Genomic DNA, 53,995 nt, shown 5'->3' with positions numbered 1-53,995 from the left:
CAACGCCTCGCGGCGCCGTCCCTCGGCAAAGGCGAGCAGCCCCATGGCGATGGCGTAGAAGGCGGCGGTCTCGCGGATCAGCATCGCCGCGGTGGCGACGGCGACCGCCTCTACCCAGCGGTCCTGCTGTCGGATCGCCAGCGACAAAGCCACCAGCATGCCTGCCCAGGTCTCGGGAAAGAGCACGACGTCGGGCGCCAGCAGGCCCACCATCCCACCGGCCAGGAGCAGCATCCCCCCGAACACCGGCAACGGCCGGGCCAAGGCCTCGCGCAACCGCTTCTGCCAGGCAAAGGCGGTTCCGACCGCCAGCAGCAGGAGCAGCAGGGCCGACACCAGCCCCGGGAGTACGGCGAGCACCACCGGCAGCGTGGGCAGGGGAAAGGAGAGGAACGGCTTGAGCGGATAGCCGCCGCTGCGCAGCATCCGTGCGGTTGCCGGGTAATAGGCCTCGCCACCGCGCAGCGCGCCGACGATGCCATCGTGCACGCTGATGTCGCTCTGCTCGATCGCGGCGCGCGGCGCTGGCACGCTCCCGCCGCGTACCCCCATCAGCGCACCGGCCACGACCAGCAGCAGGAACAGGACCAGCGCCACTGCCTGGTTGGCCGAGAGGCCGCTGGCCCGACTTGGGCGAACCAGCCACAGCGGGCGGGCGGGCCGCGCCATCAGCTGGCCAGCAGCGTCGCCGCTACCGCCAGCGCAGCGCTCACCACGGCCACGCCGATGTATCGCCACCCGCCGCCGACGCGGATGACCTCGATTTCACGCAACGGCGGGGCAGGGGGCGCACCCCCCGGCGTCGGATACCGTGCTTCCAGATTGCGGATCAGCTGCGGCAGCCGCGCAAAAGTGCGCAGGTCGGTGACGATGCGGTCGGCGACCGCCGCCTCCGGACCCAGTTCGTCCCGGATCCAGCCGCGCACGAACGGCGCCGCCGTTTCCCACAGGTTGATGTCTGGATCGAGCGAGGTGGCCACGCCCTCCACCATCACCATGGTCTTCTGGAGCAGCAGCAGGTGGGGCTGGGTCTGCATGTCGAAGTCGCGCGTGATGTTGAAGAGGCTCTCCAGCATCATGCCGACCGACATGTCCTTGACGGCCAACCCGCGCATCGGCTCGCCGACCGCACGCAGCGCCGTCGCGAACTCCGCGACATTATGGTGCGCGGGCACATAGCCGGCTTCGAAGTGGATTTCGGCGACGCGGCGATAGTTGCCGGTGATCAGGCCGTAGAGGATTTCGGCAAGCCACACCCGTGCCCGTCGGTCGATGCGGCCCATGATGCCGAAGTCGATCGCGCAGATACGCCCGTCCGGCAGCGCAAACAGGTTCCCCTGGTGCATGTCGGCGTGGAAGAAACCCTCCGCAATCGCCTGGCGCAGGAACGCCTGCACCAGCTTGCGCGCCATCGCCGGCAGGTCGTGGCCAGCCTCGATCAGGGCGGCACGGTTCGACAGCTTGATGCCGTCGATCCACTCGATCGTCAGCACCCGGCTGGTGGTGCGCTGCCAGTCGACCGCGGGGACGGTGAAGTCCGGCTCCGCCTGCATCGCTTCGGCAAGTTCGGAGGCCGAGGCCGCTTCGCGCCGCAGGTCGAGCTCGCGCGCGGTCCAGCGCTTCATGGTCTCGATGACGAGCCGCGGACGCAGCCGCTTCAGCTCGCCGCCATAGGCCTCGAGCTGGGCGGCGGCCCATTCATAGGTGTCGATCGCCTGGTTGAACTCGTGCTCCACGCCAGGGCGCAGCACCTTGACCGCCACCGTGCGGCCGTCGGTCGTGACGGCGCGGTGGACCTGCGCGATCGAGGCAGCGCCGACCGGCACTTCCTCGATCTCGGCGAACACGCTCTCGATCGGTCGGCCGAGACCCGCCTCGATCGCCGGGCGGATCACCGACCAGGGGAGCGGCGGCAGCGCGTCCTGCAGCGCGAGCAGATCGTGTGCCGGGCCCTCGCCGACCAGGTCGGGACGGGTGGCGAGTGTCTGGCCGAGCTTGATGGCAGCGGGGCCAAGCGCCTGAAGCGCCTGCGCGTAGCGCGGCTCCTTGGGCACGAACATGCCCATCTGAAGGAGGCGAGCAACGCGGCGGAGTCCCGGCGGGGTGTTCGGGTCTCGCTCAAGCCCGCGTAGCGCGCCGTGGCGTGCCAGCGTGCGGCCCCATTTCCAAAGGCGCCAGCCATGGGTGATCTTGGAGGTCATGCCCGATCCTCGATGCGGCGGGGACGGGGGCTCAGATCTTCCACCCGCTGTGGATCGCGACCAGGCCGCCGAGCAGCGGCTCGACCTTGGTCCGCACGAACCCGGCGTCACCGATCATGCGCTCGAACGTCGGCATGTCCGGGAAGCGCCGGATCGATTCGATCAGGTAGCGATAGCTGACCTCGTCGTCGGCAAGGAGCTTGCCGAGCTTGGGCACGAGCTTGTGCGAATAGGCGTCGTAGACCTCCGCGAAGCCCGGCCACTGGGTGGTCGAGAACTCCAGGCAGAAGAAGCGCCCGCCGCGGCGCAGGACGCGATGCGCCTCACGCAACGCCTTGGGAATGTCGGTCACGTTCCGGATGCCGAAGGCGATGGTGTAGGCGTCGAAGAAGCGATCGGGGAACTGGAGCACTTCCGCGTTCGCTTCGGTCCACACCAGCCCGTCGATCCCGCGCTGCTGCGCGCGGCCCATGCCGACCTCGAGCATCGCCGGATTGATGTCGGCGACCGTGATCGACGCCCCGCGGGCGGCCATGCGGAAGGCAATGTCGCCGGTGCCGCCGGCCATGTCGAGGATCTGCTCGCCCGGCTGCGGCTTCACCCGCCGCACGAAGCGGTCCTTCCAGAGCCGATGCATGCCCCCGGACATGGCATCGTTCATGAGGTCGTAGCGGGAGGCTACGCTGGCGAAGACGTCCCCGACACGGCGGGTCTTTTCCTCGGGGGCGACTTCTTCATAGCCGAACGAGACGGTGTTGGTCATGCAAGCGCCTTAGCCAAGCCTTGTGGCCCGGGCAAACCCTGCCTAGCTCCCACCCATCATGCCCGAGCTTCCCGAAGTCGAAACCACCGTGCGTGGACTGCGCCCGGTGCTGGAGGGGCAGCGCATCGCGCGTGTCGTGCCCCGCCGCGCCGACCTGCGCCGCGCGATCCCCGAGGACCTGGGCCAGCGGCTCACCGGGGCGCGGGTGATCGCGCTTGGCCGCCGCGCCAAATACGGCCTGATCGACACCGACCGGGGGGACACGCTCGTCTTCCACCTCGGCATGTCCGGGCGCTGGCGCGTCGATCCTTCGGAGCTGCTGCCGCACGACCACCTGCTGATCGAGACGGAGGCGGGAAGGTCGCTCGCGTTGAACGATCCGAGGCGATTCGGCTCGCTCGATCTGCTGCGCACCGAATCGGTCGAGGCATGGGCGCCGTTCCGCGCGCTGGGCCCGGAGCCGCTGGGCCCCGAGTTCACCGGCGGCTATCTGGCGCAGGCATTCGCCGGCCGGGTCGCGCCGGTGAAGGCGTTGTTGCTGGACCAGCGGATCGTCGCCGGGCTCGGCAACATCTATGTGTGCGAGGCGCTGAACCTGGCGCGAATCGCTCCGTCGCGCGCGGGCGGGCAGATCGCCCGCGCCCGGCTCGATCGGCTGGGGGAGGCGATCCGCACCGTCCTGCTCGCCGCGATCGAGGCGGGCGGCTCCACCCTGCGCGATTATGCGCGGCCCGATGGCGAATTGGGCTATTTCTCCAAGCATTGGCGGGTCTATGGGCGTGAGGGTGCAGCCTGTCCCTGTGGAGGGATGGTGCAGCGCCGCACCGAAGGCGGGCGTTCCACCTTCTGGTGCCCCAAGTGCCAGCGCTGAAAAGCTTGACCTTTTCGACGGTGCGCGGTAGGGGCGCCGCTTTCCCGGGCCGTGGAGTTTCTGCGCCCGTTCATGCAGCACAGGATCAGGACGGCACATGGCGAACACGCCACAGGCGAAGAAGCGTATCCGGCGCAACGAGCGTCGCGCGGAAATCAACGGCGCGCGGGTCAGCCGCATCCGTACCTTCATCAAGAAGGTCGAATCGGCGCTGGCATCGGGCGATCGTGAGGCGGCTTCGGCTGCTCTGACCGCAGCGCAGCCGGAACTGGCGCGGGGCGTCGCCAAGGGCGTGCTCCACAAGAACACCGCGTCGCGCAAGTTCGCACGCCTGACCAAGGCGGTGTCGTCGCTCGCCTGAGCGCACGCACGACCAGGTTGAAAAAGGGGCTTCGCCGGGTGCCGGCGGAGCCCCTTTTTCGTGCCCGGAATCCGCCGCCGCGGGACGAATCAAGTACGGCGGTCCAAGTCACGGACAAGTCACGGATTTGTCACGATTCGAATGGGGCCGTAACAAACCGGATCGGCTAAGTCCCTGTTATTGCTTGCAAAAAACGGAAACCCGCGGAATTCCGAGGGGTTCGGGGTGTCAATGCTCTATATTATTTTTTTGGGCGTGACCGGCTCTTGATCTTCCTTCCGCCGCCTTCCTAAACAAGCCCCACGCCCCGGCTCCGGGGCACGGTATCGCGGAGTTTCGCGTGCGGTTCCGGTCTTCACGGCCAGGTTACCGTTGGAGCTTATCGCTAGTTGGAATCACAGGCTGAAAGCGCCGCTTTCGGTCGGGGGAGAGGTGTGTTCGCGTGACGGGAACGGGGGAAGGAACAGCAGCAGCCGTGGAAGCCGCGTGGGGGCGCGTGCGCCACAACCTGCGCCTGTCCGCAGGGCTGCGGCTGTTTGACCGCTGGCTGAAGCCGATGGTGCTGCTCCCGGACAGCGACGCCGACATGGTGCGCCTGGGGCTCCCGTCGGCGTTCATGACGAACTGGGTGAAGAGCCACTACGCGGATCGGCTGTTGTTCGAGTTCCGCGCCTGCCTGCCCGAGATCCGCACCGTCTCGGTCGAGACCGTCAGCACGCTGGAGCCCGCGCGCGTCCTGACCGGCGAGTCGATCGCGCCGGCGACGCCGGTGGCCGGCGCGACGCTGCTCGCCGATTCGCCCGCGCCCGTCCCGGCTGCCGAGCCCGTTCCCGCGCAGCCGATCGGCGCGCCGGAGCGCTCGCAGTTCGATCCGCGCTTCACTTTCGACCGATTCGTGTCGCATGATTCGAACCGCGTCGCCCGTAACGCAGCCCAACTGCTGGCGGAGCCCGGCGTGCCGCGGTTCAGCCCGCTCTACCTCCACAGCGGCACCGGCCAGGGCAAGACGCACCTGATGCACGCGATCGGCCACGCGTTCCTCGCGGCCAATCCGCAGGCGACGGCGATCTACATGCCGGCCGAGCGCTTCATGTTCGAGTTCGTGAGCGCGGTGCGCGCCCGCGACACGCACAGCTTCAAGGCGCGGCTGCGCGCCGTCGACCTGCTGATGATCGACGACCTCCAGTTCGTGGCCGGCAAGGACGCGACCCAGGAGGAGTGCTTCCACACCGTCAACGCGTTCATGGACGCGGGCAAGCGGCTGGTGATCGCGTGCGACCGCAGCCCGCACCTGCTCGACGGCGTCGAGAGCCGGCTGGTGTCGCGCCTGGGCGCGGGCTTGGTCGCCGACATCAAGCCGCCGGCACTCGAACTGCGCCACGCGATCCTCTCGCGCCGCCTGGCCGAGAACGCCGCGGTGCCGGTGCCGGCCGACGTCCTAGACCTGCTCGCCAGCCGGATCCACGGCAGCGTGCGCGAGCTGGAAGGCGCCTTCAACCGCGTCGTCGCCTATGCGCAGCTGATCGGCCAGCCGGTCACCATGGACTTCGCGGTCCAGACCCTCGGCGAGATGCTCCAGGGTCCGAAGAAGCGGATCACCATCGACGACATCCAGCGCGCGGTCTCCAGCCACTTCGAACTGAAGCAGCTCGATCTGGTCTCCGCCCGCCGTGCCGTCGCGATCGCGCGTCCGCGCCAGATCGCCATGTACCTCGCCAAGCGGCTCACCACCCGTTCGCTGCCCGAGATCGGCCGCAAGTTCGGCAACCGCGATCATTCGACCGTCATTCATGCCGTGAAGCGCATCGAGTCGCTGCGTGGCCTCGACGGCGAGATCGACGGCGCGGTCCGCCAGCTGATGCGGCAGCTCGAGGGCGCCTGAAGCGCCGGGGCAGCCGCACGGGCTGCCCCTTGCAATCAACGCCGCGACGTCGGACGCGGTCGCAGCTGGTCCAGCGCATCCGCGTTGTCGCGGCCCCAGGCGTAGAGCAGCTCGACCGGCTCGACGAAGCGACGTCCGAGCGGCGTCAGCGCATATTCGACCGCCGGCGGAATCGTCCCGTGGACGTGGCGGGTGATCAGCCCGCTCTCCGCCATCTCGCGCAGGGTCTGGGTCAGCATCTTCTTCGAAATGCCGGGCAGGCTGCGGAGCAGCACGCCCGTGCGCGCGACCCCAGCGTGACGGACATGCAGGGTGTGCAGCACCATGCTCGTCCACTTGGTTGCAAACAGCTCCAGCGTGCGACGCGGTGCGCAATCCTCGCGCCATTGCTCCTCGGCCGAACCGATCCGCATGTGGGTACCTCCTGGTGCCTATGTCCCTGAATGGTGCCGTCTAGAAGCTTGTGTCCTGGCTGCCTAGCTGAGGTGCCAATCGGACAAGGAAGCAGGATCATGACGAAGACGGCATTGGTGGTGGGCGCGAGCGGCATCGTCGGCAGCGCGACGGCGGATCTGCTGCTGGCGGAGGGCTGGAGCGTGCACGGCCTCGCGCGGCGGCCGCAGGCGCAGGCCGGCGTGGCGGCAGTCGCTGCCGACTTGAACGACCGGGATGCGACCGCCGCCGCGCTCGAGGGCGTGCATCCCGATGCCGTGTTCATCACCACCTGGGCGCGTCAGGACAGCGAGGCGGAGAACATCCGGGTGAACGGGGCCATGGTGCGCAACCTGCTGGACGCCCTGCCGCCGGCGCAGGGGCCGCGGCATGTCGCACTCGTCACGGGGCTCAAGCACTATCTCGGGCCGTTCGAGGCCTATGGGAAGGGCGCGCTCCCGCAAACGCCGTTCCGGGAGGAGCAGGGGCGGCTCGACGTGCCCAACTTCTATTATGCGCAGGAGGACGCGGTGTTCGCCGCCGCCGAGCGCGACGGCTTCTCGTGGAGCGTCCACCGTCCGCATACGGTGATCGGGAAAGCAGTCGGCAACGCCATGAACATGGGAACGACGCTGGCGGTCTATGCGACGCTGTGCCGCGAAACCGGCCGGCCGTTCCGCTTTCCCGGATCGGCAGCGCAGTGGGAGGGCCTGACCGACATGACCGACGCCCGACTGCTCGCCAGCCACCTGCTGTGGGCGGCGACGACGCCTGCGGCGCGCAACGAGGCGTTCAACGTCGTGAACGGCGACGTCTTCCGCTGGAAGTGGATGTGGAGCCGTATCGCGCAATGGTTCGGGATCGAGCCCGCACCGTTCGACGGAACGGTTCTGCCGTTGGAGGCGCAGATGGCCGACGACGCAGACCTCTGGCGCACGATTGCCGCGCGAGAAGGGCTCGTTGAACCGGACCTTGCCCGCCTCGCGTCGCCCTGGCACACGGATGCGGACCTTGGTCGGCCGATCGAGGTGGTCACGGACATGAGCAAGAGCCGCAGGCTCGGCTTCACCGGCTACCAGCCGAGCGACGATGCCTTCTTCGATCTGTTCGAGCGGCTGCGCGCCGACCGGCTGATCCCCTGAGGGACGCCGGCCGGCGTGGGGCAGGGTCGGCTCAGACCTGCAGGCCCAGAGCCTCCTGAGCCGACCGCAGCGTCGGAGCGGCAAGCGCCGTCGCCTTGCCGGCGCCCTTGGCGAGGGCGGCCGAGACCGTGTCGCGGTCGTCCAGCAGCCGGGTCAGCCGATCCCGGATCGGGCCGAGCACGGCGACGGCCAGATCCGCCAGGGCAGGCTTGAACGTCCCGAAGCCCTGGCCGGCGTATTGCTCCACCACCGACTGCGGCGTCGCGTCCGCGAGTGCCGCATAGATGGTGACGAGGTTCTTCGCCTCTGCCCGGCCTTCGAGGCCGTCGAAGCTGTCGGGCAGGGGATCCGGATCGGTGCGCGCCTTGCGGAACTTGGCGGCGATCGTGTCGTCGTCGTCGATCAGGTTGATGCGGCTCATGTCCGACGGATCGGACTTGGACATCTTCGCCGTGCCGTCGCGCAAGCTCATGATGCGCGGCGCCGCGGCCGAGATCAGCGGGTCGGGCAGGGGGAAAAGCTCGACGCCCGTGTCGGTGTTGAACTTGGTCGCGATGTCGCGCGCCAGCTCCAGATGCTGCTTCTGGTCCTCGCCCACCGGCACGTGCGTCGCCTTGTAGGCGAGGATGTCCGCGGCCTGGAGCACCGGGTAGGTGAAGAGGCCCGCGCTCGCGCCCTCGCGGTTCTTGCCGGCCTTGTCCTTCCACTGGGTCATGCGGTTGAGCCAGCCCATGCGGGCGGTGCCCATCAGCAGCCAGCACAGCTCGCTGTGCGCAGGCACACGCGCCTGGTTGAACAGGATCGATCGGTCGGGATCGATGCCGGCTGCGAGCAGCGTGGCGGCCATGCCGATGGTATTGTCGGCGAGTTCCTTGGGATCCTGCGTGACGGTCAGCGCATGGAGGTCGGCCAGAAAGAACAGGCAGTCGTCGCCCGGCTGCATCGCATCCTGCATCGCGACCCACTGCTTGATGGCGCCCAGATAGTTGCCGAGGTGCAGATTGCCGGTGGTCTGGATGCCGGAGACGACACGCATTTTGTGGTCCTTGCGCTTGGGCGGTGCAGCGGCCGCCGATCAGTTGGTGCTGCGGCGCCGAATCAGCGCCTTCACGTCCGCCACCAGGAACGCGCCGGTGACGAAGCAGGCCAGTCCATAGATCGCGCAGCCGGTTCCGACCAGCACCACGAGGGCTGCGTAGCGCATGGCCATCGGTCCGATCAGATACGGGTCGAGCAGGCTCTCCAGGCCGAACACGGCTGCCCCCATCAACAGCGCCGCGAGGGTGAGCCTCGGAAGGCGGCGGCGCAGTTGCGCGTCGACGGCGAAATGCCCCCGCTTGCGAAGCGTGCGGTACAGCATGGCTACGTTGACGGTGGAGGCGAGGGCGGTGGCGAGCGGCGGCCCGACATGGCCCAGCAGCGGGATCAGGATGATGTTGGCGACGATGTTCACGCCCACCGACCACATCGCATAGCGCACCGGCGTACGCGTATCCTGGCGCGCGTAGAAGCCGGGAGTCAGCACCTTGACGAGTACATAGGAGGGCAGGCCGACCGAAAAGCCGGCGAGCGCCCAGGCGCAGGCGCGCGTGTCGGCCGCGTCGAACGCCCCGTACTGGAAGAGCCCGCGCACGATCGGCTCGGCGGCGACGATCAGCGCCACCATTGCCGGCAGCGTCAGGAACAGCGCGAGCTCCGTGCCGCGGTTCTGCGTCTCCATCGCCTCCGCCTCCCGCCCCGCGCCCAGCAGGCGCGAGATGGTGGGGAGGAGAATGGTGCCCAGCCCGATACCGATCAGCCCCAGCGGCAGCTGGTTCAGCCGGTCGGCATAATAGATGTAGGAGATCGAACCGGCCGCGAGCAGCCGGGCTGCAAGCGCGCTGGAGATCAGCAGGTTCACCTGCGACGCACCGGCCCCCATCGCAGCCGGGAGGATCAGCTTCATCAGCCGCTTCACTTCCGGGTCAACGCGGGGCAGGCGTGGGCGCAGCGACACGCCGGCGCGGCGGCAGGCGAGCGCCAGCCAGCCTAGCTGCAAAAGGCCGCCGATCGGAACCGCGACCGCCTGCGCGCGCGCGGTCTCGTACGGATCGCCGTTGAAGAAGACGAGCGCGGTGACCATCGCGATGTTGAGCAGGATCGGCGCGGCGGCGTTCACCCAGAACTTGTCGAGCGAGTTGAGAATGCCGCCGAGCAGCGAGGCCAGCGAGATCAGCATCAGATAGGGGATGGTGATCCGCGACAGCTGGACCGCAAAGGCGAACTGGTCGGGCGTGGCGTTGTTGAAGCCGAGCGACATCGCCCAGGTGATCGGCCAGGCGGCAGCCAGCATGATCGCGGTGAAGCCCAGCAGCGCCGCGAACAGCACCGACAGCGCGCGCTCTGCGAAGTCGAGCCCGGCCGAAAGCTCGCCGGTCTCGCCGACCTTGCGGTTGAACATGGGGATGAAGGCGGCGTTGAACGCGCCTTCCGCGAACAGCGCGCGGAACATGTTGGGCAGGCGGAACGCGATGGTGAAGGCGTCGGAGGCGAAGCTCGCCCCTACATACCGGGCCTGCAGCGAATCGCGCACCAGCGCCAGAACTCGGCTGGCGAGCGTGAGCCCTCCAACCGAGCCGAGTGTGCGAACGAGCTTCATTCCGGTCAGCCGCCTTGGTCAGCCCGTTCGCAGGTCAAGGATCAGGCGTGGCCGATGGTGCCGGCAGCGTTGCCCGACAGTTCGCCGGCAGCGGCCGCCGCCTGCTGCATGTAGAGCGCGCCGAAGTCGATCGGCTCCAGCATCAGCGGCGGGAAGCCGCCGTCGCGGACCGCATCGGCGAGCACACGGCGCGCGAACGGGAAGATGATGCGCGGCGCTTCGGCCAGCAGGAACGGCTGGAGGTGCTCGTCCGGGATGTTGCGCAGGCCGAACAGGCCGGCATAGCTCAGCTCGATGAGGTAGAGTGCCTGGCCCTCGACGTCGGCGCGTGCCTCGATCTTGAGCACCACTTCATGCACGCCCTCGCCGACGGTGGTCGCGCCGATGTTGAACTGCACGTCCAGCTTGGGCTGGCCCTGCACCTGGTAGATGCCCGGCGCGTTCGGGTTCTCGAACGACAGATCCTTCACATATTGCGAGAGGACGCCGACCTGCGGCTGGGTGTCGGCACCGTTGGCGAAGCTTTCGTCGAGGCCGGCGTCGTTCTGGTCGTCCATGGGAATTTCCTTGCTGAAGGATAGCTTTGCGGCCTGCCGCGTTTTTCGGCTCGGCGCCTAGCAGGCGATCGGCGCCAGTTCAACGGCGGCGCCCGTGCGATGGACCGCCCGCAGCCATTTGAAACTGGCACTGCTTGCCCCTATGTTGATCGCGTCAGATTTGGGAGGCGAAGTGCTGGTCGTTGTTCTTCTGGGAATGGTCGCGGGGTTCCTCGCACTGCGTCTCTACGCGGTGCTGGGCAAGCGCACCGGCCATGAACAGCCGCTCGCCCGCCCCGCCGAGGAGCGCGTCGGCGTGCCGCCGGTGCCCCGCACGATCGATGTGCAGCCGGAGCCGCGCGACGTCACCCAGCGCCATGTCGAGCCGGCGGCCGAGAACGGCCTGCGCGCCATCGTCGCCAGCGACCCGACCTTCGACGTCGCTGAGTTCCTGGAAGGTGCCAAGTCCGCCTACCGCATGATCCTGGAAGCCTTTTGGAAGGGCGACCGCGATACCCTCGCCTGGCTTACCGAGGCCGAGGTACAGACGGCGTTCGCGGCGGCGATCGAAGCGCGGGACGAAGCCGGCCACACGCTGGACAACCGGCTGGTGTCGATCGAGCGCGCGGTGATCAGCGACGCGAGTGTCGCCGGCGGCCTCGCCCGCATCACGGTGCGCTTCGACGCCGACATCGCGGCCGTCACGCGCGACGCGGAGGGCCAGGTGGTCGCCGGCTCGCTGACGGACGCGGTCGAGACGCACGACGTCTGGACCTTCGCACGGATGCTCAAGAGCGGCGATCCGAACTGGAAGCTTTCCGACACCGACGAGGCGTGACCTCGATGCGGATGTGGGGGGCGGCGGCGCTGGCGGTGCTGCTGGCAGGTTGTTCGAACACCATCGTGCCGCGCGGCATGGAGACCGCGCCAGCGCCGGTGCGGCCTTCCGCCACGCGGCCGCCGTCAACCGCGCTTCCCGTGCGGCAGCCGGTGGCGGCGACGCCGATGGCACCGGCTGCGGTCGCCCCGGTCGCGGGCGCGGTGACTGCAGCTGCGAGCGGCGTCCTTGCCGGACCGGCCAGCTTGCCGATCACGCCGGAGAGTGCCGAGCGCGCGCTGGCGGCCTTTCGTATCAGCTGCCCTTCGCTCGTCCGCCGCACCGATGCGAGCGGCCTGACGCAGCCCGGTGACTGGGTCGCTGCCTGCAACGCCGCCGCGACGGTGCCGGCAGGCGGGGCGATGCAGTTCTTCGCCACCCAGTTCGAGCCCGCACAGGTGGGCGAGGGCCGCGCCTTCGCAACCGGCTATTTCGAGCCCGAGATCGCCGGATCCCGCCGGCGCGAGCGCGGCTATGACGTGCCCGTCTATGCGAAGCCGAGCGATCTGGTCGAAGTCGACCTCGGCCTCTTCTCGGACACGTACAAGGGCAAGCGCATCCGCGGCCGGGTGGAGGGCAGGAGCTTCGTTCCCTATTACGACCGCACCCAGATCGAGGAAGGCGCGCTCGAAGGCCGCGGCCTGGAGATCGGCTGGGCGGCGGACCCGATCGAGTTCTTCTTCCTTCAGGTCCAGGGCTCGGGTCGCCTGCGGCTGCCGGACGGGTCGGTCATGCGGATCGGTTATGCCGGCCAGAACGGGCGCGACTACACCGGCATCGGCAAGCTGATGAAGGACCGTGGCCTGCTCGGGCCCGGCCAATCCTCGATGCAGGGCATCGTCGCATGGCTGCGCGCGCATCCTGCCGAGGGCCGCGCGATCATGCGCGAGAACAAGAGCTTCGTGTTCTTCCGCGAGCTAACGGGCGCGGGGCCGCTCGGCGCCTTGGGCGTGCCGGTGACGGGGCAGGCGAGCGTTGCGGCGGATCCGAAGTTCGTGCCGCTGGGCGCTCCGGTGTTCCTGTCGATGGATCGCACCGATGCGACCGGCCTCTGGGTTGCGCAGGACACCGGTGGCGCGATCAAGGGCGCCAACCGGTTCGACACCTTCTGGGGCGCCGGGGACGAGGCGCGAGCGATCGCGGGCGGCATGTCCGCGCGCGGCACCGCCTTCGTGCTGCTCCCCCGGGGTGCGGTGGCGCGATTGAACGCAGGCCGCGGTGGCCGGCCGACGCCTTAGCGATGGCGAGGCGGCGCTCTGGGCGCGGGTCACCGCGGGCCTGAGACCGCTGCACGCCACGCCGGCCAAGCCCAAGCCCAAGCCGCTTCCGCCACCACCGGTCCCCGAGCCGAAGCCGAAGCCGCCACGTGGCCGGGTCCCGCCGCTGCGCCAGCCGGCGGCGGTGCAGGCTCCGGCGCCCGCGGTATCCAATCTCCTCGACGGCAGCTGGGATCGCCGGCTCTCTCGCGGGCTCGTCTCGCCCGACAGCAGTTTCGACCTGCACGGCCACAGCCTGGCCTCGGCACATGCGATGCTAGACCGGGCGCTGGAACGGTCGATCGCCCGCGGCGATCGCGTGCTGCTGCTGGTGACGGGACGTGCGCCACGCCTCGATGCGGAGCGCCCCTTCGCCAGGGGCGCGATCCGTGCGGCCGTGCCCGACTGGCTCGCCGCGTCCCGGCATGCGGATCGCATCGCAGCCGTGCGGGGTGCGCATCCGCGCCATGGCGGTGCAGGCGCCCTCTACGTAATTTTACGTCGTCCGGTTACGCATGGGCGCTGAAATTTAACTCTTTCGCCCACACTGTGTCGTTTCATGAACGCGCAGAAGGGAGACGTTTGAGTTGCTGCACGCAAAGTCGCTCAAGCGCCGTGCGATCGTGTTCGCCGCCTGCGCAGGCGCCGTCAGCTTCTTTCTCGCTCTCCTGGCGACCACCCACGGCCGGCTGGACGCGCTGACCGCGTCGAGCGCGCTGATCCCGGCGGTGGTGTGTGCAACCATGTGCTGGGCCTCGGCCGAACGCCACGTCTCCACCACGGCGGGCGCTGTGGACGAGGCGATCCTGCGGCTGAGCAAGGCGACGCGCGGCGATCTCCAGAGCCCGATCCCGCGGGAGGTCTGGAGCTTCGTGCCGAGCCTCGCCCGCGCCATGCAGGCGCTGTTCGAGCAGTTGCGCACGACGCTGGCCGCGGTGGAGCGCGCTGCGCAGATCGACACGGTGACCGAGCTGCCCAACCGTTCCCATTTCCAGCAGCTCGTCGAGGAACGGCTGGAACGGCTGGCGCGGATGGAGCCGACCCCGCCGGCCGCGCTGCTGTTCCTGGATCTCGATCGGTTCAAGGCGGTCAACGACACCTATGGCCATGCGACCGGCGACTTGCTGCTGGCGCAGGTCGGGCAGCGGCTTCGCCAGGCAGCGGAGCATCTTTCAGGCGGGCTGGTAGAGGAGCAGCCGATCGTGGGGCGGCTGGGAGGCGACGAGTTCAACATCCTGCTCTGCGGCCAGGCTGCTAGGGAACCGAAACGTGCCGCGCTGGGCATCCTCAACGTGCTCGCCGGAGCGCATCGGTTTCACGGCGGGGAGATCCAGGCAGGCGCCTCGATCGGCATTGCGCAATGGCCGGTGCACGGCACCAGCTTTTTGGACCTGACCCGCGCCGCCGACGTCGCGATGTATGCCGCAAAGGCTGGCGGGCGGGGGCAGGTCCACGCCTTTGATGCAACGCTTGCCGCCGGGCTGGCCGCCCGCAAGGCGCTCGAACAGGAGTTGCGGGCTGGTATCGACCGAGGCGAGTTCGGCCTGGTGTTCCAGCCCCAGGTGCTGGCCGCGACCGGCTCGGTCTGCGGTGCCGAGGCGCTGGTGCGGTGGCATCATCCGGACGGCATGCGTCTGCCGGGCAGCTTTCTGCCATGCGCGGAGGAGACGGGGCTGATCATCGAATTGGGCGACCGGATCGTTCAGGACGTGGCGGCCACCATCGGGCGCTGGCATGCGAAGGGCATACGCCACCGGCTGAGCGTCAACATCAGCGCGCGCGAGCTCGACCATGCCAGCTTCGTGCGCAAGCTGCGCGATGCGGTCGCAAGTGCCGGCGCGCCCGCCTCGATGCTCGAGCTGGAACTCAAGGAGTCGCTGCTGATGGGGTGCAGCGAGGACGCGCTGGACGCCGTGACGCTGCTGCGCGGCGATGGGGCCAGCATCGCCCTCGATGATTTCGGCACGGGCTTTTCGAGCATCGCGCGGCTGCGCGAGCTTCCGATCGACCGGGTCAAGCTCGACCGGGCGCTCACCATCCATGTGGCGCAGAGCGAGGAGGCGAGGGCGATCGCCCAGGCGCTGGTGGGGCTGGTCCACGGGCTCGGCTGCACGGCGGTTGCCGAAGGGATCGAGAGCGCGGACCAGGCGAAGATCCTGCGCATGATCGGCTGCGACGTGCTGCAGGGCTATGCGATCGCCGCGCCCATGGAGGAGGCGGCGTTCCTCGACTGGCTCGGTTCGCCCGCGGCGGGGCGGCGACTCGCCAGCTAGGCGGCGGCGTCGAGCGCGCGCCGCGCCAAGGTCGCGTAGATCGCCTGCAGACTGCGCAGGTCCTCCACCGCCACAGCCTCGTCGAGCTTGTGCATGGTCGCGTTCAGCAGCCCGAACTCGACCGTCGGGCAAAGCCTGGAGAGAAAGCGCGCGTCCGAGGTTCCGCCCGTGGTCGAAAGCTCCGGCGTGAGGCCGGTGTGCTCGCGGATGGCATCGGCGACGAGGGTCGAGAAGGCACCCGGCGGGGTCAGGAACGCCTCGCCCGAGACCTTGCCGATCACCTGCGAATCGGGCGCGTGCCGCGCCACGATCGCGCGAACCCGCTCGATCAGCGCGTCGCCACGATGCAGGTCGTTGAAGCGGATGGACAGCCGTGCAGCTGCCCGGCCCGGGATAACGTTGGTGGCCGGGTTGCCGACGTCGAGGTCGGTCACCTCGATATTCGACGACTGGAACCAGTCGGTTCCCTCGTCGAGCACCAGCGCCTCGATCTCCGCGAGCGCGCCGACGAGGCGGGAAATCGGATTGTCGGCAAGGTGCGGGTAGGCAACATGCCCCTGCCGGCCGTGCACGTCGATCCAGATGTTGACCGACCCGCGCCGGCCGATCTTGATCATGTCGCCCAGCCGGGCGGTGGAGGTAGGCTCGCCGACCAGGCAGAAATCCGGTGCCAGGCCGCGCGCGGCCATGCGATCGATGATCGCGCGGGTGCCGAAGATCGCAGGGCCTTCCTCGTCGCCGGTGATCAGCAGCGACAGCGTACCCGCGTCGGCCGGCACTTGTGCGCAGGCGGCGGCAAAGGCGGCGACCGCGCCCTTCATGTCGACGGCACCGCGGCCATAGACCAGCCCGCCGCGCTCTTCCCCGGAGAAGGGGCCCGCAGTCCAGCCGTCGCCGGCAGGAACCACGTCGACGTGGCCTGCGAAGGCAAGGTGTCGGCGCCCCTGGCCCCGCACCGCGATGAGGTTCTCGACCGGTCCGTCCGGAGCCTCGCCACAGACGAAGCGATCGACGTCGAAGCCAAGCGGGAGCAGCGCGGCTTCCAGCACATCGAACGCCGGACCGCGGGCGGGGGTCACGCTCTCGGCGGCGATCAAGGCCTTGGTAAGTTCGACGACGTCTGTCACGCTGGTTCCCTCAAATGACGGAGGGGGCATTGCCCAAGCTCGACTTGGATACAATCCCGCAGACCAACATGACCGGCTATCCGGCGCCGTTCCGGGAGGCGGTCCAGGGGCGGTGGTATCGGCGCCTTGCGCCTGCCAGCGGGCTTGCGGATTTCGGCGTCAGCCACGTCGTCCTGCGCCCCGGCGCCTGGTCCTCGCAACGACACTGGCATGAAGGGGAGGACGAATTCCTCGCCATTCTGTCGGGGGAAGCCATCCTGGTCGACGACACCGGCGAGACGGTGATGCGGGCCGGCGATTGCGCCGCATTCCCCAAGAACGACGGCAATGGGCATGTGCTTCAGAATCGCAGCGATGCGGACTGCGTCTTCGTGGCCGTCGGCCGGCCGGCGCAGAGCCGGTGCCATTATCCCGACATCGACATGATGCTGACGCCGGGAGAGGGATATCGCGTGGGCGGAAAACCGGCCTAGCCGGCGTCGGCCGTCTGTTCGAACCGCTCGATCACCCATTCCTCTTCCTGGGCGCTTGCGATCCAGTCCTGCATCCAGCGGTGGGAGAGCACCGCCTGCATATAGGCCGCGGCGAACGGCGGCATCGGGATCGAATAGGTGACGAAGCGGGTCACCACCGGCGCGAACATCGCGTCCACCGCGCCGAACTCGCCGAACAGGAACTCACCGGTGCCGCCGAACCGTGCACGCGCCTGGGCCCACAGCTCGAGGATTCGAGTGACGTCGTGCACCACGTCGTTGTCGAGGCGGGCCGGGGGATAGACCTGACGGATGTTCATGCTGTGCTTGCGGCGAAGCGCCTGGAAGCCGGAGTGCATCTCCGCGGCCATCGAGCGCGCCATCGCGCGGGCGGCCGCGTCCGCCGGCCAGAACCGGTCACCGCCCGACTTCTCGTTCAGATATTCGACAATGGCCAGGCTGTCCCAGACCACCACGTCGCCATCCCACAGGATCGGCACCTTGCCCGAGGAGGGAGCGAACTCGTCGCCCTCACGTCGGCGATCCCAGCCCTCGTCATATAGGGGGACGACCACCTCCTCGAACGGGAGTCCCGAAAGCTTGGCCGCGAGCCAGCCGCGCAGGGACCAGGAGGAATAGGCCTTGTTGCCGAGGATGAGCTTGAGCATGCCGCGGTCTAGCCTGCCGCTCCGCGCAACGGAACCGCCTTGCGACAATTCCGTTGGCGCAACGATGACGGAGAAGAACCAGGACCCGCAGAGCGTCGGCGACGTGCTCGACCGGCTCAAGGAGCTCGGCGAAGAGGCTGGGCAGGACAAGGCGAAGCTGGGCGACGCCGTCGAGGCGATGGGCCACCGCGCCTACGGCCCCTTCTTCATCATCTTTCCGTTGATCGACATTTCGCCGGTGGGCGGCATCCCGGGCCTGCCCACCGCGATGGCCGTGGTGATGGTGCTGCTCGCGCTTCAGCTGCTGTTCGGGCGCAAGGACCTGTGGCTTCCCGGCTTTCTCGCGAACCGCGGCCTGAAGGGCGAGAAGCTGGTCAAGGTCGCCGACAAGATGCGGCCCGTCGCCAAGTGGCTCGACCGCTGGTTCCACGGTCGCCTGCCGGCGCTCACCAAGGGACCGATGATCAAGATCGCCGCGATCGCGATCATCGCGCTGTGTACCACGGTGCCGCCGCTCGAGCTGCTGCCGTTCGCCAGCACGCTGCCGATGGTGGCGATCCTGTCGTTCGGGCTGGCCCTGCTGGTACGCGACGGGCTGCTGATGGTGATCGCCTGCATCCTGTCGGTTGCGGCGATCGGCGGTGGGCTCGGCTGGTTCTTCGGCCGCGGTGGCCAAGGCGGGAGCGGCTGAACCAGCCCGCGCGTCAGTCGATCGATTCGATGACGGCCGCGCGGAGTTCGGGGATGCCCATGCCCTTTTCGCTGGAGGTGGCGAGCACCTCCGGATGCGCGGCGGGGCGCTTGCGTGCTTCGGCAACCGTGGCGGCATGCACGGCGGCGAGCTCGCTCGCCTTGATCTTGTCCGCCTTGGTGAGGACCACGCGGTAGCTGACGGCTGCCTTGTCCAGCATCTCCAGCACCTCGCGATCGACATCCTTGATGCCGTGGCGCGAGTCGATCAGCACCAGCGTCCGCTTGAGCACCACGCGCCCGCGCAGATAATCGTTCACCAGGTAGCGCCATTTGCGGACGACATCCTTGGGCGCCTTGGCAAAGCCATAGCCGGGCATGTCGACCAGTCGGAACCGCAGCGGATCGCCCACGTCGAAGAAGTTCAGCTCCTGCGTGCGGCCCGGCGTCACCGAGGTGCGCGCCAGGCTGTTGCGACCGGTGAGCGCGTTCAGCAGCGACGACTTGCCGACGTTCGAACGTCCGGCGAAGGCGATCTCCGGCACCACCGGATCGGGCAGGTGCTGGAGTGCCGGGGCCGAGCGCAGGAAGGTGATCGGCCCGGCGAACAGCTTGCGCGCCGCTTCGATCGCCTCCGCGTCGAATGCCTCGATGGGGGCGGGGACGTCCGTCACTTGGCGGGCGCCGTCTTCAGGCCGGGGTGGCGCGAATACAGCAGCTGCTGCTGCGCGATGGTCAGCAGGTTGGACGTGATCCAGTAGACCTGCAGGCCGACCGCGAACGGCGCCATGATGAACATCATCACCCACGGCATCAGGCCGAACACCTGCTTCTGTGCGTCATCCATCGGCTGCGGGTTCAGCTTGAACTGGAAGTACATCGACACGCCCAAGAGGATCGGGATCACGCCGATCGCGATGAAGCTCGGGGGCGTGAACGGCAGCAGGCCGAACAGGTTGACCGGCGTCAGCGGATCGGGTGCCGAGAGGTCCTTGATCCAGCCGACGAATGGCTGGTGACGCATCTCGATGGTGAGCATCAGCACCTTGTAAAGCGCGTAGAACACCGGGATCTGCAACAGCGTCGGCAAGCAGCCCGCGACCGGGTTCACCTTCTCCTGCTTGTACAGCGCCATCATCTCCTGCTGGAGGCGCGGCTTGTCGTCCTTGTAGCGCTCCTGCAGCGTCTTCAGCTTGGGCTGGAGCGCCCGCATCGCCGCCATGGAGGCGAACTGGCGCTGGGCGATCGGGAACATCAGCAGGCGGATGGTGAGGGTCAGCAGGATGATCGCCACGCCGAAGTTGCCGATCATGCGGAACAGCCAGTCGAGGTAAGCGAAGATCGGCTTCTCGACGATGCCGAACCAGCCCCAGTCGATCGCATTGCCGAACTGGACCACGCCCGCATCCTCATAGCGGTCGAGCAGGTCGACTTCCTTGGCGCCCGCGAAGAAGCGCGAGGTCGCGGTGACCTGCTGGCCCGGCTGCACGGTGGAGAGGGTGGCCGGACGGTAGTCCGCCTGGTGGACGTTGTCGCCGGTGTTGCGGAACTGGATGACGTTGCTCTTGCCCTGATCCGGCACCAGCGCAGTCAGCCAGTAATGGTCGGTAAAGCCGGCCCAGCCGCCCTGGGTGTCGAACTTCTGCGGCGCCTCGTCCACGTCGGTGTAGTTGACGTCGAAGTTCACGCCGCCCTTGATCTCATAGATCGGGCCCGAGTGGATGCTCCACGTGTCCTTGTCGCGCGGCGGGGCACGGCGGCTGAGCAGGCCGTAGGTTGCTGCCTGCACCGGCTGCGTGCCTGCGTTGCCGATCGTCTGGCGGACGGTGAACATATAGCCATCATCGACCGCGATCTGGATCGCATAGCGCTGGCCGCCGACCTGGGTCGTGAGCGTGACCGGCGTCGACGGGGTCAGGCGCGTGCCGCTGGCCTGCCAGACAGTGTCTGCGCCGGGCGCCTGCACACCGTTTCCGGACCAGCCGAAGCTGGCGAAATAGGCGTCACCGGTGCCAGAGGGCGACAGGATGCGGATCGGGTCGCTGTTCTTGGCGATCGTTTCCTTGTGGCGGGTGAGCACCAGGTCGTCGATGCGCGCGCCCTTGAGGTTGATCGAGCCCTTCAGCCGCGGCGTTTCGATGGCGATGCGCGGCGTTTCGCGCAGCACGAGCGCGCGATCGCGCACGGCCGTGGGCGAATCGGCGGCCGGATCGGCGCCCGGGTTCGGCACCACCTCGCTCTTGCCCTCGACGATCTTGGTCGCCGGCGGGTTCGCGGCCGGGAAGAAATAGCTGGCGATCGGCTGCCAACCGAACAGGATCACCGCGGCCAGCACCGCGAAGAGGACGAAGTTCTTCTGGTCGTTCTTCACCGACTAATCCCTGTGTGCTCGGTCGTCATGGTACCGGATCGTAGCCGTGGCCGCCCCACGGATGGCAGCGCGCGATCCGACGCGCCGCAAGCCAGCTGCCCTTCAGCGCGCCATAGCGGCCAAGCGCCTCGATTGCATAGGCCGAACAGCTGGGGCTGTAGCGGCAGCTGGAGGGCAGGATCACCGAAGGACCCAGCTGCCAGCCGCGCGCGACGAGGATCAGCAGCCGTGCGATCACCGCATGGCGCCGAGGGAAACGGAGGGAGGAGGGCCCCCGGCGGTCACCGGGTCACCTTGCGCAGCGCCTTGACCAGTTCGGTCTTGAGCGACTCATAGGGCCGCTCGATCGCGGAGGTGCGTCCGATCAGCACATGGTCGGCACCGGCGATGCCTGCAGTCGGCAGGACCTCGCGCGCAAGCGCACGGAAACGCCGCTTCACCCGGTTGCGGGCGACGGCGTTGCCGACTTTCTTGGATACGGTGATGCCGATCCGCATCGTCGGATCGGCATCCTCGCGCGCGCGCACCAGCAGCACGAAGCCCGGCATCGGCGCACGCTTGCCTCCGTTCGCAGCGAGATACTCGCTGCGACGGGTAAGGCGCGTCAGGCCGACAGCTTCTTGCGGCCGCGGTTGCGACGGGCGCGAATCACCTTGCGGCCACCCGGCGTCGCCATGCGAGTCCGGAAGCCGTGGCGACGCGAACGCACCAGGTTGCTCGGCTGAAAGGTCCGCTTCATCACTCATTCCCCGGGATATCGAACGTCTACAATAACGGAAAAAGCCGCCCTGAACGGCGGCCGTGTGCCCGCAGCCCATAGGCAAGCCGCCCCTCCAAGTCAACGCGGCTGTGCCGGGACAGGATCGGGAACCGACCATCACGGGTTCGATGTGGGGCATGTGTGTTGTCACGGCAAGACACGCTCGGCTGTTTTCCTTCTCCGGAAACCGGCTATGCAGTGGCGGGGGACAGGGGGGGCAGCATGGTCGCGATCGTATCGACGGCGGCGTATCTCGGGCTGGAGGCGCGCGCGGTCGAGGCGCAGGTGCAACTGGCACCCGGCGTGCCGGCATTCGTCGTCGTCGGGCTGCCGGACAAGGCGGTGGGCGAAAGCCGCGAGCGCGTTCGCGCCGCCATCGCCGCGATCGGCCTGTCGCTCCCGCCCAAGCGGATCACGGTCAACCTCTCCCCTGCGGACCTGCCCAAGGAGGGATCGCACTATGATCTCCCGATCGCGCTGGGGCTGTTGGCGGCGATGGGCGTCGTCGATGCGGAGACGCTGTCCGAATATCTGGTGGTGGGGGAACTCGGCCTGGACGGTCGTATCGCGGCCACGCCCGGGGTGCTGCTGGCGGCACTCCACGCGTCGGAGCGCGGCCTGGGGCTGATTTGCCCGGCAGCGCAAGGCGCCGAAGCGGCGTGGGCGGGTGGCAGCATCTGCGCCGCGACGGACCTGATCGGTCTGCTCAACCACCTGAAAGGGACACAGTTGTTGCCCGAACCCGCACCGGGCGAGGCGGAGGAACTGGTACCCGGACCGGACCTGCGGCGGGTGAAGGGACAGGAAACCGCGAAGCGCGCGCTGGAGATCGCAGCGGCGGGCGGTCACAACCTGCTGATGGTGGGTCCGCCGGGTGCGGGCAAGTCGCTGCTCGCGTCCTGCCTCCCCGGCATTCTCCCGCCGCTCGATTCGGGCGAGGCGCTGGAGGTCTCGATGGTCGCTTCGGTCGCCGGCACGCTCACGGGCGGCCGGATGACGCGGGCGCGGCCCTACCGCGCCCCGCACCACTCCGCCTCCATGGCCGCGCTGGTGGGCGGGGGCCTTCGCGTGCGGCCGGGGGAGGTGAGCCTCGCCCATCTGGGCGTGCTGTTCCTCGACGAGCTGCCCGAGTTCCAGCGCGCGGTGCTCGATTCGCTGCGTCAGCCGCTGGAGACGGGGAACGTCAGCGTGGCCCGGGCGAACGCGCACGTCAGCTTCCCCGCGCGCGTCCAGTTGGTCGCGGCGATGAACCCATGCCGCTGCGGGCATCTGGGGGATCCGGCGCTGGCCTGCTCCCGGGCGCCGCGCTGTGCCGTCGACTACCAGGCGCGCGTATCGGGCCCTTTGCTCGACCGCATCGACCTTCACCTGGAAATGCAGCCGGTGAGCGCCGCAGACCTCGCGCTGCCCGCGGCTGCCGAAGGATCGGCGGAGGTGGGGGCGCGGGTCGCCGCTGCCCGTGCCGTACAGGCGCGCCGCTACCGCGATGTCGCGGCGCGAACTAATGCGGAGGCGGACGGCGGGGTGCTGGAGGCGACCGCCACGCCGGACGCCCCCGGCGCGAAGCTGCTCGCCCAGGCGGCAGAGGCGATGCGGCTTTCGGCGCGCAGCTACACGCGCGTGCTTCGCGTCGCCCGCACCATCGCGGACCTCGCGGGCGCAGAAACCGTCGGGCGCCTCCATGTCGCCGAGGCGCTCAGCTATCGCCGCCAGCCGCCGCGCGCCTGAGATGGAGCAGGGGTTCGCCTGATCGGCCGCAGGGCATTCGCAGACTCTGGCGTTTGCGAATGCCCTGCCGTATAGCCCCGCCACCAGCCGTCCGGGGGACGGCGCGCACCGTGCGGGTGTGGTGAAATTGGTAGACGCGCCGGACTCAAAATCCGGTTCCGCAAGGAGTGTCGGTTCGAGTCCGACCACCCGCACCAGCTTCCAGAGTGATCTACCGTCGGGCGTGTTCGCCCTTACTCCGTGTCACGCGGCGCTGGCGCGATCTTGCTCAACTCGATCTTCTCCCACCGTGGCTCCAGGCCCAGGCGCGCGTTGAACCGGGTGTTGAAGGTGAAGGGGTCTGCGGTCGGCGCGGTCAGCGTCTCGCCATAGAGGCTGCGCACCGCCAGTGCTGGATAGCCCATCAGCCCCAGCAAGGTTGGGAAGATCCGATAGTGGCTCATCCGGTTGCGGTTTGCCGCTGCCGCCTGGGGCCAGGAAAGCCCCGCCGGGGTGCCGCCGTCGATCACCACCAGCGGTACGAGCCCTTCCTGTGGCACCGGATCGCCGCTGCAATGGGTGTTGCTGCCCGGGCTGCCGGTCTCGTGCAGGTCCTGCCCGTGATCGGACGTGTAGATCAGCGTCGCCCGTGACAGGTCGGTGCCGTCGAGCAGCCGTTCGAAGAAGGCGCCGACGTTCCAGTCCAGCGTATTCCGATAGGCGTTGCGGTAGCGGACCCATTCGGCAGCCGTGCCGCCGAAGCCGGTGCGGTCGCCGGTGTCGCTGATCCCGACGTAGCGTCCGCGGGCGAGGGCGGGGCGGTGGTGCATGTAGGCGTCGGGATATTTGTCGTGGACCGGAAAATGCGCGCCGACCTTGTTGACCAGCACGAACTCCGGCGTGTCGTTGCGCAGCGATGCGGCAAGCGTGTCCGCCACCGTCATGTCCCGGTCGCGCACGGGCACGCGATCGAACTGGACGAAGCGGTCGATCTGCTGCCGTTCCTGCGCGTCCATCAGGTTCTGGAGCCTGCCGCCCGTGCCCTGCGCATCCAGGTAGACGGTGCGGAGGCCGGCAGCCTTCGCATAGTCGAAGATCGAGGGCATGGTGGCGTTGATCCGGCGATAGTCTTCGCGGGTGCCGCCGTGGCGCAGCGTCACGTTGCTGCCGACGCTGCAGTTTGTGATCGATGCCGCGACGCCGAAATCGTGCACCGCAACGCCCGGCCGCGGCTGGAGGAGGCCGCTGCGTGCTCCGCTCGGGGAGTTCAGGTCTAGGTAGTTGCCCGCGACGCTCTCATCGACGATCAGCACGATGTCGCCGCTGGGCGGCCGCGCTGGTCGAAGCGCCACCGGCTTCCGATGTGGCGCACCCTCCGTGAGACGCTCGTAGAGGAAGAGGCTGGAGTAGGCGAGCGGGGTGAAGGGACCCGGGAGCCCCGTTCCGCCTTCGCCGCCGCGCGCGAAGAGGATGCCCGCGAGCAGCAGGACCCCAGCCAAGGGAGCCACAGGAGCAAGCCCGCGCAGGCGCAGGCTTCCCTGCGGCGGCAGGACGAGGCCGGCGAACAACAGCAACGATCGCGCGAGCGTCCCCGCCATCGCCCCGGCATGCTGATCGATCGCCTCCGGTGCGGACGCGGCCGAGTTCCACATGTTGATGAACGCGTCGTAGCTCATCGGCTCGCGCGTGATCGCCTCGTAAGAATCGAGGAAGAAGGCGGCAGCACAGAGGAGCGTGGCCAGCGCCCAGCGCAGCGCCCAAGGCCGGGTGAACGCGGCGGCAACGAGCGCCAATGCCAGCAGCCCGAAGAGCCCAAGGTAGATCGGCAATCCCGGCGAGAGGCCCAGCGACTGGAGCCGCTCGGCGATGCCGCCCGCGCCGGTGAGCAGGTAGACCAGGATCAGGAGCAGCTTGGCAGTCGTTCGCATGGCGCTCAGCAGACGGAAAAGGAGATGGGTTCGATCGTCATGCGCACGGGCAGGACCGCCTCTGCATCGCCGTCGACCTGTACCGGCAGCGGATCGTCGGCCTCTACCGACAGGTCGGTGCACGAGAACGCGACGAGGTTGGCGGCATCCGAGGGGCAGCGCCCGCGCAGCAGCGCCCATGCGAAGCGGACAACGTCGCGGCGCCTGGCCGTCCGCAGCGCGACCACATGCATGATGGGCCGGGTGCGGTCCGCTTCCGGCGCAAAGCTCCACGGACCGGCGAAGAAGCGGCCCTTGGCCACATAGACCGCCTCGCACGTCAGTTCGCCGGCCTCCCAGGCGAGCCGGATCGGCTTGCGCGGCCAGTTCAGGAGCACCTGGAAGAAGGCGACCCCATAAGCGAGGCGGCCGATCCGGCGCTTCAGCCGCGGCGACACGGCCGCGACCGCCTGGCTGTCCGGTCCCACGCTGGCGCAGGAAAGGCACAGCGCCGGGCCCACGCGCAGGGCATGGTGTCGCGGCCGCTCCCGGCTCTCGAGCGCATAGGCGGCGTAGCGATCCGGATCGAGCGGGGAGCGTAGCTCCCGATGCGCCAGATTGACGGTTCCTGCCGGATAGATGCTGAGCGGCAGGTCGCGTTCGGCCGCCAACATTGCGGCGGCGACATGCCGGATGGTGCCGTCCCCGCCCACCACGCAGACGTGGCTGATATCGTCGGCGATGGTGACGGGGAGACCCGGCCCGCATTCGGTGAGCACCACTTGCGCGCCGGCCCGCTCGAAGCCCGTGCGGATCCTCGCCAGCGTCGATCCGCGTACCCGGCCTGCCGACGGGTTCACCACGATCTGGATGCGGCGGCCGCCTTCGTTCAACTGGTTGCGTCCCTGAGCAAGCCTGCCGCAGCGGCAACTGGAGCAGACCCTAGAGGTCGCGGGCGCGCGATCAAGCGACGCGCGAGCGGGCGGGGCCTCTCACTGCTCCTAAGTGGGACGATCTTCAGCGTGCGCGAACCCGCGCCGGGTTGCCGGCGGCGACTGCTCCGCTGGGGATGTCCCGCGTGACGACGCTGCCCGCACCAATCAGCGCATCATCGCCGATGGTGATGCCGGGCAAGAGGATGGCGCCGCCGCCGATCCAGACGTTGGCACCGATCACGATCGGACGGCCCCACTCCAGGCCGGCGGCGCGCTCGGCCGGATCGCGGGGATGATCGGCCGTCAGGATCTGCACGCCAGGACCGATCTGGGTGCCATCGCCGATGCGAACCTCCACCACATCCAGGATGACGCAGTTGAAGTTCAGGAAGACGCCTGCGCCCAGATGGATGTTGGTGCCATAGTCGCAGTGAAAGGGCGGGCGGATCGTGGCGCCCGGACCCACCGAGCCCAGGCGTGCGCGCAGCAATGCCTCGCGCTCCGCCAATCCGGTCGCGGCGTTGAACCGCTGCATCCACTCGCCGGCGGCTTCCTGGTCGGCAACGATCTCGGGATCGCTCGCACGATAGGGTTCGCCGGCGAGCATCTTCTGCTTCTCGGAAGGTCCTGTCACTGGGAAGTGCCTCCGCGCACCGGGCCGCCGGTAGATGGCTGATGCCCTGCTGGAGGGCTGGTGCCGGTTGCAGGAATCGAACCCGCGACCTTCGGTTTACAAAACCGCTGCTCTACCAGCTGAGCTAAACCGGCGTTGCGCCCCCCTTGCGTCAGAGAACGCCGAAGGTCCAGCCTTCGCTTCGCCGAATTGTGGGGGTGAGCGCCGCGGGCTGCCACAGTTCGGGTGTCCGGGCGACCCGCCGAAGCCAGGCTGCGGCCATGATCGCGTCGGTGGCGTGATCGTCATACCGGTCGAGCGGCGTGTGCCGGCCGCTGCCGAGCGCCTCCAGCGCCGCGTCGAGGGCGTGAGGGTCCCGCAGCTTGCTCAGCCCCTTGCGCAGGCCCGCCGCACGCGCTGCGACCGTGGTGTAGATCTCGACCACTAGTGCGCCCTGCGCCGGCGGCGGGTCGAACGGCCAGATCGGAACCTTGGAGCCGAGATGGTGGAGCAATCGCATGCCCGCGAAGCTCGCCTTGGCGACCTGGGCCGCACCGATCGCGTCATAGAGGGTGGAGGCCCGACCGATCCCGCTCGCGTTATAAGCCGCTTCGCACCGCCGATAATGCAGGAACTGCGCCTTCGCGCCGTCGCGGGCGCCGAGATAGAAATGGCTGCCGCGCCGTCGCTCCAGGAAGGAAGCGGCGCCCAAGTCTGCGTCCGGACAGTCGGCGTCGACATAGGCCCAGAACGCGCGCGCCCTCGAAGGCGTCGGCTCACCCGGCAGATAGGCTCCGCGCTCGATCCACGGCGGCGCGAAGCTGAAGTCGAACCCGACCAGCAAAGGCGTGTCCGCCTGCGCCTCCAGCCAGTGGAGGACGTCCGTGCGGGACCAGATGCCGCGAGGCGGCGCCACCAGTTCGGGCGCGGCGCTGCCTGTCTCGCAGAGCGCGACCGCGATCCCCTTGTGACGGTGTCCCTTGGCGCCTGACCAGTCGATCGCGGCGAAGCGGGTGAAGTGCTGGGGGACCGTCAGCTTGCGGCATCCGGGTTGCGACCGTGGCGCCGCGCGTCCCACCACGCCATGCGTTCGCTCAGCCGCTTCTCGAAGCCGCGCTCGGTCGGGGCATAGAAGTGCTGCGGGGGCAGTTCCTCAGGCCAGTAGTTCGCGCCTGAGAAGCCGTCGTCGCTGTCGTGGTCATAGGCATAGCCCTCGCCATAGCCGATCTCCTTCATCAGCTTGGTGGGGGCATTGAGGATGTTGTGCGGCGGCATCAGCGAGCCGGTCTCCTTCGCCGATCGCCACGCCGCCTTCTGCGCCTTGTAGGCGGCGTTCGACTTGGGCGCGGTTGCGCAATAGAGGCACGCCTGCACGATCGCGAGCTCCCCCTCGGGCGAGCCGAGGAAGTCGTACGCGTCCTTCGCCGCGAGGCATTGCACCAGCGCCTGCGGGTCGGCGAGGCCGATGTCCTCGCCGGCGAAGCGCGTGATCCGCCGCAGCACGTAGAGCGGTTCCTCGCCCGCGGTCAGCATCCGCGCGAGATAGTAGAGCGCCGCCTGGGGATCCGATCCGCGCAGCGACTTATGGAGCGCGGAAATGAGGTTGTAGTGCCCCTCGCGATCCTTGTCATAGACCGCCATCCGCCGCTGGAGCAGCGCGGAAAGGCTGGCGGGATCCAGCGGCGTGTCGAGTTGGATGGAGAAGAGCGTCTCCGCCTGGTTGAGCAGGAAGCGGCCATCGCCATCGGCGCTCGCGACCAACGCCGCCCGCGCGTCTGCGTCGAGCGGGAGCGGGCGGCCCTCGGCCTCCTCGGCGCGGGTGAGCAGCGTCTCCAATGCCTCTGCATCGAGCCGCCGCAGGATCAGCACCTGCGCGCGCGAGACGAGCGCCGCGTTGAGTTCAAACGACGGGTTCTCGGTGGTCGCCCCGACCAGCGTCACCGTGCCGTCCTCGACATAGGGCAGGAAGCCGTCCTGCTGCGCGCGGTTGAACCGGTGGATCTCGTCCACGAACAACAGCGTGCGGCGGCCCAGCCGGCCATGATCCCGTGCCTCGGCGAACACCTTCTTCAAGTCGGCGACCCCGGAGAACACCGCCGAGATCGACGCGAAGCGCAGCCCGACCGCGTCCGCAAGCAGCCTCGCGATCGTCGTCTTGCCGGTTCCCGGCGGCCCCCACAGCACCATGGAGGAGAGTTTGCCGGCTGCGACCATGCGGCCGATCGCGCCTTCGGGACCCGTGAGGTGCGACTGGCCCACCACCTCCTCCAGGCGGCGCGGACGCAGCCGATCGGCGAGCGGACCCGTGGTGGGGACCTCGGCGGGGGCAGGCGGATCGAAGGCGGCAAAGAGGTCGGCCATGTCGCCGATATAGGGGTCGGCGCGAAAATGCGCAGCCTTGTGCGACAGCCTCTTGCGCAACCCAATCTAAGATATATCTTTGCGCTATCGAACTTGCACAGGAGTTTTCATGTTCGGCATGCATCATCATTCCCACCGCCACCATGACGGTCGCGGCGGCTGCGGCCCGGGCGAGCGGCCTGGTGGCCGTCGCGGCTTCGCCGGTCCCTTCGGCGGCGGCTTCGGCGGCTGGGACCATGAGGCGGAGGGACGGGGCGGTCGTGGCGGTCGCCGTCGCCTCTTCGACGGCGGCGATCTGCGGCTGGTCCTGCTCGCGCTCATCGAACAGCAGCCGCGTCACGGCTACGACCTGATCCGGGAGATCAAGGAGCGCACCGGCGGCGTCTACGCCCCGAGCCCGGGCGTCGTGTATCCGACCCTGACCCTTCTCGCCGACATGGCGCTGATCGAGGAACAGGCGGAGGCGGCTGGGCGCAAGGCCTATGCGATCACCGAGGCAGGGGTTGCGCATCTCGACGAGCAACGCGAGCAGGTCGAGGCGCTGCTCGGACGCTTGGCGCAGGTCGGCACGATGACGGCACGCACCAGCGGCGGCCCCGTGAAGCGCGCGATGGGCAACCTGCGCACCGTGCTGGGTCAGCGGCTGGCCGGCGAGGAGGTGCCGCCCGAGACGCTGCACGAAGTGGCCGCCATTCTGGACGAAGCCGCCCAGCGCATCGAGCGTCTCGCATGAGCGCCGGCGCGTTCAGCGCGGTGGCCGAGGTGCCGACCGCATCCGGCAGCCGCTATCTCCAGCAGCTCTGCAAGCACTGGAGCCACAATCTGCAGGTGGAGTTCACCCCCGAAAGAGGCACCGTGGTGTTCCCGCACAACGCGCGCGGGGCGAACTTCCCAGCAGACGGGCGCGCTTCGTTCGAAGCCGGCGAGGCGACGTTGACCGTGCGGATCGATGCCAGTTCCGCGGAGCAGCTGGAGGCGTTGAAGCAGGTCGTCGCGTCGCACCTCGACCGCTTCGCCTTTCGTGAGGCGCCGCTGGCCTTCGACTGGAAGGCCGCCTGATCCGGCGGCGCGGGCGCTGGATCAGTGCCCGCGTCGCCCCAGCATCTGAAGGTAGGCGTCGAGCACCGCCTGGTTGGCGGTGTCCCAGCGATAGCGCTGCGCCTTGGAATGGCCGGCAGCGCCCATCGCGCTCCGCAGCTCCCCATCGCGGATGATCCGCTGGAATGCGTCGGCATAGGCGGTGACGTCGCGCGGCGGCACCAGCACGCCCGTCACGCCGTCGTCGATCAGGTCCACCGCGCCGGTGGCGCGGGCTGCGACCACCGGTACTCCGGCGGCCATGGCTTCGGACGTGACCTGCCCCCAGGTCTCGGTGACGCTGGGGTTGAACAGCACGTCCATGGAGGCGACCGCCCGGCCCAGTGCGTCGCCCCGCTGGAAGCCGGCAAAGGCGGCGTCGGGAACGCGCTCGGCGAACCAGTCGCGCGCGGGTCCTTCGCCGATCACCAGCACCTTGTGCCGCACGCCGCGGTCGCGCAGCAGCGCCACCACATCGGCAAAGATGTCGAGCCCCTTTTCGAGCACCAGCCGGCCGAGGAAGCCGATCGCCACCTCATCATCGGCGACGCCCAGGGCTCTGCGCCATTCAAGGCTGCGCGCGCCCGGGTGAAAGCGGTCGTGGTCGACGCCACGGCCCCACAACCCGATCGGCGTCGTCACGCCCCAGCCGCGGATCAGCGCCTCGATCGACGGCGTGGGCACCATCACCTGATCGGCCCGGTTGTAGAAGCGGCGCGACAGGGTCGTGAAGATCGGCTCCAGAAACCCCATCCCATAGTAGCTGGCGTAGGTTTCGAAGCGCGTGTGAAGCGAGGCCAGGCAGGCGACGTCGTGCCGCCGTGCCCAGCTGACCGCGCGGTGACCCAGCACATCGGGTGCCGAGACATGGACGATGTTGGGCCGGAAGCCGGCAAGATCCCGGCGGATCGAGGCGGGCAGGCCGAGCCCGAGCCGATATTCGCCGCGCCCGCCCGGCAGGCCGACCGAGGGCACGCTCACCAGCTCGCCCGTGGGCGCGAACGCCGCCTTCTCCGCAGTCGGGGAATAGACGCGCAACGTCACGCCGTGCGCGAGCAGATGGCCGGCAAGCAGGTTCAGCGCATGGTTCGCGCCATCGCGCACGTAATTGTAGTTGCCACTGAAAAGGGCGACACGAAGGTCGGACGGCTGCATGGAGGCGGCCCATAGCCCCGCATGCCCCCGCGCGCCACCGGAACGATTCGCCGCCCACGGCGCTTGCTCCCGGACAGACGGAGACAGGCGATGGCAAACAGCTATTCCAAGGGCGACAAGGTCAGCTGGAGCTGGGGCAAGGGCACGGCCGAGGGCAAGGTCGAGGAGAAGTTCGAGCGGCGGGTCCAGCGCACGATCAAGGGCAGCAAGATCGTCCGCAACGGCAGCAAGGAGAACCCGGCCTACCTCATCGTCCAGGAGGACGGCGACAAGGTGCTGAAGGAAGGCTCCGAACTGCACTAAGCGGGCGGCAGGGGGGCGGCGACCCGCGGCCCGATATTCCCCTTTCGTTCTATGCGTGCTAGGGACTGCCCATGGCAAAACCCCGGAAGCGCTACGTCTGTCAGCAATGCGGTTCGGTAACCGCGCAATGGGCGGGCCAGTGTGGCGACTGCGGGGACTGGAACACGCTGGTGGAGGACGCCGGCGCCGTCGTGACGCCGTTCCAGGCGCGGCATAATCTCCAGTCCGGCGGACGCGCGATCCAGCTCTCCGGGCTCGACAGCGACATCCCGCTTCCCGACCGGATGGCGACCGGCATCTCCGAACTCGACCGGGCGCTCGGCGGCGGCTTCGTCGAGGGCTCGGCAACGCTGATCGGCGGCGATCCGGGTATCGGCAAGTCGACGCTGCTGCTCCAGGCGACGGCGCGGCTGGCGCTGGCGGGCAAGTCCGTCGCCTATGTCTCGGGCGAGGAAGCGGCCGACCAGGTGCGGCTACGGGCGCGACGCCTGGGCCTGGGCAACGCGCCGGTCCAGCTGGCGGCGGCAACCTCGGTGCGGGACATCCTCACGACGCTGGGGGAAGGCGATGCGCCCGACCTGCTCGTGATCGATTCGATCCAGACCATGCACTCCGACCTGATCGAGGGCGCGCCGGGCACCGTCAGCCAGGTGCGCGCCTCGTCGGGCGAACTGATCCGCTTCGCCAAGGAGCGCGGCACCGCGCTGGTGCTGGTCGGCCATGTCACCAAGGACGGCTCGATCGCCGGCCCGCGTGTGCTCGAGCACATGGTGGACACGGTGCTGGCGTTCGAAGGCGAGCGCAGCCACCAGTATCGCATTCTGCGCGCGGTGAAGAACCGCTTCGGCGGCACCGACGAGATCGGCGTCTTCTCGATGGCGACCGAGGGCTTGAGCGAAGTCTCGAACCCATCCTCGCTGTTCCTCACCAGCCGCGACGAGAGCGTCACCGGCACGGTGGTCTTCCCGGCGCTGGAGGGAACCCGGCCCGTGCTGGTCGAGGTGCAGGCGTTGACGGTGCGGCTCGCTTCGGGCGCGACGCCGCGTCGTGCAGTGGTCGGCTGGGATTCAGGGCGGCTGGCGATGATCCTGGCGGTGCTGGAGGCCCGCTGCGGCCTCGCCTTCGCGACGTCCGAAGTCTATCTCAACATCGCGGGCGGCTACCGCGTGCAGGATCCTGCCGCCGATCTCGCGGTCGCAGCGGCGCTCGTGTCCGCGCTCTCCGAACGACCCGTCCCGACCGATGCGATCGCCTTTGGCGAAGTGGCGTTGTCGGGGGAGGTGCGTCCGGTCGCCCATGGTGCGCTGCGGTTGAAGGAGGCGGGCAAGCTCGGCTTCGGACGTGCGATGGTGCCAGGGGCCCAGGCGGCCGAGGGGACCAGCCTCACCCTCTCGACCTTCCGCAGCCTGCCGGCCTTCGTCGATCACATGCTGGGCCGCTAAGAGCGCGGCTCGACTTCGCACAGGCGCCCGGATAGGGGGACGAGCAGGCGCTGGGGAGGGCATCGATGGAACTGACCGCACTCGACATCGTGGTGCTGCTGATCGTCGGCGGTGCCGCTCTGCTGGGCCTCAAGCGCGGCTTCGTGACCGAAGTGCTGTCGCTGATGGCCTGGATCTTCGTCGTCTTCGCGATCAAGCTGTTCCACACGCCGGTGAGCGCGGCGCTGGTGGGCGTGATCGGCACGTCGGCGGGCGCGGCGACGCTGGCCTTCGCGCTGATCGCCGGCATCGTCTATTTCCTGGGGCGGCTCGTGGCCAATGGCGTGGGCGCGCGCACCCGCACCTCGATCCTGGGGCCGGTCGATCGGGCGCTCGGCTTCGGCTTCGGCGCGGTGAAGGGCCTGGTGCTGTGCAGTCTCGGCTTCCTGCTGCTGGTGCTGGTGATCGACACCATCGCGGGCGGCCCGAAGCGCCGCCCGGACTGGATCACCCAGTCGCGCACCTATGCGCTGCTAGATTCCACCAGCGCCAGCATCGCCGACATCGTCTACCGGCGTCGGCGTGGCGAGCCGATGTTCGGGGAAGCCGCGGCGAACACGTCCTACTGATGTTTTTTGGGGCGCGTTGCCCCTCGCACGCAGCGCATCGGCGGTCTACATGCAGCGCGTGACCGCGCCGCTCTACAACACCGAGATCCTGCGGCTTGCCGCAACCATCCCCCACCAGCAGCGACTGGAGTCGCCCATGGCCAGCGTGGAAAGACGCTCGCCGGTGTGCGGCAGTCGCGTCACCGTGGACGTCAACCTCGACGCGGAAGGCAGGGTGTCCGAACTCGGCATGCTCGTGCGCGCCTGCGCGCTCGGCCAGGCATCCTCGTCGCTGATGGCGGCGCATGCGATCGGCCGCACGCCCGAGGAGCTGGATGCCGCACGCGACGCGCTGTCGGATTGGCTCGCGGGCGGGGAGGGCCCCCCCGACTGGCCCGGCCTCGCATTGTTCGAGCCGGCGCTGCCGCATAGCGCCCGCCACGCCTCGATCCGCCTGGCGTTCGAGGCTGCGGCCGAGGCGGCCCGGTCTGCGCGCGAAGGGCGGCCGGGCTGATGGAGGCGCATTCCGCCACGTCGTTCGTCCGCGACTTCGCACCGCTGCTTGGGGCAGCGCTTCTGTTCGTTCTGATTTTCCGCAAGCTGAAGCTCGGCGCGACGCTGGGCTTCCTGGTTGCGGGCGTCGTCGTCGGGCCGCAGGTCCTGGGGCTCGTCGGCGATGCCGAGGCCAAGATGGGCATCGCGGAGCTCGGCATCACGCTGCTCCTGTTCCTCGTCGGACTGGAACTCAGCCCGTCGCGGCTGTGGCGGATGAAGCGCGACATTTTCGGGTTCGGCCTGCTCCAGGTGACCTTGTGCGGCATCGCCATCACCGGCGTCGTCTGGCTGTTCACGCACTTCACCATTCCTGCGGCCCTCGCGCTGGGTCTGCCGCTGGCGCTGTCCTCGACGGCCCAGGTGCTGCCGATGCTGCAGTCCGCCGGGCGCCTGAAGACGCCGTACGGTGAGCGCGCCTTCTCGATCCTCCTGTTCCAGGATCTGTCGATCGTTCCGCTGATCACCATCGTGGCGGCGCTTTCGCGCAATCCGGACGATGTGGGCGGGCCGCCGGGATGGATGCTGGCGCTCTACACCGTGCTGGCGATCACCGGATTGATCCTTGCCGGCCGCTTCCTGTTGCGGCCGCTCTTCCGCCTGATCGGCAATCTCGGCGAGCGCGAGATGTTCGTGTTCGCGGGCCTGTTCACCGTCATCGCTTCCGCAGCGATCATGGAGGCGCTCGGTCTTTCGACTGCACTCGGCGCGTTCATCGCAGGAGTGATGCTGGCCGACAGTCCGTACCGCCACGAGCTCGAGGCCGACGTCGAGCCCTTCCGCGCGATCCTGCTCGGCCTGTTCTTCCTCTCGGTGGGCATGCTGCTCGATCTCTCGGCCATCGCCGAGCGGCCGGTGTTCGTGACGGGCATGGCACTGGCGCTGATCGCGACCAAGGCCGTGGTGATCGGGCTCCTTGCGCTGCTGTTCGGTATGCCGTGGCGCAAGGCCCTGGCGCTCGGCCTCCTGCTGAGCCAGGGCGGCGAATTCGGCTTCGTGCTGTTCGCCCAGGCCCAGCATGCGCTGCTGATCGCGCCCGAGGCTGCCAGCGTGTTCGGCGCCGTCGTCACCCTGTCGATGGCCACGACGCCGTTCCTGATGATGCTCACCCGCCGCTTCCGCGTGGAGCCGCAGGCGAGCACCGACGGGCTCGACGGGCCCAAGCATGACGGCGCCGCCGCGCTGGTAATCGGCTATGGCCGCTTCGGGCAGACCGTCGGGCAGATGCTGATCGGCCAGGGCATCAGCGTGACGCTGATCGACACGGATCCGGCCACCATCGAGCGCGCCGGCAACTTCGGCATGAAAGTCTACTACGGCGACGGCACCCGCATCGATACGCTGCGTCGCGCGGGCGCCGACGAGGCGCAGTTGTTGCTCTTCTGTATCGATGGCCAGCAGATGGAACCGATCGACATCGAGGCGGTGAAGCTCGCCTTCCCCGACGCTGTGATCTTCATGCGCGTGTTCGATCGCCTGTCGATCCTGCGTCTGAAGGGCGCTCCGGTGGAGGGCTATGTCCGCGAAGTGCTCGACTCCGCGGTTGCCATGGCGCGCAAGGCCATGGCCTGCGTCGGCGTGGACGAGGCCGAGATCGATCGGACCGAAGAGGCCTATCGCAACCTGGACACCAAGCGGCTCGCCCAGCAGCTCGAGGCGCAGGACCTTTATGCCGGGCGCGAGGCGATGTTCAGCCAGGAACGGGGAAGCGCCGCCCGCGACGGACTTTCGCGCGAGGCGTGAGGGAAGGGGATCGTCGATGAATGTGCTGATGCTTCTGGCCGCATTGTCCGGCGCGCTCGCAGTCGGCGCGGGCGCCTTCGGTGCGCACGGCGCCGAGGGCCAGGCGCGGGAATGGCTGCAAACGGGCGGCCAGTATCAGCTCGTCCATGCCGTCGCGGCGCTGGTCGCCCTCCGGCTGGAGGCGCGTGGGCCCGCATGGCTGTTCGTGGCCGGGGCGCTGATCTTTGCCGGCACGCTCTATGCGATGGCCTTCGGGGCGCCGCGCTGGCTTGGCGCCGTCACCCCGATCGGCGGCACGCTGCTGATCCTTGGCTGGCTCTGGCTGGCCTGGACCGGCCTGCGCGGCTGAGCTCAGCGCGGCTGGGTGTCGAGAAACGCCGCGATCTCTTCCAGCGCCACGCCGCGATCGACATAAGTCTGGCCGATCCCGTGCGCGAGCAGCAGCGCGAGCGTTCCGCCCTCCATCTTCTTGTCGTGCCGCATATGGTCGACCAGCCGAGCGCCGCTTGCCGAGATCCCGGCCCCTGCAAGGCCGTCCGGAAGACCCGCCGCGCGCAGGTGGGCCGCCACGCGTGCTGCATCCTCGGGCGGGCACAGGCCGCGGCTCGCTGAAAAGGCGAAGGCTAGGGCCATGCCTGCCGCAACCGCTTCACCGTGCAGCAGCGACCCGTCGAAGCCTGCCTCCGCCTCCAGCGCATGGCCGAAGGTGTGGCCGAGGTTGAGTAGCGCGCGCCGGCCGCTCGTCTCGCGTTCATCCTCCCCAACGATGCGCGCCTTGGCCGCGACCGATCGTGCGATCGCGATCTCGCGCGCTTCCGGATCTCCCGCGAGCAGCCGGTCGGCATTGGCTTCGCACCAGGCGAAGAACTCGGGATCGTCAATCAGGCCGTACTTGGCCACCTCGGCATAGCCCGCGCGGACTTCGCGCAACCGCAGCGTGTCGAGCGTCGTCGGATCGATCAGCACGATGGCCGGCTGGTGAAAGGCGCCGACGAGATTCTTGCCGGCCCGCGTGTTGATGCCGGTCTTGCCGCCCACCGACGAATCGACCTGCGCCAGCAGGGTGGTCGGCACCTGCACGAACCCGCAGCCGCGCTTCAGGATGGCGCTCGCGAAGCCCACCAGGTCTCCGATCACGCCGCCGCCGAGCGCAATCACATGATCGCGCCGTTCGACCCCAAGTGCGAGCAGGCGGTCCATCAGCAGTTCGAGCGTGGCCCAGCTCTTGGAACTTTCGCCGGCGGGCAGCACGATCGCCTCGCTCGCGATTCCCGCGGCCGAGAGCGACGCGCGCAGGGTCTCCAGGTGCGGCACGACCGCCTCGTCCGCCACGATCGGCATCGGCCTGCCGCGTGCGATCGGCGCCAGCAACTCCCCGGCCCGCGCGAGCAGCCCCGTCTCGATGACGACGTCATAGCTGCGGGTGCCGAGCGAAACGGGAATGGTGGTCACGGGCGGATCGCCTCCAAAATGGCGTTGACGGTGGCTTCGTGCGGGGCCTGCTGGCTGACGATGTGCACGGGCGCCATGGCGTAGAACGGGTTGCGGATCGCGGCGAGCTCGGTCAGCACCGCCTTGGCATCCTTGCCGCGCAACAGCGGGCGGTGGTCGCGGCGGCCGACCCGCTCGGCGAGCACTGCCGGCGCGGCATCGAGCCAGACGGCGAGGCCATGTTTCAGGATCAGCGCGCGCGTCTCTTCGTTGATGAAGGCGCCGCCGCCGGTGGCGATCACCTTGGGGCTGCCGTCGATCAACCGGGCGATCACGCGGCGCTCCCCGTCGCGGAAGTGCGCTTCGCCGAACCGCTCGAACATCTCGGCGATGGTCATGCCGGCGGCGCGCTCGATCTCATTGTCCGCGTCGACGAAGGGCAGGCGCATGCGGTGCGCCAGCCGGCGACCGACAGTGGATTTGCCCACGCCCATCAGCCCGACCAGCACGATCGGCTTTCCGCTCCACGGCGGTGTCGAGGCATGGGTTTGCAGCATCGTGGCCGGCGCTATACAGCGTGGCGGCGCGCGGGCAAAAAGCTTGTGCGCCCGCTTCGCAATCGTGAGTTTTCGTCCGCCATGTCCCGATCGCTTGTCATTCTGATCGTCGTCCTGCTGGTTCTCGTCGGCGGGCTGTTCTTCCTGGCGGGTCGCCAGACGGAGAAGCAGCCGGTGCAGGTCGAAAAGGCGGTCTCGCTTGAAAATCTCCAGAACTAGCAGCTTCGCCTCGGTTCTGGTGCTGGCTGGCCTCGTCGGCCTGCCGGCGCTGGGCCAGGACGTTCCCGAATCGCTGCTGCCGCCCGGGTTCAACGATCCGGTCGCGCCCGCGCCTGCACCCGGCGCGCAGCAGCCGGCGGCACGACCCTCCGGGGTGCCGCAGGCGCCGATCGCGGGTCCTGCACCGATCCCGACGCCCACGCCGACTCCGACGCCGACCGCAACGGCGCGGCCGGTCGATCCGAAGCTGCTCGCGCAGTATGAGCTGCCGGAGTATGCGCGGCGCTCGACTGCGCACATCGGCATCGACGGCGCAGGGCTGGGCCGCAACGCGTTCGCCGGAGCCGACGGTCGCATGCTGGAGACGCTGATGCGCCGGCTCGATGCGCCGGTGGCGTCGCGCTGGCTGTCGATCGCGCTGCGGCGTGCGCTCGCCTCGGACGTGGACACGCCTGCGCGAGTCAATGGACCGGACTTCGCCGCCGAGCGCGCCTGGTTGCTGCTGCGGATGGGGGAAGCGCCCACCGCGCGCGCCGTGGTGCAGTCGGTCGATGGCGAGAATTACACGCCCAAGATGTACCAGGTCGCCATGCAGGCGGCGCTGGCGACCGCCGATCCGGCAGCGATGTGCGGGATCGTGGAGCCGGCGCAGCGTGTCTCGCAGGAGCGTGGCTGGCAGCTCGCCCGTGCGATGTGCGCCGGACTCGCGGGCGAGCCCAAGCAGGCGGGCGTGCTGATCGACCAAGCGCGCCGTGCCTTTCGCCGGCGAGCAGTCGGCGCGGACATCGACCTGAAGCTGGCCGAGAAGGTGCTGGGCGCAGGGGCGCAGGGCCGTCGATCGGTGACGATCGAATGGGACGGCGTGGAGCAGCTCAGCGCCTGGCGTTGGGGCCTCGCAAACGCGACCGCGGTGGAAATCCCGGCCGCGCTGTTCGACACGGTCGGGCCGCAGGTCCGGTACTGGAACGCGCTAATGCCTGCGATTCCTCCTGAGCGCCGCGTGCCGGATGCCGAGCTTGCCGCTGCTCAGGGGGTACTGTCGAGCAGCGCGCTGGTCGATCTCTATGCCACGGTTGGCGAGCTGGACGATTCGCCGAGTGACCTGACCGCCGTCGCACGCGACCTCCGCGAGGCTTTTGCCGCAGCGCAGGTCGCCGATCGCATGACGGCCCTGCGCCAGGTGTGGACCGGCGCGACCGACGCCCAGCGCAGCTATGCACGGCGCGTGCTTACCGCGCGCGCGGCATCGGCGATCCCGGCGTCTGCAGACTATGCTGCGGACGCGGATGCGCTCGTCGCTTCGATGCTGTCGGCCGGGATGGACCTGCGGGCGCTTCGTTGGCGCTCGATGACACCGGAGGGCGGTGACGCCTGGGCGATGCTGGCGGTTGCCGATCCGCGTGCCCGGCAGGTGTCGCAGCGCGCCGTGTCGCGATACGCCGACGGCGACGCGCGCAAGGGGCAACTGCTGCTCGCCGGCCTTGCGGGCCTAGGCAGGCTGCCGGCAGAGGACGCTACGGAACTGGCGCAGTCGCTGGGCGTGCCGATCGGCGCGGAGAACGCCTGGACCCGCGCCATCACGCTTGCGGCCGGTCGCGACCAGCCGGGCACCGTCCTGGTGCTCGCCGCGGTTGGCATGCAGACGCGGGACTGGCGCGGCGTTTCGCCCCAGGCGCTGTTCCATATCGTCGCCGCCTTGCGGGCGGTTGGGCTTGAAGGGGAAGCGCGGATGATCGCTGCCGAGGCGATCGCACGCGCGTGAGCGAAGGCGGCGCGCCCGCCGGCAGCGATCGCATCCTGATCGACCGCTTCCTGGAAATGCTGGCGGCAGAAGCCGGCGCGGCGCGCAACACGTTGCTCGCCTATGGAACCGATCTGCGGCTCGCATCGGATGCCCTCGCGGGCCGGCTTGCCGATGCCGATCGTCCGGCGCTGGAACGGCTCGCCGAAGGCTGGGGTGATCTCTCGCGCGCCACCGTGGCGCGCAAGTCGGCCGCCTTGCGGCGCTTCTTCGCCTTTCTTGCCGATGAGGGGCTTCGTGCGGACGATCCCGGCCGCGCGCTGCCGCGGCCCGGAAGCGCGCGGCCGTTGCCGCGGACGCTGTCTTCGGCAGATGTGGACCGCTTGTTCGAGGCCATCGAGGCCCGGATCGCGCGCGATCCCCCGAACCCCCTCGACCTTCGTCTCGCGGCGTTGGTGGAGTTGCTCTACGGCTCCGGCTTGCGCGCGACCGAGCTCGTGTCCCTGCCACGCACCGCCATTGCGACGGATCGGCCATATCTGATCCTGCGCGGCAAGGGTGAGCGCGAGCGGATGGTCCCGGTTTCCGATCGCGCGCGCGCCGCAGTCGCCAGCTGGCGCGCCCATGTCCCGGCAGACAAGGCCTGGCTGTTCCCCTCCGGCAAGGCGCATCTGTCGCGCATCCGCTTGTTCCAGCTGCTGAAGGCCTTGGCTGGGGAGGCGGGGATCCCGCCCGACCGGGTGAGCCCGCACGTCCTGCGCCACGCCTTCGCCACCCATTTGCTGGAAGGGGGCGCCGACCTGCGTGCGTTGCAGGCGATGCTGGGCCATGCCGACATCGCCACCACCGAAATCTACACTCATGTCGACAGCCAGCGGCTGGTCGAGCTGGTCAACGCGCGCCATCCGCTCGTTGACGCCCTCCGCCGGGCACCGTAACCGGCACCCTGAAACTTGTTCGCCCCGCAGCCAAGTGCCGCGAGGAGCGGCAGCGCACCTAATCGAGACGGAACCCGAGTTGATGGCCACCTTTCTGGATTTCGAGAAGCCGATCGCCGAGCTGCAGGGCCGGATCGACGAGCTGCGCGACACCGCGGCCGGCGGAGAGGTCGACATCGAGGCGGAAATCTCGAAGCTGCAGGGCAAGTCCGATCGTCTGCTGCGCGACACCTATGCGAAGCTGACGCCGTGGCAGAAGACCCAGGTCGCGCGGCACCCGGAACGGCCGCACTTCAAGCACTATGTCGCCGCGCTGATCGAGGGCTTCATGCCGCTGGGCGGCGACCGCGCCTTTGCCGACGATTCCGCGATCATCGGGGGGCTTGGCCGGCTCAACGGCCGCAAGGTGATGGTGATCGGCCATGAGAAGGGCGACGACACCGCCAGCCGGCTCAAGCACAATTTCGGCATGGGCAAGCCCGAGGGCTATCGCAAGGCGATCCGCTTGATGCAGCTGGCGGACCGCTTCGGGCTGCCGGTGGTGACGCTGGTCGACACGTCCGGTGCGTTTCCCGGCATCCAGGCGGAAGAGCGCGGCCAGGCGGAGGCGATCGCCCGCTCGACCGAGGCGAGCCTCGCGCTTGGCGTGCCGATGGTCGCTGCCATCCTGGGTGAGGGCGGTTCAGGCGGCGCCGTGGCGCTGGCTGCCGGCAACCGGGTGCTGATGATGGAGCACGCGGTCTATTCGGTGATCTCGCCCGAGGGCTGCGCCTCGATCTTGTGGCGCACGGCCGATCGCGCGCCCGATGCGGCAGAGGCGATGAAGGTCACGGCGCAGGACCTGCAGGCGCTGGGCGTGATCGACACGATCGTGGCAGAGCCGCTGGGCGGCGCGCACCGCGACCCTGCTGCCGCAATCGCCTCTTTGGGTGCGGCGCTCGGCAACGCGCTGGGCGAACTGGAGGGGCAAACGACGGAACAGTTGCGTCGCGATCGACGGGCCAAGTTCCTGAACATGGGTCGCGCCTAAGCGCGATCGCGGCGGATCATAAAAAAAGAGGGCCGGACTGCCGTCCGACCCTCTTTCCGGTCATCGATTTCAGTCGAAATCAGGTAACCGAGTTGTTCAGCTTGGTGCCGACCTTGTTGAACGTGCCGCTCAGCGAGCCGCCCAGGCCCGACATCGCAGCGATTGCGGCAACGGCGATCAGGGCTGCGATCAGGCCGTATTCGATCGCGGTGGCGCCCTTGTTGTTCTTCAGGAAAGTGCGGATCTTCTGCATTGGGGTCTCCAACGTTCGTGCTTCAACATACCCGGCTGATCCGGGTGAGACCCGGTGCAGCATCCGTTGCAGTACCGACCTGTTCGTTGAAAAAGCGTTTAGACCGGCGAACGGTCTGGCTTGCAGAATCAGCGCCCGCTGGCGTCCGAGACTTCCTCGTCCGCATGGTCCCACATGCCCACGACCTGCCGCGCCATCGGAGCGAGCGTCGCCAGCGCGGCAAGCGCGATGAGCGCGATGATCAGCGCATATTCGACCATCGTGGCACCGCGTCGGTCGCGCAGCAGCCTGCGGGCTAGGCTTGCAATGACACGCATACGCTGGTCTTTCGCTCGCTTCTGACGAGAGGCTAGGCGCGGCGGGTAAAGAAATGCTGAGTGGAACGGGCGCAGGGTTGTTGATGGTCGTCGCTGCGGCCCTCGTCGACAGCGATGGCCGGGTATTGGTGCAGCAGCGACCGCTGGGGCTGCCGATGGCGGGTCTGTGGGAGTTCCCTGGCGGCAAGGTGGAACCGGGCGAACTGCCGGAGGCGGCCTTGATCCGCGAATTGCACGAGGAACTCGGCATCACGGTGGAGCGATCGTGCCTGGCGCCGGCGACCTTTGCCAGCGAGCCGCTGGGCGAGCGGCACCTCCTGCTGTTGCTCTACGCGCTGCGCAAATGGTCCGGCGTCGTCGAGGCGCGGCATGCCACCGCGCTTCGCTGGGCCCGGCCGGTGGAACTGCACCGGTTGGAAATGCCGCCCGCAGACCGCCCCCTCATCGGCCTGCTGGAGGCGCTGGTCTGAGCCTAGTGCTTGGGCCGTAGCGCCTCTGCCAACGATACGGTCGCGCTGCCGCGACGCGCCGGCTTCGGCTGGTCGGGGGAGGGCGCCCAGCCGGTGAGATAGATCACCTCGAACTGCTCGGACATGCGCCCGCCCGCATCGGCGCGTTCGGCAAAGCGGCCGGCAGCTTCGGCCATCGTCGTCCGGGACAGGGGCGCGCGGTCGACGAGGAGGCTGGTGCCGGCCATGCCGCGCAGGTCCTCGATCAAGCGGCCGAAGCTCGCATAGCGCACATTCAGGGTTTCGGAGTCGGCCACCGGCAACGCGAAGCCCGCCCGCATCAACAGGTCCCCCGCGGATTGGAGGTTCACCTGCGGGTGAACGCGCGCAGCGGGCCGTTCCTGCTCCGCTGCCATCAGCGTTCCGCGCAGCGTCGACAGCGTGCCTCCGCCCGTGAAGGCCGCCAGGAACAGCCCGTCCGGCCGCAGAACCCGGCGGATCAGATTCAGCGCCCCCGGAAGGTCGTTGACCTGATCCAGCGTTCCCGCCGACACGACCAGATCGAAGGAACCGTCCGCGAAGGGCAGCCGATCCTCGTCGCACTGCACGCCGCCTGCCGCGCGGGCGAAGGCGAAGCCGGGATCGGCGCGAACGATCCGAGTGCCCGGAAGCGCCAGACCGGCATCGAAGCAACCCAGGTCCAGCACGTCGGCGAACTCGCGGGTGACCGCATCGAGTCGTTCGCTCAACCCCTCGATCATGAAGCGGCGCAGGAAGTCGGACTCGCCGAAGCGGGAGGCGATACGGTCGCGGCGCAGGCGGCGCGCGGCGCGATGGAAGATCTCTGGCGGTTGCACGCGGGCGCTTGTGCGCCTTCGCGGACGCGACGACAAGGATAGCCGTGAACGCCGTCGCCGCCCTGGTTCGAGGCAGCATCGTGCTGGCACTGCCGCCGCGCTGCCCCGCGTGCGGGCAGGTGACGGAGGCGGACCATCGCTTCTGTGCCCGCTGCTGGGACGGCCTCCAGTTCCTGGGGCCGCCATGGTGTGCCGCCTGTGCGCTGCCGTTCGATCATGACCGGGGGGAGGACGCCTGCTGTGCCGCCTGCCTGGCGGCACCGCCCGCCCATGCCGGTGCCCGAGCAGCGGTCGCCTATGGTCCGGTCGCGCGCGACGTCGCCCTGAAGCTGAAATATGGTGGCCGGCTTGCCGCCGCGGAGACCATGGCACGATTGATGGCCCGGCTGATGCCCGCGGATGCGGAACTGCTGGTGCCGGTGCCGCTCCATCGCCGCCGCCTGTGGTTGCGCGGCTACAACCAGGCGGCGCTCGTCGCCGGAACCCTGTCGCGGATTTGTGGCATTCCAGCCGATCTCCATGCGCTGGTCCGCACACGGGCGACGCCGGTCCTCCGGGGCCTTGGCCGGCGCGAACGCGCAAGGGTTCTGGCGGGCGCCTTTGCGGTTCCGGCTTCTGGTAGGGCCAGGGTCGCCGGCAAGTCCGTCGTGCTGGTGGACGACGTCTATACCTCCGGCGCGACCGCCAATGCCTGTGCACGCAAGCTTCTTGCGGCAGGCGCCAGCGCGGTGACGGTGCTGTGCTGGGCGCGCGTGCTGGACGAGGCGCATGATTGACAAGCGGATCCCGCCGACACACCTCAGGCCGCATGGCAAAGATCGAAATCTACACCAAGGCTTTCTGCCCCTATTGCACCCGCGCGAAGCGGCTGCTCGAGAGCAAGGGGGCCGCGTTCGAGGAATTTGACATCACCATGGGTGGCGAGCGCCGCGCGGAGATGCTGCAGCGGTCGAACGGCCGCACCACCGTGCCTCAGGTGTTCATCGACGGCCGCCATATCGGCGGCTCGGACGATCTCGCCGCGCTGGACCGGCAGGGGGGACTGGACCCGCTGCTCGCACAATGAGGATCGCCCTGCTGCAGATGACGAGCGGGATCGACCCGCTCGCCAATGCGGCGGTGCTGACGGACGCGGTGGCCCAGGCGGCCGCCGGGGGCGCCGCCGTGCTGTTCACCCCCGAGATGTCCGGCCTGATCGATCGGGACCGGAGCAGGGCGGCGGCCGTCCTGGCGGACGAGGCCGGCGATCCCGTGCTGGCGGCCGTCCGGACGGCCGCGGCGGAGCATTGCGTGTGGGTTCAACTCGGCTCGCTGGCGATCCGCCGTCCTGACGGTAAACTGGCGAACCGCGGCTTCATGATCGGGCCGGACAGCATGGTCCGCGCTCGATATGACAAGCTCCATCTGTTCGACGTCGCGCTGGCAAGCGGCGAACGCTGGCAGGAATCCGCCGCCTATGCGCCTGGCGACGAAGCGGTGGTGGTGGACACTCCCGCCGGGCCGCTTGGCCTCTCGATCTGCTACGATATGCGCTTCCCCGGCCTCTACCGGGCGCTGAGCGACGCGGGTGCCGAATTGCTGGCGGTGCCCTCTGCCTTCACTCGCCCGACCGGCGCTGCCCATTGGCACGTGCTGCTGCGGGCTCGCGCGATCGAGGCTGCTGCCTTCGTGATCGCCGCGGCACAGACGGGCGTGCATGCCGACGGCCGCGAGACCTATGGCCATTCGCTGGTGGTCGATCCCTGGGGCACGGTGCTGCTCGACATGGGCGACGCACCTGGCGTGGGCTTCGCCGAGCTCGACCGCACCGTCCTTCGCGACGTGCGCGAGCGTCTGCCGGTGCTGCGGCATCGACGCGCAATCCCGCCCGTCGAGCGCGTCGCATGATCGTCTTCGATCTTCGCTGCGACGGCGGCCACGTCTTCGAAAGTTGGTTCGGGTCGAGCGCCGACTACGCCGATCAGAAGGAGCGGGGGCTGGTCCGCTGCCCGCTGTGCGACAGCGCCTCGGTCGAGAAGGCGGTCATGGCGCCCAACGTCGCTGCCAAGGGCAACCAGCGCGCGGCCATGAATGCCGATCCGATGAAGGCGGCTCTCGCCGCGCTTGCCAAGGCGCAGGAGAAGGCGCTCGAAGGCTCCGAATGGGTGGGCTCCCGCTTTGCCGACCGGGCGCGCGCCATGCACCTGGGCGAGGAGGCGACGGCCCCGATCCACGGCCAGGCGACGCCTCAGGAGGCGCGGGCCCTGGTCGAGGAGGGGGTGCCGGTCGCGCCGCTTCCCCTGCCGGTCGTCCCGCCCGGCGCTCGCAACTAAACCGTCAGCCGAGCATCTCGCGGATCTTGGCCGACAGCTCCTGGATCGCGAACGGCTTGGTGATCATCGCCATGTTCGTGCCGAGGAAATCGGCCCGGATCGCGGCATTCTCGGCATAGCCCGTCACGAACAGGATCGGCAGTTCGGGGCGATGCTGGCGGGCGACTTCGGCAAGCTGGCGGCCGTTCATGCCCGGCAGCCCGACGTCGGAGACCATCAGATCGATGTGCCGGTCAGATGCCAGGACGGCGATCGCCGCATTGGGCTCTTCCGCCTCGATAGGGACATAGGCCAGTTCCTCCAGCACCTCGCGCACGAGCAGACGCACGGAGGGATCATCCTCGACCAGGAGGACGGTCTGCCCGTTCCCCTCAGGCACCGGCCGGCTGGATGCGGCGGAGTCGTGCTCGGGCTGTGCGTCGACGGCCCGCAGGTAGAGCGACACGGTCGTGCCCGCCCCGGCCTGGCTGTGGATGCGGACCTGCCCGCCCGACTGGCGTACGAAGCCATAGACCATGGAGAGGCCGAGGCCGGTCCCCTGGCCGATCGGCTTGGTGGTGAAGAACGGGTCGAATACCTTCTGCACCAGCTCCGGCGCCATGCCGACGCCCGTGTCGGAGACGGCGATCACCACATAGCGGCCGGGCTGCACGTCGGGCCGGGTCGCCACATAGGTTTCGTCCAGCTCGACGGCGCGCGTCTCGATCGTCAGCTGCCCGCCCTCGGGCATGGCGTCGCGGGCGTTGATCGTGAGGTTCAGGATCGCGTTCTCGAGCTGGTTGGCATCGGTTTCCGCCCACAGCGCATCGTCCGCAAGCGCGACGTGTAGCGTGATGTTCTCCCGGGTCGAGCGGTGGAGGAGCTGCTCCAGCGAGGCGATCAGCCCGTTGATCTCGATCGGCTTCGTGTCGAGCGACTGGCGGCGCGAGAAGGCGAGGAGCCGTGCGGTGAGCGCCGCCGCCCGCTGCGCCGAGGTCGTGGCGGCGTCCATGAAGCGCTCCAGGTCGTCGGTTCGGCCGGCAGCGATCCGCCGCTTCATGATGTCCATCGCGCCGATGACGCCGGTCAACATGTTGTTGAAGTCGTGCGCGATCCCGCCGGTCAGCTGGCCGACCGCTTCCATTTTCTGGCTCTGGAGCAGGGCGGCTTCGGCCCGGGCACGGTTCTCCATCTCCGCCTGCAGTGCCGCGGTCCGCTCCGCGACACGCTCGGCAAGCAGCTCTTCGGTCCGCTTGCGATCGGTGATGTCGATGCCGAAGACGTGGAAACCGTCGACTTCCCCCTGCGCATTGCGGCGGGGAAGGTAGCGGATCTCGGTGTCGCGACGGCGCCCGTCGCGGTGCGGCGTCGGGACCTCCATCCGCACCGTCTCTCCAGCCAGCGCGCGCCGGATGTCTGCCTGGCGGATGTGATAGGCGTCTTCGCCCAGCACCTCGCGGACATGGCGGCCGATGATCTCCTCCGGAGAGACGTAGAACCAGTCCTCGTAGGCGCGGTTGCCGAACCGATAATGTCCGCTGCGGTCGACGAAGGCGATCAGCACGGGAAGGGCGTCCGCGATCCGGCGCAATTCGGCCTCGCTTGCGGCCAGCGCCGTGCGGCTGACCTCCAGGTCGAGCATCCGGTCCCGCGTCTCGAACTGGCGCTGGCGGGAGCGCATCGCCGAATCGGTCGCGCTCAGCAGCGAGGCGACGCTCAGCGGCCGTTCGAGCACGATGGCGTTGCCGGTCAGCTCCAGCAAACGCGCGCGGAGTTCCTCCGAGCCGGTTCCCCTGCTGCGCTGCCGCGCCGCGAGCAGGATGAACGGAATGTCCGACCAACTCGGCTGGGCCGCGAGCACCGCCCGAAGGACGTGGGTGCCCAAGCGCATCGCCTCCTCGGTCAGCAGGACTACGCCGACATGTTCGTCGAGGCGCTCTGCAACCGCGTTCAGGTCGGCACAGGCATCGGCGTCATAGCGCTGGTCCCGGAGCAATCCCACGACCGCTTCGGCATCGCGCCCGAACGGCGCGACCACCAGGACGCGATGGCCCTCTGCCGCGGTCCTATGCCCCACGTTCGCGATTTTCCATCAGGGGCAAGCGCTCGCCCACATATTCCGGCGTCCCCGTGAGCACCCCCTGGAAGGCAGTGAGGGGTGCCCCCACCCGGACGCCCTCGGCGTCGACGCGGAACTCCCGGATGGCATCCTCGTGCTGCCCCGCACGGTTCTTCAGCGCCGAGACCGCCTTGCGAATGCGGCCATCCGCCTCGAAGAAGCGCAGCAGCAGCACCGCGTCGGCAACATAGGAAATGTTGATGCTCGACTGCATCGTTCCCACCAACCCCTCCTGGGGGTTGATGAGGAAGGTTGCGACCGCTTGCTGATTGAGGAACGACAGCAGCTCGTGGATCTGTAGCACCAGCTGCTGTTCCTGGGGCATGGCGGCGAGATAGCCGTTGAGGCTGTCGATCACGATCACCTGCGCCGCGTCGCCTTCGACCCGGCGACGCACGCGGGCGGCGAACTCGCCCGGCGACAGCTCGGCCGGATCGATCTGCTCCACGATCAGCAGCCCGGCGTCGATGTGCTTCTGGAGATCCAGGTTGAACGCACGCGCGCGGGCCAGGAGCGTACCGATACGCTCGTCGAACTCATAGATCACGGCCCGTTCGCCGCGTTCGCAGGCGGCATAGGCATATTGCAGGGCGATGGTCGTTTTGCCGGTGCCGGCAGGGCCCGTGATGAGCGTGGAGGTACCCCGTAGCGGCCCGCCGCCCAGCAGCGCGTCGAGCTCCGGAACCCCGCTGGGGATCGCTTCGCCGACGGTGGCGCGCTGGTGGGCGGCGGCGATCAGTCGCGGGTAGATGTCGAGCCCGCCCTTGCTAATGGTGAAGTCGTGGAAGCCCGCCACGAAGTCGATGCCGCGCAGCTTCTGGACCTGGAGGCGTCGGCGTGCCGCGCCGAACTCCAGCGTCAGCCGTTCCAGCGTGATGACCCCGTGGCACAGGCTGTGGAGGTGGCCGTCGCCGCCGTCACGCGAGGCGGTGAGGTCGTCGACCAGCAGCACGGTCGTGTCGCGACCGGCGAAGAACTGCTTGAGCGCCAGCACCTGGCGCCGGTAGCGGAGCGGATCCTGGGCGAGGAGTCGCATCTCCGACAGGCTGTCGAACACGACGCGGCACGGCTTCACGCGCTCCACCTCGGCCTCGATCAGCTTGATCGTCTCGCCGAGTTCCATCTCCCAGGAATAGAGGACCGACTGCTCGCGGCCGACGCCCAGCACCTCATCGGCCATGCTGAGTTCGAAGACGTCGAACTCGTCGATGCTCCAGCCGTGGGAGGCGGCGACGATCGCGAGCTCTTCCTTGGTTTCGGACAGGGTCACGTAGAGCGCCCGCTCGCCGCGACGCGCACCTTCGCGCAGGAACTGGAGCGACAAGGTGGTCTTGCCCGAACCCGGCGCGCCCTCCAGCAGGTAAAGCCGGTTCGTCGGCAGGCCGCCGCGGAGGATCTGGTCCAGTCCCTCATTTCCGAACGGGATCAGCGAGGCGGGTTCGGTCATGTCGAGAATGTCCAGCAGAGGCAGTATCGCCCCCTAGCATCGTCTGGATCGGCCGGACAGCGACTAGATCGCAGCAAAGGCGTGCAGGCGGCTACTTGGTTGGCGGGGCGGAAGCCTTGGCCTGCGTTGACGGGCAACCCGCGTGAACTTAGTGGGTTGGCCGTGGCCCCGGTAGCTCAGCAGGACAGAGCAACGGTTTCCTAAACCGCAGGTCGGGAGTTCGAGTCTCTCCCGGGGCACCAGCAGCTCTTCGAATCGACAGGCGCGCACCGCCCCCGGGTGGAGACGATGCGCGCCCGGCGTGGTTAGAAGCGGACGCGGCCGCCGAGGGTGAAGATCAGCGCATAGGCGTCTTCCAGTCGGCCGTCCGTCACGACCGGCGTCTGCACCGGCGAGCCTGCGTAGGCCGCGGTGATGCGGTCGATCGTCTCGTCCTTGAACGCGACATAGTTGGCGCCCGCGTCGATCGTGAAGCTGGGGCTGATGTTGTAGGAGCCGCCGGCACCGAAGTTCCAGCGGTTCGAGTCCGGCACGCGTGCGTCGCGTTCGCCGTCGCGGGTCGGGGTCAGCGTGCGCTGGACACCGGCGCGCAGCGTCAGGTCCGGGGTCGCGGCATAATCGAAGCCGCCGGCCAGGCTCCAGGTGTTGCGGTAGTTCTCCGGGATCGCCGAGTTGATCGGGGAACCGAGCCGGATCGCATCGAAGTCCGCCCAGGTGTAGCGGATGCCCTGGACGTTGAGCGTCAGCGCATCGGTGGTGCGGAAGCGGCCGCCGACGATGATCTGCGCGGGCGTCTTGAACTTCGCCTTCACCCCGTCGAGCGTGCGGTTCTGGCCGGCGAGCGGGCCGACGAGGCCGCTCACTTCCAGGCTGCCCTTCAGCGTGTGCTCGATCGCCGACTTGTAGCTGATGCCGACGGTCGCCCAGTCATTGTGCATCTGCACGCCGGCGGTCCAGCCGAAGTCCCAGCCGTCGCCGCTCAGCACCTGCTTGCCGTCCGGCAGCGCGGCCGAGAGGTTCGGGAGCGCGTTGCCGAGTTCCGCATCGGTGTATTCGACGTTCAGCGCCGCGCCGACGCGCAGCCAGTCGGTGACGGCGACGCCGATCGACGGCTGGATGTCGATGGTGCGCAGGCGGGTCTTGTCGGCGCTGTAGCGGGCCCAGCTGTCCGAATCATAGTTGGTGGTGAAGCTGTACGGCGAGGTCACCGCCAGGCCGATCGAGACCCGCTCGTTGAGCGGCATGGCGACCGCGCCCGAGGGGAGGAAGCCGTTGTTGATCGGGTTCTTGGACACCGACTGGCCGCCGATCGGCGCCGGCGGCTGGCCCGGGCGCACGATCACCGTGCCGTCGTCGACCACCTTGCCACGCGGCAGGATCGCGGAGATCGCAATCGAGGCCTCGGCGCTGTCCATCTCGGCGATGGCAGCCGGGTTCCACCACAGCGACTGCGGGCCGGTGTCGGCGACTTCACCCGAGAAAGCACGGCCGGCGGCGCGTGCCGACTGTTCCTGGAGGTAGAAGGCCTGGGCATGGGCGACGCCGCTGGAGGCGACCAGCCACAGCGGAGCAGCGGCGAGCAGCGACAACTTGATACGAGGGGACATTTGGCTCTTTCCTGACGGTTGATGCGAAGCGAAGTTAGCGGACGCGGGTCCAGGTCTGCGTCTTGCAGAGCGGGACGAAGACGCAGCCGCGGACCTTGAGCTGGTTGGCGCCGACCGGGGTCACCTTGGCGCTGTAGGTCTTGCCGTCGTCGGCATTGTAGATCGTGCCGTCGACCCATTCCTTGCCGTTGGACTTGAACCCGCCCAGGATCTGCATCCCCTTGAGCGGCCGGCTGCGAAGCGCCGGATTGCTGTTCTTGACGTCCTTGAGCGTGGGATCGGTGCGCAGGTGATCGGAACTGAGCAGGCGGCCGCAGATCGATTCTCCGCAGCGGCTGATCTCGACAATTCCGTTCTTGGTCTCGGCTTTCCAGCGGCCGAGGGCTGCGTCCTGCGGCTGGGGTGCGGCAGCGACCGCCGCTGCGAGCAACATCGTCAGCATCATCGTTCCTCTCCTTACCGCTCGCCTGTGATGGCAAGTCGTGTCCCGCCTTCGCCAGCGCCCCCGGACTATTGGTGCCGGTGGCTGACGAATGCGGAAGTTGCGTGCAGGCTACGGTACCCGCGCCGGCTGTCAACCCTCGTAACAGGGGTTCTTCGATCAGGACACGCGGTTCGTGCCGGAATGCCACACACGCACCCTCGCAGCCGGGCTGCGGATCGGAAAGTTAGGCTAAGGTTAGGCCAAGACGACACGCCGCAGCGGTGCCGGCGCGCCGCTCGGGGGACGGGAAAAAGGAAGGTGGCGAGCATGGCGCCAGTGAAGCAGCTGACGCCTGTGTAGGACAGCCGCGCGGGCCGGTCAGTTCCCGGCGAGCTTCATCAGCGCAAGGCCGCTGACGATCAGCAAGGCGGCGATCAGGCGCATGGGGCTGGCGGATTCGCCCAGCACCAGGATGCCGATCGCAAAGGCGCCGACCGCGCCGATCCCGGTCCACACCGTATAGGCGGTGCCGAGCGGCAGCGACTTCATCGACCAGGAGAGCAGGCCGAAGCTCACCAGCATGCCCGAGATGGTGACGACGCTGGGCCACAGCCGGGTGAAGCCGTGCGACTGCTTCATGGCGGAGGCCCAGACGACCTCGAACAGACCCGCGATGATGAGAACGATCCAAGCCAAGGCAACCTCCGTACGAACGAGGTGCCGGGCCGTCCCGGTCTTGATACCCTTTGGCGGGGCGGGAACGTGGTCGCCGCATGGGGGAGATAGCGGCGGGGATGGGCCGGATCAATGGGGGCGAGTGCGCGCGCGTGAGCCGTCGCGAAGACCGCGTGCGGTAAACCTGGGCTCCCGTCTGTGCGGGAGCACGGTGAGAGGGGCGGTGCGCCCACCCCGTCAGTTCCGCCGCAAGACCGGGCGCCTAGGTTGTCGGCTCCTCAAGCCGACCGTCGGGAAACGCCCAATGTCAGACGTTCGGTTACGATCTCCGACTTCCTGAAAGCGGTCGCTTATTCAAAGGGAGCGGACCGGCTGAGATTGGGACTTTGCTGCCTTTCTCGAGCAGTGGACTGAACGGCAGGTTTTGTCGGGAGCTGACACATGGTGCCGGCTCGAACTCATCCCGACGGCGTGAGCTGGACCGGTTGTTCTCCGGCAGGGGCCAGGCTTCAAGGACGTGTAAACCGCTTCGTTCTGCGCAGGATAGCCATCACGTCGGGCGATACTTCGCAGCGATGTAACGTGCGGAGTTTTCGATGTATGGGAAGATCGTGCTTTCGTTGAGCGCTAGAGTGTCGAGCTCCTGAATGATCTTCTTCTTCGAACCGGCGCTTATCGTCATCCGCTCGATCTTGATGTCGGCGTTTCCCGTCTCGGGAAGGCTGGCGTCCAAGCCAAAAATGAGGAAAGCGCCGGATTGCGAAAGGATGCGAGTATTATTCAGCTTCCCTCGCACGCAAACTATGCGCTTCAGATCACTTGGGACGATCGCATCCCTGAAATAGGGCTTTTCTTCCTTGATGAAGTGGAGAAGCTTTCGGATTGGATCTTGACCATTGAACTGATCATTAGATCCCGAAAACGAGATCGCCTGCTTGTCACTCTGAGATAACTGCGCGAGGTTGGCGATGCAGCTAACAGTGTCGCTATCAAAAAACTTCATTTCGTTTTGCTTGATGGTGAAGCGTATAACTTCACCAGAGTGGTCTGCCGAACTCTTGCAGGCAAAATAGAGAGCAATAAGCGGATTGGTGGAGATGTCTAGCAATCGTGTCGGCAGCGAGTAGTGCTGCATCCGTACCAGTTTCTCAAAAGTAGAATGGTCATCACGAAAATCAGGTGCGTTCGAAATTAGAAGTTCCCGGAACATCGTCGGTTCGGCCTTTCGCTCGTCGTCCGTGCGAAATACTGCCGGAGAGAGCTTGTACTTCTCGCGGTTCGAATGTCCCCGGTAGAAGAAAACCTCGTCGTCGCTCTTGCTCATTCCGAAGACCTTACGAACGAAGCCCTCGACGCTCGTTATGCCCTTGGACAACCGCGACCCCCAATTACGTTACCCCAAACGAGAGCTTAGCGGGGGTATCGTCGGGCGCAACCCCGATCCTTGGCTAGCCGACGCCCGCTCGGCACCATGTAGAACGGCAGGTCGTAGGATTGGCGAAGCCCACTGTGAACGCCCGAGATTGAGCGCGATGCCGTTAGCCGGTTTCGTCGAGCGCGAGGTGCGAACGGCCGGTTTGGTCGTGAGTAGCCGCTTCGGTCGGCGACGATCAACGGCAACTATCGGCTTGAGCTCGCCTATAAGGTGTCAGGCAGAAACCACCACAATCGGTCGTTCAGTGCTCGACCTAGAAGCGGTCGTCGATGGGTTCACGACCAGGTTTTGGGGATTGCGAGACGTGCCGCGCCCGCGTGTGCTTCCGCGCAGGCGGGAGCCCAGGAGCCGCGGGCGCGGAGGGTGTGGTTTTGGGCAGGCGGAGGCGCCGCGAACTTTGGGTACCCCGGCGGAGGCTGGGGTCCAGTTGGGTGGGGCTGATCGGGTGCGCGGATCGTGTGGGCGCCGCAGCTGGGCCCCGGCCTTCGCCGGGGTACGGGGG

At 68.4% G+C, this 53,995-nt stretch carries 59 protein-coding genes and 3 tRNA genes (1 of these 62 cut by a window edge); 30 read left to right on the top strand and 32 right to left on the bottom strand.

All coding sequences use genetic code 11. The annotated features are described in order from the left end of the window. The 3 genes in view from VPH46_RS10770 to VPH46_RS10760 are tightly spaced (at most 31 nt apart) and all read right to left on the bottom strand, a layout consistent with a single transcriptional unit that may run on beyond the window. Positions 1 to 669, bottom strand: partial view of a hypothetical protein gene (locus tag VPH46_RS10770; RefSeq protein WP_416611126.1) — the 5' portion only. 435 nt of this gene lie to the left of the window's left edge; only the first 669 of its 1,104 coding nucleotides appear in the window; its start codon is at positions 667 to 669; the stop codon falls past the left edge of the window. Then, positions 669 to 2,201: a 2-polyprenylphenol 6-hydroxylase gene (ubiB, locus tag VPH46_RS10765; protein WP_416611124.1), complete on the bottom strand. Its 1,533-nt coding sequence runs from the start codon at positions 2,199 to 2,201 to the stop codon at positions 669 to 671. The genes VPH46_RS10770 and ubiB overlap by 1 nt, the downstream gene beginning before the upstream one ends. A 31-nt stretch (positions 2,202 to 2,232) precedes the next feature. Beyond that, the gene (locus tag VPH46_RS10760) at positions 2,233 to 2,964 is read right to left on the bottom strand and encodes a class I SAM-dependent methyltransferase (protein WP_416611122.1); all 732 of its coding nucleotides are present in this window, start codon (positions 2,962 to 2,964) and stop codon (positions 2,233 to 2,235) included. 58 nt (positions 2,965 to 3,022) lie between these two features. Between VPH46_RS10760 and mutM the strand changes: the two genes are divergently transcribed. From mutM to dnaA, 3 genes are all read left to right on the top strand, one after another. Further along, positions 3,023 to 3,835 carry a bifunctional DNA-formamidopyrimidine glycosylase/DNA-(apurinic or apyrimidinic site) lyase gene (gene mutM, locus VPH46_RS10755; protein ID WP_416611120.1) on the top strand — a complete coding sequence of 271 codons (813 nt, stop codon included), beginning with the start codon at positions 3,023 to 3,025 and terminating at the stop codon, positions 3,833 to 3,835. A gap of 97 nt (positions 3,836 to 3,932) precedes the next feature. Continuing rightward, on the top strand, positions 3,933 to 4,196 hold the full coding sequence (rpsT, locus tag VPH46_RS10750) for a 30S ribosomal protein S20 (protein WP_125961013.1): 264 nt from the start codon (positions 3,933 to 3,935) through the stop codon (positions 4,194 to 4,196). Between the two features lie 475 nt (positions 4,197 to 4,671). Beyond that, positions 4,672 to 6,078: a chromosomal replication initiator protein DnaA gene (dnaA, locus tag VPH46_RS10745; RefSeq protein ID WP_416611118.1), complete on the top strand. Its 1,407-nt coding sequence runs from the start codon at positions 4,672 to 4,674 to the stop codon at positions 6,076 to 6,078. Positions 6,079 to 6,113: 35 nt separating this feature from the next. Here dnaA and VPH46_RS10740 read toward each other — a convergent pair whose 3' ends face one another. Further along, positions 6,114 to 6,491: a winged helix-turn-helix transcriptional regulator gene (locus tag VPH46_RS10740; protein WP_416611116.1), complete on the bottom strand. Its 378-nt coding sequence runs from the start codon at positions 6,489 to 6,491 to the stop codon at positions 6,114 to 6,116. A 99-nt stretch (positions 6,492 to 6,590) separates the two neighbouring features. Between VPH46_RS10740 and VPH46_RS10735 the strand changes: the two genes are divergently transcribed. Then, complete coding sequence (locus tag VPH46_RS10735; RefSeq protein WP_416611114.1) at positions 6,591 to 7,652, top strand: SDR family oxidoreductase; 1,062 nt, start codon at positions 6,591 to 6,593, stop codon at positions 7,650 to 7,652. A gap of 31 nt (positions 7,653 to 7,683) precedes the next feature. On the opposite strand, the gene trpS is transcribed toward VPH46_RS10735, so the two are convergent. Genes trpS through secB form a run of 3 tightly spaced genes read right to left on the bottom strand, consistent with a single transcriptional unit; the run spans position 7,684 to position 10,847 of the window. After that, on the bottom strand, positions 7,684 to 8,688 hold the full coding sequence (gene trpS, locus VPH46_RS10730) for a tryptophan--tRNA ligase (RefSeq protein ID WP_416611112.1): 1,005 nt from the start codon (positions 8,686 to 8,688) through the stop codon (positions 7,684 to 7,686). A gap of 39 nt (positions 8,689 to 8,727) precedes the next feature. After that, complete coding sequence (gene murJ, locus VPH46_RS10725; RefSeq protein ID WP_416611111.1) at positions 8,728 to 10,290, bottom strand: murein biosynthesis integral membrane protein MurJ; 1,563 nt, start codon at positions 10,288 to 10,290, stop codon at positions 8,728 to 8,730. Positions 10,291 to 10,331: 41 nt separating this feature from the next. Next, positions 10,332 to 10,847: a protein-export chaperone SecB gene (gene secB / locus VPH46_RS10720; protein ID WP_132882209.1), complete on the bottom strand. Its 516-nt coding sequence runs from the start codon at positions 10,845 to 10,847 to the stop codon at positions 10,332 to 10,334. A 172-nt stretch (positions 10,848 to 11,019) separates the two neighbouring features. On the opposite strand from secB, the gene VPH46_RS10715 reads away from it, so the two are divergent. From VPH46_RS10715 to VPH46_RS10700, 4 genes are all read left to right on the top strand, one after another. Further along, positions 11,020 to 11,664: a Tim44/TimA family putative adaptor protein gene (locus VPH46_RS10715; protein WP_416611241.1), complete on the top strand. Its 645-nt coding sequence runs from the start codon at positions 11,020 to 11,022 to the stop codon at positions 11,662 to 11,664. A 5-nt stretch (positions 11,665 to 11,669) separates the two neighbouring features. After that, a complete protein-coding gene (locus VPH46_RS10710) occupies positions 11,670 to 12,941 on the top strand; it encodes a murein transglycosylase A (protein ID WP_416611110.1) in 1,272 nt (423 codons plus the stop codon). Then, on the top strand, positions 12,922 to 13,485 hold the full coding sequence (locus VPH46_RS10705; protein ID WP_416611108.1) for a Smr/MutS family protein: 564 nt from the start codon (positions 12,922 to 12,924) through the stop codon (positions 13,483 to 13,485). The genes VPH46_RS10710 and VPH46_RS10705 overlap by 20 nt, the downstream gene beginning before the upstream one ends. A 61-nt stretch (positions 13,486 to 13,546) precedes the next feature. Next, positions 13,547 to 15,232 carry a putative bifunctional diguanylate cyclase/phosphodiesterase gene (locus tag VPH46_RS10700; protein WP_416611106.1) on the top strand — a complete coding sequence of 562 codons (1,686 nt, stop codon included), beginning with the start codon at positions 13,547 to 13,549 and terminating at the stop codon, positions 15,230 to 15,232. On the opposite strand, the gene dapE is transcribed toward VPH46_RS10700, so the two are convergent. After that, positions 15,229 to 16,389 carry a succinyl-diaminopimelate desuccinylase gene (gene dapE / locus VPH46_RS10695; RefSeq protein ID WP_416611104.1) on the bottom strand — a complete coding sequence of 387 codons (1,161 nt, stop codon included), beginning with the start codon at positions 16,387 to 16,389 and terminating at the stop codon, positions 15,229 to 15,231. The two genes, VPH46_RS10700 and dapE, sit on opposite strands and share 4 nt — an antisense overlap. On the opposite strand from dapE, the gene VPH46_RS10690 reads away from it, so the two are divergent. Continuing rightward, on the top strand, positions 16,389 to 16,832 hold the full coding sequence (locus VPH46_RS10690) for a cupin domain-containing protein (RefSeq protein ID WP_416611102.1): 444 nt from the start codon (positions 16,389 to 16,391) through the stop codon (positions 16,830 to 16,832). The genes dapE and VPH46_RS10690 overlap by 1 nt on opposite strands. On the opposite strand, the gene VPH46_RS10685 is transcribed toward VPH46_RS10690, so the two are convergent. After that, the gene (locus VPH46_RS10685) at positions 16,829 to 17,500 is read right to left on the bottom strand and encodes a glutathione S-transferase family protein (RefSeq protein ID WP_239435518.1); all 672 of its coding nucleotides are present in this window, start codon (positions 17,498 to 17,500) and stop codon (positions 16,829 to 16,831) included. The genes VPH46_RS10690 and VPH46_RS10685 overlap by 4 nt on opposite strands. 64 nt (positions 17,501 to 17,564) lie before the next feature. On the opposite strand from VPH46_RS10685, the gene VPH46_RS10680 reads away from it, so the two are divergent. Then, entirely contained in the window at positions 17,565 to 18,191 is a 627-nt protein-coding gene (locus VPH46_RS10680) for an exopolysaccharide biosynthesis protein (protein WP_416611100.1), read from the top strand. 13 nt (positions 18,192 to 18,204) lie between these two features. Here the strand turns inward: VPH46_RS10680 and yihA are convergent, their stop codons facing one another. Genes yihA through rpmH form a run of 5 tightly spaced genes read right to left on the bottom strand, consistent with a single transcriptional unit; the run spans position 18,205 to position 21,300 of the window. Further along, complete coding sequence (gene yihA / locus VPH46_RS10675) at positions 18,205 to 18,864, bottom strand: ribosome biogenesis GTP-binding protein YihA/YsxC (RefSeq protein ID WP_132882217.1); 660 nt, start codon at positions 18,862 to 18,864, stop codon at positions 18,205 to 18,207. Beyond that, positions 18,861 to 20,561, bottom strand: coding sequence for a membrane protein insertase YidC (gene yidC, locus VPH46_RS10670; RefSeq protein WP_317892088.1), 1,701 nt, complete (start codon positions 20,559 to 20,561; stop codon positions 18,861 to 18,863). Before yidC ends, yihA begins: the two co-directional genes overlap by 4 nt. Positions 20,562 to 20,586: 25 nt before the next feature. After that, entirely contained in the window at positions 20,587 to 20,799 is a 213-nt protein-coding gene (gene yidD, locus VPH46_RS10665) for a membrane protein insertion efficiency factor YidD (RefSeq protein ID WP_125960998.1), read from the bottom strand. 43 nt (positions 20,800 to 20,842) lie between these two features. Then, positions 20,843 to 21,169, bottom strand: a complete 327-nt coding sequence (gene rnpA / locus VPH46_RS10660) for a ribonuclease P protein component (protein ID WP_125961092.1) — start codon at positions 21,167 to 21,169, stop codon at positions 20,843 to 20,845. Beyond that, the gene (gene rpmH / locus VPH46_RS10655) at positions 21,166 to 21,300 is read right to left on the bottom strand and encodes a 50S ribosomal protein L34 (RefSeq protein WP_125961091.1); all 135 of its coding nucleotides are present in this window, start codon (positions 21,298 to 21,300) and stop codon (positions 21,166 to 21,168) included. The genes rnpA and rpmH overlap by 4 nt, the downstream gene beginning before the upstream one ends. A 243-nt stretch (positions 21,301 to 21,543) precedes the next feature. Between rpmH and VPH46_RS10650 the strand changes: the two genes are divergently transcribed. Together VPH46_RS10650 and VPH46_RS10645 are read left to right on the top strand one after the other, a co-directional pair. Then, entirely contained in the window at positions 21,544 to 23,049 is a 1,506-nt protein-coding gene (locus VPH46_RS10650; RefSeq protein WP_416611097.1) for a YifB family Mg chelatase-like AAA ATPase, read from the top strand. Positions 23,050 to 23,161: 112 nt separating this feature from the next. After that, a tRNA-Leu gene (locus tag VPH46_RS10645) sits at positions 23,162 to 23,246 on the top strand. Between the two features lie 36 nt (positions 23,247 to 23,282). On the opposite strand, the gene VPH46_RS10640 is transcribed toward VPH46_RS10645, so the two are convergent. From VPH46_RS10640 to VPH46_RS10615, 6 genes are all read right to left on the bottom strand, one after another. Beyond that, positions 23,283 to 24,956, bottom strand: coding sequence for a sulfatase-like hydrolase/transferase (locus tag VPH46_RS10640; protein ID WP_416611095.1), 1,674 nt, complete (start codon positions 24,954 to 24,956; stop codon positions 23,283 to 23,285). Between the two features lie 5 nt (positions 24,957 to 24,961). Continuing rightward, complete coding sequence (locus VPH46_RS10635; RefSeq protein WP_416611093.1) at positions 24,962 to 25,828, bottom strand: diacylglycerol/lipid kinase family protein; 867 nt, start codon at positions 25,826 to 25,828, stop codon at positions 24,962 to 24,964. A 124-nt stretch (positions 25,829 to 25,952) separates the two neighbouring features. Then, positions 25,953 to 26,504: a sugar O-acetyltransferase gene (locus VPH46_RS10630; RefSeq protein WP_416611091.1), complete on the bottom strand. Its 552-nt coding sequence runs from the start codon at positions 26,502 to 26,504 to the stop codon at positions 25,953 to 25,955. Positions 26,505 to 26,562: 58 nt separating this feature from the next. Beyond that, positions 26,563 to 26,638 (bottom strand) — tRNA-Thr (locus VPH46_RS10625). A 17-nt stretch (positions 26,639 to 26,655) separates the two neighbouring features. Next, positions 26,656 to 27,561, bottom strand: a complete 906-nt coding sequence (locus tag VPH46_RS10620) for a hypothetical protein (protein ID WP_416611238.1) — start codon at positions 27,559 to 27,561, stop codon at positions 26,656 to 26,658. Next, positions 27,516 to 28,844, bottom strand: a complete 1,329-nt coding sequence (locus tag VPH46_RS10615) for a replication-associated recombination protein A (protein ID WP_416611089.1) — start codon at positions 28,842 to 28,844, stop codon at positions 27,516 to 27,518. Before VPH46_RS10615 ends, VPH46_RS10620 begins: the two co-directional genes overlap by 46 nt. A 109-nt stretch (positions 28,845 to 28,953) precedes the next feature. On the opposite strand from VPH46_RS10615, the gene VPH46_RS10610 reads away from it, so the two are divergent. Both VPH46_RS10610 and VPH46_RS10605 read left to right on the top strand, forming a co-directional pair. Continuing rightward, complete coding sequence (locus VPH46_RS10610) at positions 28,954 to 29,577, top strand: PadR family transcriptional regulator (RefSeq protein ID WP_416611087.1); 624 nt, start codon at positions 28,954 to 28,956, stop codon at positions 29,575 to 29,577. After that, positions 29,574 to 29,903 (top strand): DUF2218 domain-containing protein, encoded by a 330-nt coding sequence (locus tag VPH46_RS10605; protein ID WP_239435528.1) that lies wholly within the window; start codon positions 29,574 to 29,576, stop codon positions 29,901 to 29,903. The genes VPH46_RS10610 and VPH46_RS10605 overlap by 4 nt, the downstream gene beginning before the upstream one ends. A 21-nt stretch (positions 29,904 to 29,924) precedes the next feature. Here the strand turns inward: VPH46_RS10605 and VPH46_RS10600 are convergent, their stop codons facing one another. After that, positions 29,925 to 31,076, bottom strand: coding sequence for a glycosyltransferase family 4 protein (locus VPH46_RS10600; RefSeq protein ID WP_416611085.1), 1,152 nt, complete (start codon positions 31,074 to 31,076; stop codon positions 29,925 to 29,927). 90 nt (positions 31,077 to 31,166) lie between these two features. Between VPH46_RS10600 and VPH46_RS10595 the strand changes: the two genes are divergently transcribed. From VPH46_RS10595 to VPH46_RS10570, 6 genes are all read left to right on the top strand, one after another. Then, positions 31,167 to 31,379 carry a DUF2945 domain-containing protein gene (locus VPH46_RS10595; RefSeq protein WP_239435530.1) on the top strand — a complete coding sequence of 71 codons (213 nt, stop codon included), beginning with the start codon at positions 31,167 to 31,169 and terminating at the stop codon, positions 31,377 to 31,379. A gap of 71 nt (positions 31,380 to 31,450) precedes the next feature. Next, positions 31,451 to 32,821, top strand: coding sequence for a DNA repair protein RadA (gene radA, locus VPH46_RS10590; protein ID WP_317892079.1), 1,371 nt, complete (start codon positions 31,451 to 31,453; stop codon positions 32,819 to 32,821). A gap of 65 nt (positions 32,822 to 32,886) precedes the next feature. Next, a complete protein-coding gene (locus VPH46_RS10585) occupies positions 32,887 to 33,429 on the top strand; it encodes a CvpA family protein (protein WP_239435532.1) in 543 nt (180 codons plus the stop codon). A gap of 58 nt (positions 33,430 to 33,487) precedes the next feature. Then, positions 33,488 to 33,922, top strand: a complete 435-nt coding sequence (locus tag VPH46_RS10580; RefSeq protein WP_416611236.1) for an iron-sulfur cluster assembly scaffold protein — start codon at positions 33,488 to 33,490, stop codon at positions 33,920 to 33,922. Continuing rightward, the gene (locus VPH46_RS10575; protein ID WP_416611082.1) at positions 33,922 to 35,703 is read left to right on the top strand and encodes a cation:proton antiporter; all 1,782 of its coding nucleotides are present in this window, start codon (positions 33,922 to 33,924) and stop codon (positions 35,701 to 35,703) included. Before VPH46_RS10580 ends, VPH46_RS10575 begins: the two co-directional genes overlap by 1 nt. Before the next feature lie 16 nt (positions 35,704 to 35,719). Continuing rightward, complete coding sequence (locus VPH46_RS10570; protein WP_416611080.1) at positions 35,720 to 36,052, top strand: DUF423 domain-containing protein; 333 nt, start codon at positions 35,720 to 35,722, stop codon at positions 36,050 to 36,052. 2 nt (positions 36,053 to 36,054) lie between these two features. Here VPH46_RS10570 and aroB read toward each other — a convergent pair whose 3' ends face one another. Both aroB and VPH46_RS10560 read right to left on the bottom strand, forming a co-directional pair. Continuing rightward, positions 36,055 to 37,155, bottom strand: a complete 1,101-nt coding sequence (gene aroB / locus VPH46_RS10565) for a 3-dehydroquinate synthase (RefSeq protein ID WP_416611078.1) — start codon at positions 37,153 to 37,155, stop codon at positions 36,055 to 36,057. After that, positions 37,152 to 37,691, bottom strand: a complete 540-nt coding sequence (locus VPH46_RS10560; protein ID WP_416611076.1) for a shikimate kinase — start codon at positions 37,689 to 37,691, stop codon at positions 37,152 to 37,154. Before VPH46_RS10560 ends, aroB begins: the two co-directional genes overlap by 4 nt. A gap of 81 nt (positions 37,692 to 37,772) precedes the next feature. On the opposite strand from VPH46_RS10560, the gene VPH46_RS10555 reads away from it, so the two are divergent. The 4 genes from VPH46_RS10555 to VPH46_RS10540 all read left to right on the top strand — a co-directional run bounded on the left by VPH46_RS10555 (position 37,773) and on the right by VPH46_RS10540 (position 41,619). After that, on the top strand, positions 37,773 to 37,910 hold the full coding sequence (locus tag VPH46_RS10555) for a hypothetical protein (RefSeq protein WP_164521272.1): 138 nt from the start codon (positions 37,773 to 37,775) through the stop codon (positions 37,908 to 37,910). Next, on the top strand, positions 37,891 to 39,672 hold the full coding sequence (locus VPH46_RS10550) for a hypothetical protein (protein ID WP_416611074.1): 1,782 nt from the start codon (positions 37,891 to 37,893) through the stop codon (positions 39,670 to 39,672). Before VPH46_RS10555 ends, VPH46_RS10550 begins: the two co-directional genes overlap by 20 nt. Beyond that, on the top strand, positions 39,669 to 40,589 hold the full coding sequence (locus VPH46_RS10545; RefSeq protein WP_416611072.1) for a tyrosine-type recombinase/integrase: 921 nt from the start codon (positions 39,669 to 39,671) through the stop codon (positions 40,587 to 40,589). The genes VPH46_RS10550 and VPH46_RS10545 overlap by 4 nt, the downstream gene beginning before the upstream one ends. 82 nt (positions 40,590 to 40,671) lie before the next feature. Beyond that, a complete protein-coding gene (locus VPH46_RS10540) occupies positions 40,672 to 41,619 on the top strand; it encodes an acetyl-CoA carboxylase carboxyltransferase subunit alpha (protein WP_132882279.1) in 948 nt (315 codons plus the stop codon). A gap of 79 nt (positions 41,620 to 41,698) precedes the next feature. On the opposite strand, the gene VPH46_RS10535 is transcribed toward VPH46_RS10540, so the two are convergent. Both VPH46_RS10535 and VPH46_RS10530 read right to left on the bottom strand, forming a co-directional pair. Next, positions 41,699 to 41,872 (bottom strand): Flp family type IVb pilin, encoded by a 174-nt coding sequence (locus tag VPH46_RS10535; protein ID WP_132882280.1) that lies wholly within the window; start codon positions 41,870 to 41,872, stop codon positions 41,699 to 41,701. A 128-nt stretch (positions 41,873 to 42,000) separates the two neighbouring features. Next, positions 42,001 to 42,189, bottom strand: a complete 189-nt coding sequence (locus tag VPH46_RS10530) for a Flp family type IVb pilin (protein WP_416611070.1) — start codon at positions 42,187 to 42,189, stop codon at positions 42,001 to 42,003. 83 nt (positions 42,190 to 42,272) lie between these two features. Between VPH46_RS10530 and VPH46_RS10525 the strand changes: the two genes are divergently transcribed. Then, positions 42,273 to 42,659 carry a (deoxy)nucleoside triphosphate pyrophosphohydrolase gene (locus VPH46_RS10525; protein ID WP_416611068.1) on the top strand — a complete coding sequence of 129 codons (387 nt, stop codon included), beginning with the start codon at positions 42,273 to 42,275 and terminating at the stop codon, positions 42,657 to 42,659. 2 nt (positions 42,660 to 42,661) lie between these two features. Here the strand turns inward: VPH46_RS10525 and VPH46_RS10520 are convergent, their stop codons facing one another. Beyond that, positions 42,662 to 43,495: a class I SAM-dependent methyltransferase gene (locus tag VPH46_RS10520; protein ID WP_416611066.1), complete on the bottom strand. Its 834-nt coding sequence runs from the start codon at positions 43,493 to 43,495 to the stop codon at positions 42,662 to 42,664. Positions 43,496 to 43,539: 44 nt separating this feature from the next. On the opposite strand from VPH46_RS10520, the gene VPH46_RS10515 reads away from it, so the two are divergent. The 4 genes from VPH46_RS10515 to VPH46_RS10500 are packed head-to-tail and all read left to right on the top strand — an operon-like array spanning position 43,540 to position 45,807. Then, complete coding sequence (locus tag VPH46_RS10515) at positions 43,540 to 44,271, top strand: ComF family protein (RefSeq protein WP_416611064.1); 732 nt, start codon at positions 43,540 to 43,542, stop codon at positions 44,269 to 44,271. 32 nt (positions 44,272 to 44,303) lie between these two features. Further along, on the top strand, positions 44,304 to 44,561 hold the full coding sequence (gene grxC, locus VPH46_RS10510; RefSeq protein WP_416611062.1) for a glutaredoxin 3: 258 nt from the start codon (positions 44,304 to 44,306) through the stop codon (positions 44,559 to 44,561). Beyond that, positions 44,558 to 45,382 carry a carbon-nitrogen hydrolase family protein gene (locus tag VPH46_RS10505; RefSeq protein ID WP_416611060.1) on the top strand — a complete coding sequence of 275 codons (825 nt, stop codon included), beginning with the start codon at positions 44,558 to 44,560 and terminating at the stop codon, positions 45,380 to 45,382. Before grxC ends, VPH46_RS10505 begins: the two co-directional genes overlap by 4 nt. Further along, entirely contained in the window at positions 45,379 to 45,807 is a 429-nt protein-coding gene (locus tag VPH46_RS10500) for a DUF1178 family protein (protein WP_416611058.1), read from the top strand. The genes VPH46_RS10505 and VPH46_RS10500 overlap by 4 nt, the downstream gene beginning before the upstream one ends. A 4-nt stretch (positions 45,808 to 45,811) precedes the next feature. Here the strand turns inward: VPH46_RS10500 and VPH46_RS10495 are convergent, their stop codons facing one another. Both VPH46_RS10495 and VPH46_RS10490 read right to left on the bottom strand, forming a co-directional pair. Beyond that, positions 45,812 to 47,863 (bottom strand): PAS domain-containing protein, encoded by a 2,052-nt coding sequence (locus VPH46_RS10495; RefSeq protein WP_416611056.1) that lies wholly within the window; start codon positions 47,861 to 47,863, stop codon positions 45,812 to 45,814. After that, on the bottom strand, positions 47,853 to 49,352 hold the full coding sequence (locus VPH46_RS10490; RefSeq protein ID WP_416611054.1) for an ATPase domain-containing protein: 1,500 nt from the start codon (positions 49,350 to 49,352) through the stop codon (positions 47,853 to 47,855). The genes VPH46_RS10495 and VPH46_RS10490 overlap by 11 nt, the downstream gene beginning before the upstream one ends. Positions 49,353 to 49,517: 165 nt before the next feature. Here VPH46_RS10490 and VPH46_RS10485 point away from each other — a divergent pair. Further along, positions 49,518 to 49,594, top strand: a tRNA-Arg gene (locus VPH46_RS10485). A gap of 63 nt (positions 49,595 to 49,657) precedes the next feature. On the opposite strand, the gene VPH46_RS10480 is transcribed toward VPH46_RS10485, so the two are convergent. The 4 genes from VPH46_RS10480 to VPH46_RS10465 form a co-directional block, all read right to left on the bottom strand. Then, entirely contained in the window at positions 49,658 to 50,959 is a 1,302-nt protein-coding gene (locus VPH46_RS10480; protein WP_416611052.1) for an OmpP1/FadL family transporter, read from the bottom strand. Between the two features lie 34 nt (positions 50,960 to 50,993). Then, positions 50,994 to 51,401, bottom strand: coding sequence for a DUF2147 domain-containing protein (locus VPH46_RS10475; RefSeq protein ID WP_416611234.1), 408 nt, complete (start codon positions 51,399 to 51,401; stop codon positions 50,994 to 50,996). 360 nt (positions 51,402 to 51,761) lie between these two features. Then, positions 51,762 to 52,079: a quaternary ammonium compound efflux SMR transporter SugE gene (sugE, locus tag VPH46_RS10470; RefSeq protein WP_416611050.1), complete on the bottom strand. Its 318-nt coding sequence runs from the start codon at positions 52,077 to 52,079 to the stop codon at positions 51,762 to 51,764. A 529-nt stretch (positions 52,080 to 52,608) separates the two neighbouring features. After that, entirely contained in the window at positions 52,609 to 53,382 is a 774-nt protein-coding gene (locus VPH46_RS10465; protein ID WP_416611048.1) for an FRG domain-containing protein, read from the bottom strand. Between the last annotated feature and the right edge of the window lie 613 nt (positions 53,383 to 53,995).

The sequence above is a fragment of the Sphingomonas sp. MJ1 (PH-R8) genome, from assembly GCF_048058635.1.
Lineage (GTDB): Bacteria > Pseudomonadota > Alphaproteobacteria > Sphingomonadales > Sphingomonadaceae > Sphingomonas.
This window is presented reverse-complemented; position numbering and strand designations above follow the sequence as displayed.

Bases quoted from the DNA above. Each gene is read 5' to 3' on its own strand.
- VPH46_RS10540 (WP_132882279.1), top strand. From the start codon at position 40,672: ATGGCCACCTTTCTGGATTTCGAGAAGCCGATCGCCGAGCTGCAGGGC.
- VPH46_RS10650 (WP_416611097.1), top strand. From the start codon at position 21,544: ATGGTCGCGATCGTATCGACGGCGGCGTATCTCGGGCTGGAGGCGCGC.
- VPH46_RS10710 (WP_416611110.1), top strand. From the start codon at position 11,670: ATGCGGATGTGGGGGGCGGCGGCGCTGGCGGTGCTGCTGGCAGGTTGT.
- VPH46_RS10605 (WP_239435528.1), top strand. From the start codon at position 29,574: ATGAGCGCCGGCGCGTTCAGCGCGGTGGCCGAGGTGCCGACCGCATCC.
- VPH46_RS10525 (WP_416611068.1), top strand. From the start codon at position 42,273: ATGGTCGTCGCTGCGGCCCTCGTCGACAGCGATGGCCGGGTATTGGTG.
- VPH46_RS10560 (WP_416611076.1), bottom strand. From the start codon at position 37,691: ATGCTGCAAACCCATGCCTCGACACCGCCGTGGAGCGGAAAGCCGATC.
- VPH46_RS10475 (WP_416611234.1), bottom strand. From the start codon at position 51,401: ATGCTGACGATGTTGCTCGCAGCGGCGGTCGCTGCCGCACCCCAGCCG.
- mutM (WP_416611120.1), top strand. From the start codon at position 3,023: ATGCCCGAGCTTCCCGAAGTCGAAACCACCGTGCGTGGACTGCGCCCG.
- VPH46_RS10575 (WP_416611082.1), top strand. From the start codon at position 33,922: ATGGAGGCGCATTCCGCCACGTCGTTCGTCCGCGACTTCGCACCGCTG.
- VPH46_RS10490 (WP_416611054.1), bottom strand. From the start codon at position 49,352: ATGACCGAACCCGCCTCGCTGATCCCGTTCGGAAATGAGGGACTGGAC.
- VPH46_RS10610 (WP_416611087.1), top strand. From the start codon at position 28,954: ATGTTCGGCATGCATCATCATTCCCACCGCCACCATGACGGTCGCGGC.
- VPH46_RS10600 (WP_416611085.1), bottom strand. From the start codon at position 31,076: ATGCAGCCGTCCGACCTTCGTGTCGCCCTTTTCAGTGGCAACTACAAT.
- grxC (WP_416611062.1), top strand. From the start codon at position 44,304: ATGGCAAAGATCGAAATCTACACCAAGGCTTTCTGCCCCTATTGCACC.
- rpmH (WP_125961091.1), bottom strand. From the start codon at position 21,300: ATGAAGCGGACCTTTCAGCCGAGCAACCTGGTGCGTTCGCGTCGCCAC.
- VPH46_RS10480 (WP_416611052.1), bottom strand. From the start codon at position 50,959: ATGTCCCCTCGTATCAAGTTGTCGCTGCTCGCCGCTGCTCCGCTGTGG.
- secB (WP_132882209.1), bottom strand. From the start codon at position 10,847: ATGGACGACCAGAACGACGCCGGCCTCGACGAAAGCTTCGCCAACGGT.
- VPH46_RS10570 (WP_416611080.1), top strand. From the start codon at position 35,720: ATGAATGTGCTGATGCTTCTGGCCGCATTGTCCGGCGCGCTCGCAGTC.
- VPH46_RS10640 (WP_416611095.1), bottom strand. From the start codon at position 24,956: ATGCGAACGACTGCCAAGCTGCTCCTGATCCTGGTCTACCTGCTCACC.
- VPH46_RS10465 (WP_416611048.1), bottom strand. From the start codon at position 53,382: ATGAGCAAGAGCGACGACGAGGTTTTCTTCTACCGGGGACATTCGAAC.
- VPH46_RS10735 (WP_416611114.1), top strand. From the start codon at position 6,591: ATGACGAAGACGGCATTGGTGGTGGGCGCGAGCGGCATCGTCGGCAGC.
- VPH46_RS10585 (WP_239435532.1), top strand. From the start codon at position 32,887: ATGGAACTGACCGCACTCGACATCGTGGTGCTGCTGATCGTCGGCGGT.
- VPH46_RS10535 (WP_132882280.1), bottom strand. From the start codon at position 41,872: ATGCAGAAGATCCGCACTTTCCTGAAGAACAACAAGGGCGCCACCGCG.
- rpsT (WP_125961013.1), top strand. From the start codon at position 3,933: ATGGCGAACACGCCACAGGCGAAGAAGCGTATCCGGCGCAACGAGCGT.
- VPH46_RS10505 (WP_416611060.1), top strand. From the start codon at position 44,558: ATGAGGATCGCCCTGCTGCAGATGACGAGCGGGATCGACCCGCTCGCC.
- radA (WP_317892079.1), top strand. From the start codon at position 31,451: ATGGCAAAACCCCGGAAGCGCTACGTCTGTCAGCAATGCGGTTCGGTA.
- murJ (WP_416611111.1), bottom strand. From the start codon at position 10,290: ATGAAGCTCGTTCGCACACTCGGCTCGGTTGGAGGGCTCACGCTCGCC.
- VPH46_RS10680 (WP_416611100.1), top strand. From the start codon at position 17,565: ATGACGGAGAAGAACCAGGACCCGCAGAGCGTCGGCGACGTGCTCGAC.
- VPH46_RS10500 (WP_416611058.1), top strand. From the start codon at position 45,379: ATGATCGTCTTCGATCTTCGCTGCGACGGCGGCCACGTCTTCGAAAGT.
- VPH46_RS10760 (WP_416611122.1), bottom strand. From the start codon at position 2,964: ATGACCAACACCGTCTCGTTCGGCTATGAAGAAGTCGCCCCCGAGGAA.
- ubiB (WP_416611124.1), bottom strand. From the start codon at position 2,201: ATGACCTCCAAGATCACCCATGGCTGGCGCCTTTGGAAATGGGGCCGC.
- VPH46_RS10530 (WP_416611070.1), bottom strand. From the start codon at position 42,189: ATGCGTGTCATTGCAAGCCTAGCCCGCAGGCTGCTGCGCGACCGACGC.
- dapE (WP_416611104.1), bottom strand. From the start codon at position 16,389: ATGCCCCCTCCGTCATTTGAGGGAACCAGCGTGACAGACGTCGTCGAA.
- VPH46_RS10555 (WP_164521272.1), top strand. From the start codon at position 37,773: ATGTCCCGATCGCTTGTCATTCTGATCGTCGTCCTGCTGGTTCTCGTC.
- trpS (WP_416611112.1), bottom strand. From the start codon at position 8,688: ATGCGTGTCGTCTCCGGCATCCAGACCACCGGCAATCTGCACCTCGGC.
- VPH46_RS10615 (WP_416611089.1), bottom strand. From the start codon at position 28,844: ATGGCCGACCTCTTTGCCGCCTTCGATCCGCCTGCCCCCGCCGAGGTC.
- VPH46_RS10740 (WP_416611116.1), bottom strand. From the start codon at position 6,491: ATGCGGATCGGTTCGGCCGAGGAGCAATGGCGCGAGGATTGCGCACCG.
- VPH46_RS10595 (WP_239435530.1), top strand. From the start codon at position 31,167: ATGGCAAACAGCTATTCCAAGGGCGACAAGGTCAGCTGGAGCTGGGGC.
- VPH46_RS10685 (WP_239435518.1), bottom strand. From the start codon at position 17,500: ATGCTCAAGCTCATCCTCGGCAACAAGGCCTATTCCTCCTGGTCCCTG.